This is a genomic window from Bacillus cereus group sp. MG4, from assembly GCF_040460055.1.
GTDB classification, from domain to species: domain Bacteria; phylum Bacillota; class Bacilli; order Bacillales; family Bacillaceae_G; genus Bacillus_A; species Bacillus_A wiedmannii.
Genome location: NZ_JARVGZ010000001.1, coordinates 3,567,501 through 3,625,171, shown reverse-complemented (window position 1 = coordinate 3,625,171; position 57,671 = coordinate 3,567,501). Strand labels below are relative to the sequence as shown.

Here is a 57,671-nt window from a genome sequence, read left to right as displayed (position 1 = left end):
AAAAGGGATTCAAGAACTTGTAGATGCTAAACTATATCCTGTCGCATTTGAAGCACCTCATTACACGATGTCTCAAAAAGGCTATGAAATATTATCAAGATATTTTTCAACTTATGTAGGACAACTACAGTTAAGTGATACAACTTGGAAATCCATGCACTCTCCAGCATACAGAAGTACCCCATCATTTTTACACGGGATGAAATTAATGCCTGAAACAGTTGGCTTTATTGAAGAAGATAAGCCACAAGCTATTGCGAAAATGAAAGCAAATGCTGTATCTGTTGCTAAATTATCCGATGGAGTTATTGGTGCCTTCTATCATCCTTACTTAGGTGTGAAACCATTAAAAGAAGTACTAAAGGATCTAGAAAGCATCCCAAATATAGAATGGATTGATTTACAAAAAGAAACAAATGAAGTGAAAATGAAAGATATTCATATCACTACTAATAAAGATGGCATTCACGTTGAAAAGCCAACAAGCGCAAGTGACGTAATGGATTATATAAAACAATATGGATTCTTCCTTATACTTGGTTTCTTCGTCATTGTCTTTCTCTTATTATTAAGACGTGCGAAAAAATTAGAATCCTAATACAAAACCACCAAGCAAAATGCTTGGTGGTTTTTTCAACTTAAACCAAAACGCGGCATATTATTAATAACCCATTGATTATTTTCATAAATTATAGAAAATATCAGAAAAAATATCCATAACAAAAAGGATAAGAGTAACTCTCCTATCCTTTCAAATAAAATTGAATCGTATTTTCATATATCGTTTTCGCAACCTTATCAACAGATACGTTTTTTATAACACTAATTTCCTTTAATACCTCTCGAATCATTCTCGGATGCGTCATAACATCCTCATGAAATTCCCACGGTCCATCTGTTTCTACCATCATATATTCAAGTGGATAATACGAAACAATTTTTCTAATTTTGTCCTTATGTAAAACATCTGGTGTGATAGAAATATAATAACCGTTCCTCATCATCCGTTTCATTGTTGTTTCACTTCCTTTAAACCAATGAAAGTGTGCACGTGAAACTTTATATTTCTCTAGTAAATCACATACAATATCAGCATCTTCATACACTGCATGCAATATAATGGGTAAATCATATTTACTAGCTAGTTCAACAAATCGTTTTAACACTGATATATATGAATTGATAGTAATACGCTCATCTTCTTTTCTTAAATAATACGGTAAGCCTACTTCACCAATCGCAACTATGTCTTCTACATGCTCTTCAATTAATTTATAAATTTGCTCACATTCTTCTTTATGAATCGGTTGCTCCGGATGAAAACCTATCGCTGGATGTACAAAAGGATATCGCTTTGCTAAAGATAAAGTTTCTTTACATGATTGATAATTCATAGATACCGCGATAAGCCCCTGTATCTCTTTACTATGTTCCACATCTTTAAGTAATCTACTTTTTTCTTCATCCTTATATTGGTCAACATGTATATGACTATCAATCCATTTCATCTTTATTCCTCCATAAAAAAAACAAGAAAGGATCTCCCTTCTTGTTTTATCATCTATATTATTTAACAATTAAGTTTGTTATGATATCAAATAATCCAATACATACTACGGCAACAGTAAAGTAGCTACAGAAATCTTTAATTGGAAACTTCACTACTTCTTCTTTACGCATCCCAGTTTTCTCCCTTCTTACTATATCCCTAATTATTTTATCTATTTGTATCTATTATGCAAAAAATATGACAAATTTACTATCGAATTAACTTACGTAAACCTTACAATGTTGTAAGGTTTATAAAAAGAGCCTCATCTAAATACAGATGAGGGCTATTAAAAAGTAGTTGGTTTTTCATTCTTCATTAATATTACAAACAGAAAGTAATACAGTGAGACTTTCTAATTACACTATATGAAATTAACTATCTTTTAACCATCGAATTACATTACAGAAGACTTACATGTTTGTAAGCTATGTGTAATGTAATTCGATAGTTTCTCTTACCTACATCTCGTACAATAAAGTTAGAAAGCAAGCCAAATAAGAAGAACACTCACATAACCAAATTACATTGCTAGTAGCTACTCTTCTTATACCTTTCACTCATGCTACTACGATGTACCCCCTTCCCCTTTATATAATAAAAAGAGCCTTAGTCCATATAGACTAAGGTTCTTTTATGAACCTCAAAATACCCCTACCTAGTATTTTTATTTTCGACAAAAAATAGGTGGGGGTATAATCTGCTATCTCATCGTTAAAAGTTTACTCTTCGCATTAATAGGAATATTTACAGCTTCAATTTCTTCAATCGCCTCTCCGTAGCGTCCTTTTGCATACACCTTTAACGCTTCATCTCTCTTTAACATATGCTTAACAGTCTTCTTTATTTTTTGTTCTCTTCCACGTTCGTCAAATGCAATAAATTCATATTCATACCACTCATCACCAATATGCTGACCAATTGTATTCACGACCGTATAGTATTCTTTCGTCTTATAAAGTGGATTATATTTATCGATAACTGGTCCAAGTTTCGTAGGCAGTAACATTACTACTATCACTATCATCGCTATTATAGTAGCGATCATTTTTTTCTTCATAATCAATCTTCCTCCTCTGCAGGATATATATACATCCATTTTAAAAAGAAGGAATAAAATCTACTATTGAATCTCATTACATTACACTTACATTTTTGTAAGAATTAAAAAAGGTGAACGAATTTACTCGTTCACCTTTTAACTCGCTTTAAAGCCACCGCCAAGTACATCACGTACATCATGAATAACAACGAAAGCATCTTCATCTACTCGACTAATAACCTGCTTTAACTTAACAAGCTCTTGTTTATTTATAACAACATATAACACTTCTTTATTTTTACCAGTATATCCGCCGCGTCCTTCTAATACAGTGACACCGCGTGTCATGTTTTTCGTAATAGTTTCACGGATTAAATCCGGTTGATTTGAAATGATTGTAACAGCTGTTTTTGTATCCATTCCTTCTACAATGAAATCAATCACTTTTGCTCCGATGAATACTGCAACAAGTGTGTACATTGCTTTTTCTTGCCCTATTATAAATACAGAACCAGCAATTACCACAATATCAATAATAAGTACGCCTTTACCAACGCTCCACCCTAAATATTGATTGGCTAACCGAGCTAAAATTGCCGATCCTCCTGATGTACCTCCAGCTTTGAACATACAGCCTAATCCGACACCGACAAATAAGCCAGCGAATAGAGCCGCTAATAACGTATCACTATTTACATGATACTCAATATGTTCCGTAACATATAAAAACAAGGATGTTTCTACAATCCCTAAAATTGTATAAACCATCGTTTTCTTATCAAAAAATTTATAACCAATAGCTAGTAAAATTGCATTTATAGCAAAGTTTACAATCCCCGGCGACCAATCAAATAAATAGTACGTAACAACCGTTAAACCAATAATTCCACCCTCTGATAAACGGTTTGGAATTGCAAAGTAATTAATACCAATTGCGAATAATAATGAACCAATTGTAATTAGTGTTATTTCCTTTATACGTTGATTAACCATAGTTCATACCTCCCCCCATTTGACATTGTATCACTATCTCCTAGAGGTTTAGAAGTTGTTTTTATTGCGCATTTTTACTCTTAAAGATCGGGATATTATGTTTAAACAAAGGGGTGATTAATTATTCATATTCGCTCTAACTGTACAGACAAATCGCTCCACATTCCCCTTCTGAATATACTTAGCTCGAATGGTTTCATGATTACAAGTACATTCGAAATGCGGACGAAAATCTATGCTATCTATATGCAAATATGAATAATCTTTAAATGTTGCAGGATAGTATGGAAATTTCCCATAAAAGAGAAGACGTCTAGTAGTAGCAGCAAAAATCCCATGTTGATACGATAGCGTAAAATTATCCTTCTCAAATATCCCTACGACAAAAGCCAAAATCTTTTCATCATCTTCTATATACTTTTTCATACTCAATAAAAGTTCATTCATGCATATCCCTCCAAATACTATTCTTGAAAAGAATCCATGGATTATTACAGACCGGTGTAACTCCTTTATAAAGTATGAAACGCGTTTCCTGTCAAAGATATTTCAAAAAAATAATCCGTTATGCAACTTACACATAACGGATTAAAACTAAACGGTTGAGCGTTCCACAAGTTCATATGGAATTTCCACCTTTTCTTGTTTAGAACTTTCATCACGTATTTGCCTGTAAAACATTTCAAAGGCCTTTTTACCTATTTCCTTTAAATTTTGATCAATGGTTGTAAGTTGTAACACTTGCGAAATAGGTTGATTATCAAAGCCAATAATCGCTAACTCCTCAGGAACTTGAATACCTAATTTTTCAGCTTCTGTCATAACCCCAATCGCAACTTCATCTCCTGCTACTATTAATGCTTCGGGAAGATACTGCATCCCCTTTAATTTATGAGCCACTTTCACACCATCTTCTAATGTAAAACATTCTGTAAAAATCCATTCTTCATTCACTTCCTCATCTATAGATTGCAATTGCTGTTTATAAACATCAAAACGTTTTTGACTACTCGGACCTAATTTCCTTCCCGTACAATAACCAATTTTTTTATAACTTTTCTCAATCAAATAATCCATTCCTAATTGAAAAGCTGCCGAATGATTCGTATATACACTTGAGATATTTGAAATATCATTATCTTCACAAGCAACGATTGTCCCATAGGAAGCATACGGCTCTATCGTTTCCCAATCATTCGCACGAGAACAAATAATAAGGCCATCCAATTGTTTTGTTTTTAACATATGTAAACTTTTCATTTCTTCTTTTTTATTATAATTCGTTTGGCAAAGTAGCACTCTGTAATTATGAGCTAACGCCACCTCCATCATCCCGCCCACCATCGCATCAAAACATGGATGATTAATATACGGTAAAATCACACCAACAATATTCGTTTTCCCTTTTGATAAATGAACGGCATTTGCGTTTTGTGAGTAATTCAACTTCTCAACTATCTCCATAACCGCTTTCCTTTTTTCTTCACTTACATATGGGTGATCATTCAACACTCTCGAAACAGTCGTAACTGAAACTCCCGCCATCTTTGCAATATCTTTAATATTGGCCATACACTCACCTCTACTTTTAACTTAATGAATTCCACGAACATATGTCAAACTTTCTCATCATTACACCTTCATTTGTTTTTCTTACAAAAGTGTAATTTTCCTGTAAGCTAATTCGATAGTTACTCTCCTCAATATTTCATACAATTAAGTCAGAAACAGGACAACAACTATTCGAAAAGGAGCGGATTCATATGATGAACAAAATGAAATCAAACAATTTTTTAAATACAATGGGCATGGTATTTTCCGCTCTAATCGATGCTAAAGCTGTTGCTTCTACATTAAACAAGTAAGGAGAATGTATGATGAATAACATCACTTTTAACAAATTAGATTTTTTAGGACTAGCTAGTGGCTCTCTTCTTCTTACTGCTTTTATTTACGCCGCTACGCTTGTATAACTTTTGTGTCTCCTTTCCCCTTTATTATAAATAGTAATAGAAAAGACGACCGTCTATGCCCGGTCGTCTTTTCTTACTTTTGATTTGATTGCAAAGTTTCCTTTAGCTCATCAAACTTCTCATTTAATTGATCTGTCATCATTTTCATAGCTGTTTTTCGATCTATTTGTTCTTCCGCATCAATTTGAATTGGATCTCCAAAAATCAATTGCGCCTTTTTCCCTTTTATTAATTCTTTCACACTCGATGGACCAACATAAGCTGCCGGTACTAACGGGACATTAGAACGCAGTGCAATCGTAACAGCCCCAGCTTTTAATGAAACGTCTTCTGTTGATCGTGTCCCACTCGGAAAAATCCCTACTACTTTCCCTTCTTTTAATAGGCGTGACGGAATTTTGAGTGTACTCGGTCCTGGATTCGCACGATCTACAGGGAATGCATTCACATTTTTAAAGAACCAGTTTTTGAATTTCCCTTCAAATAATTCTTTTTTGGCCATGTAATGAATTTGGGTCGGGTACATCCCTGTAGCTAACATTAATACATCCATAAAACTTGTATGTGTACACGCAACAACATATGGGCCGCCTTCTGGTAACTTTTCTCTTCCTTGCACTTCTACTTTCCCAGCAGTTTTAAATATATATTTTAACAAAAATGTAATTGGTTTATACATTTGTTTCGTTCCTTTCTGAACATCCGAATTATAGTCATTCTCTTACAATGATTATAACACTAAGTTTTAGGAGTTGGTAATAAAAATAAGTATTAATTGTTAAATTTCAATTCTTACAAAAGTGTAATTTTCTTGTAAGCTAATTCGATAGTTACTTCCCCAAATATTTCATACAATTAAGTCAGAAAGAAACAACAACTATTCGAAAAGGAGCGGATTCATATGATGAACAAAATGAAATCAAACAATTTCTTAAACACAATGGTCATGGTATTTTCCGCTCTAATCGACGCAAAAGCTGTTGCTTCTACATTAAACAAGTAAGGAGAATTCATGATGAATAACATCACTTTTAACAAATTAGATTTTTTAGGATTAGCTAGCAGCTCTCTTCTTCTTACTGCTTTTATTTACGCTGCTACGCTTGTATAACTTTGTGTCCCCTTTCCCCTTTATATAGAAAAAGACGACCGTCTATGCCCGGTCGTCTTTTTACATTTTTCTTTCTTTTAACTCTTTTAAAAGCTGTATCATTTCAGCTTGTTGTTTTATCTTCTTACGACCATTTCGGTTAATTGCTGCAAGCTCACAAGCAACTCCGACGGCGAAGAAAAACAATAAACTTTCTAACATGTGAAATCCTCCAATTGCCTATTAAACAGCTTGACGTAATTGCTCTTCTTGTAAAATTCGCTTGTTTATATTTTCTTCTTTTCTCTGACAAACGTTATTGCGAATAAGTGCTGCAATAACAAGTAAAGTCCCTATAATATCAAAAATCGTTATTCGATATCCTTGCATCATCATAATAACTAAAGTCGTAATCGGTACAAAATTAATAAATAAAATCCCATTAATGGACGATAAAATTTTCACACCATAGTTCCAAGCAAGTAACGCTACGATACCTGGTAATGTCATCATAAACAATAAATCATATTTCACGATAGAAATCGTTCCCATACTCGGAACCGATACATATCCAAGCGATGTAATTATTACAGTTATAATCCCTGTGACAGTCGTACCGAATACACACGTCAACGTAGAATAACGTAATGTTGACCAGTCGCTACACGTTTGACCACCCATCGTATAAATCACCCATCCTACAACACCAACAAATATAAATGCTAGCGAAAACATGTTATCTTTCAACGTTAAAAAGAAACTCATATCACCTTTTGTAATAACAAATATAGCTCCTACAAAAGCAATCATCATGCTCGTTATCATATACTTTTTCGGTTTTACATGCTTATAGCCCCATAGAATACAAATAGAAATCATCGGCATAAGCGCTTCCATAATGGAGGCTACCATCACGCCTGATTTTCCCATTAACATTTGACCTAAAAATATAAGTACATTATATACAGTAAACGCCATCGTTCCGAAAAAGACGAGTAACTTTCCTCTTCCCTCTAAACGAAATGCCTGCTTTCCTTCTTTCGCTAACAACAATACAACCAGTACGATTGCCACCGCTCCATAGCGAATAAGCGAAAAATAAAATGGATCTATGTATTCTAGTGCATGATCAGCAACCGGAAACATTGCTCCCCACGACATACTTGCAATTAAACACGCTAAAGCCCCTATTATCATTTGACCTTTTTTCACCACAATCCCCCACTTCTTTCTATTTGCACAAAGAGAATTGTAAAAGAAAAAATATATCACGTAAAATGATTCAAAATGATGTTAACTATCACTTATAATGATAGTTAACATCAAGGAGGAGCATAAAATGGAATTAAGAGACTTACAAATCTTCCAAAGCGTTGCCGAACAAGGCAGTGTAAGTAGCGCAGCAAAGGAATTAAACTATGTACAATCAAATGTCACCGCGCGTATTAAACAACTAGAAAATGAACTGAAAACACCGCTCTTTTATCGTCATAAACGAGGCATGACTTTAACAGCTGAAGGAAGAAAAATGCTCGTTTATGTTAATAAAATTTTGCAAGATGTTGACGAGCTAAAACAAGTATTTTTAGATAGTGAAACTCCCTCTGGCATATTAAAAATCGGTACAGTCGAAACAGTAAGTACATTACCTACCATTTTATCTTCTTACTATAAACGATATCCGAATGTCGATTTATCATTACAAGCGGGTCTAACAGAAGCATTGATTAGAGAAGTACTTGATCATCAATTAGATGGTGCCTTTATATCAGGGCCTATTAAACATCCACTAATTGAACAATACGATGTTAGTACAGAAAAATTAATGCTTGTAACACAAAATAAAGCTTTTCATATAGAAGAATTTACAACAACGCCCCTACTCGTTTTTAACCAAGGATGTGGATACCGTTCCAAACTAGAACGATGGCTTAAAGATGAAGGTTTGCTCCCAAAAAGAATTATGGAATTTAATATATTAGAGACAATATTAAACAGTGTTGCACTCGGCCTTGGAATTACACTCGTACCACAGTCTGCTGTCCACCATCTTTCTAAAGCTGGTAAAGTACATTGTCATGCAATCCCTGAAAAATATGGTAGTATTTCAACGGTTTTCATACGCCGTAAAGATAGTTATATGACGAATTCAATGCGTAGCTTTTTAAAAACAATTGAAGAGCATCATCATATCAATATGCTTTAAAAGACATTCTTACGCGAATGTCTTTTTTTCTTACAAAAGTGTAAGCCTTCCGTAAGCTAATTCGATAGTTGCAGGCGATCATATTTCCTATAATTAAGACATAAAGCAGGGCAACAACAATTCGAAAAGGAGCGGATACGCATGATGAACAAAATGAAATCAAACAAATTTTTAAATACAATGGGCATGGTGCTATCCGCACTTGTCGATGCAAAAGCTGTTGCAAATACATTAAACAAATAAGGAGAGATTATAATGAACAACATTACATTTAACAAATCAGACTTTATCGGACTTGCAAGTGGAGCTACTCTTCTTACAGCTTTCATTTACACACTTGCTCAAGGTCTTGTTTAATACTTCGTTTCCCCAAACCCCTTTATATATAGAAAAAGCTGCTCGTCTTATAGACAAGCAGCTTTTTAGTTTATTTCATATATAATTTGACCTGTTTTCGTTATATCGTATCCGCCAATTGCTTTTAATTCATTATGAAATTCTTCCGATTGTAGAATGTCTTTCACGACTTCAATCAGCTCTTCATTTTCTTTATTCTTCAAAATCACTAAATCATACTGTTCTTTCATGATTGGAATAAAATCTACATTTACAATTTGCGAAAACTTTTCTGACCCTACTCCCACATCAGCTTTTCCATTCGCAACTTGCGTGGCAACACCAAGATGATTCGATTCTTCCCATCCATATCCACTAATACGTTCTTTATTTAACTTTTGAATGCGCAATTGTTCATCGACTAACACCCTAATACCAGAACCTTTTTCTCGATTTACAAATCGTATAGATGATTGAGATAAATCAGCCCATGTTTTTATATTTTTAGGATTTCCCTTTTGAACATAAAACCCAACGTTCCTTGCTAATAAATTAATCATAGTACACGGTTGTCCAACTAAAATACGTTTTACGTAAGGAACGTTATATGTACCCGTTTCTCCATCAAACAAATGAAGACTAACGATACTTCCTTCTCCTTGATACATTTTTATTAAACTCGTTAAACTACCTTGATATGCCCTTAATATATTTGAACCTATCAGGCGATTTTCTATACGTTTTGCCAACATATCTAACGTTAGTTCTTGTCCGCTAATAATACATGTATCCAAGCCTCTACTATCTTCGCTCTTTACAGGAGTACCTTGTATTTTCCCTGTTTTCATTTGCTTTATATATTGTTCTAAATCCGTTGCATCAATGCGCATCTGTCTACCGATTCTATAAGAAGGCAGTTCTCCTTTTTTAATTAAATCGTATACAGTTAATTTTGATACTTTTAATCGCTTTGCTACTTCTTCCGTTGTGTAGGAATGATGATCCATAGACGATTCCTCACTTTCTTTCTTCATTGTAACAAAGAAAAGAATATTTCTCCTATATTTTAAAAACAACTACATCGTTCAAATTATATTCAATTATAACTAGTTATATTTAGTTATATTTAGTTATAATTAAATATGTCAAAACGAAAGGGGATTTTTTTATGAACAAGTTTACATTACGATCCATCGGAGCACTTATACTTTCTTTTCTTCTTATATTTAGTGCTGCATGTACAAGCGGCGAAAAGAAAGAGAAATCAACTGCTAAAGAAGGAAAAACAGTAGAACTTACTATATCAGCTGCTGCAAGCTTACAAGATGCACTAAAAGAAATTGAAACAAAATATAAAGAAAAAGAACCTAATATTAAACTTTCTTTTAACTTCGGTGCTTCTGGTGCACTTCAACAACAAATTGAACAAGGTGCACCTGCTGATTTATTCTTCTCAGCAGCCGAAGATAAATTCCAAGCTCTTGTTAAAAAAGGATTTATTAATGAAAAAGAAGGGAAAAATCTTCTTGGAAATGAACTTGTTCTAGTCGCCCCAAAAGATAGTTCTCTTACAAAAATTGAAGATTTAAAAGATGAAAAAATTAAGAAAATCGCACTTGGTACACCTGAATCAGTACCTGCTGGAAAATATGCAAAGGCTTCTCTCACACATGAAAATCTATGGAATGATATTCAAAATAAAATCGTATTTACAAAAGATGTTCGCCAAGTGTTAACATATGTAGAAACAGGTAATGTCGATGCTGGTATTGTATACAAAACAGATGCTCTTATTTCAAACAAAGTAAAAATTGGTGAGACAGCAGCGGCTACTTCTCATGAGCCAATTCACTATCCTTTAGGCGTTATAAAAGAATCTAAGCACAAGAAAGAGGCGACCTCATTTTATGAGTATTTGCAGTCAAAAGATGCACAATCTATCTTTAAGAAATATGGATTTACAGTCCTATCATAATTGCCATGAGCTTTGATGCTATTTTGTCACCAATCTTTCTATCTTTACGAATAGCTGCATGCGCCACCATTATCGTTACAATTTTAGGAACGATAATCGGACGAGCGCTAGCACGCTCCTCATGGAGATATAAAGTAATATTAGAAACTATTTTCTTATTACCAATGGTACTTCCGCCAACTGTAATCGGCTTTTTTCTCATTATCATTTTTGGAAATAATAGTCCCATTGGAACGTGGGTAGAATCAATATTTCAGCAGTCTATTATGTTCACATCTACTGCTGCTATCATCGCTTCTACAGTTGTTGCATTTCCGCTTATGTACCAATCAGCAAAAACAGGTTTTTCTATCGCGAATGTACAAATTGAAGAAAGCGCTCGTGATCTTGGTGCAAGTGAATATCAAGTTTTTCTAAACGTCACGCTTCCGCTTGCATTTCCTGCATTACTAAGCGGAATGATTTTGAGCTTTGTTCGTGCACTAGGTGAATTTGGTGCTACACTCATGTTCGCTGGGAACATCCCCGGTAAAACACAGACAATCCCAACTGCAATTTATATGGCGATTGATGCAAGTAATATGCAACTCGCTTGGACACTAGTAGTTATCACTATTAGTATGTCACTCCTATTTCTGCTATGTATTCAGCTTATTAATAAAAGAATTACTAAATCTTAAAGCAGCTTTTGTCGAAGCTGCTTCTTTATTTCTTAGGAAATAAAATATGCCATTGGGAAATAACTGAATTTTACCTTTTATTAAAATATACATTTTATTTGAATTCACTTTCTAAAATAGGCAATTTCCTGTTATTATATGGAGGTGTTTCAAAAATTGAAGAAATGAAAACGCATTTATATCGTGAATTCTTCATCCTGTTTTAGCGATCGGTAATCTTCTACTCTACTAGTGGGGCATTACCGATCGTTAGAACGATATGTAATTATATTGGTATAGAAAACCGAAGGGAGTCTTGTAATGGACATTTTATTAGCGCTTCTTCCTGCAATTGCATGGGGAAACATCTTATTAGTAAGCGTAAAAATGGGCGGTGGTGCATATAGCCAAACGGTAGGTATGACAATCGGTGCTCTATTCTTCGCAACAATTATGTATGTATTTACTCAACCAGCTTTAACAATGACAGTCTTAATTGTTGGTTTTATTTCAGGTTTATTCTGGGCATTAGGACAAGTAAATCAATTAAAAACAGTTGAAAAACTAGGTGTTTCAACTACTGTAACAATTTCTACTGGTATGCAACTTGTTGCAACTTCTATCTTTGGGGTTATCGCTTTCCGTGAGTGGACTACTACAACAACGATTGTTCTGGGAACGATTGCAATCCTATTAATCGTAGTTGGTGTTGTATTCACATCACTAGATGACAAAGAAAATGCACAGCCACCAGGACAATTGAAAAAAGGACTTCTTACTTTAATTGTTTCTACTTTCGGCTACCTTGTATATGTAATTATTATTCGTTGGTATAATATCGATGGTTGGTCTGCTATTTTACCACAAGCAGTTGGTATGTTTGTTGGTGCGGTTGTATTGACATCTAAACATAAACCATTTAACAAATATGCAATCCGTAATGCTTTATCTGGTTTACTATGGGGAACTGGAAACTTATTCTTACTTCTTTCATTACCACGTGTCGGAGTAGCAACAAGCTTCCCATTATCTCAAACTGGAATCGTTATCTCAACATTCGGTGCGATTGTCTTCTTAGGTGAAAAGAAAACAAAACGTCAATTGATCTTTATTGCACTAGGTAGTGTTTTAATTATCGGCGGTGCTGTATTGTTAGGTATGACAAAAGCATAAACTTATAATCTATTAAGCCCTGAAGCAGTTATGCTTCAGGGCTTTTTTATTACAACTATTTTTTAAGTATAATAATTTTTATAACCTTATTTATATTAACCCTCCTCCCTACATTTCCATCCTTTTCACAATAAGTCTTTTCTTTTTACAAAATTCTCTTAAAAATGGTATCGTTTTTTATAACATATCTCCACTAGAAAGGAATAAAGGATATGCTAACTAAACATCGAATTTTATTTATTGGTGCTGGTCGTATGGCAGAAGCTATATTTTCCGGATTACTTAAAACAAGCAGAGAATACATCGAAGAAATTATCGTTTCTAACCGAAGCAACGTAGAAAAGCTAAAGGAATTACAAGGGCGATATAATGTGTCTACTACAACAGATTGGAAGCAGCATGTTTCATCTGTTGATACGATTGTTTTAGCAATGCCGCCTTCTGCACATGAAGAATTATTAGCAGAATTATCTCCGTTACTATCGAATCAACTTGTCGTAACGGTAGCTGCTGGCATTGGTCCATCTTATTTAGAAGAAAGACTTCCCGAGGGGACACCTGTTGCTTGGATTATGCCAAATACAGCTGCTGAAATTGGCAAGTCTATCTCCTTATATACAACGGGACAATCAGTAAACGAGATGCATCTGGAAACCTTGCAACTCCTTTTAAGAGGCATTGGTACTTCGCAACTTTGTACTGAAGAAGAAGTTCATCAGCTTACTGCAGTTACTGGAAGTGCACCAGCTTTCCTTTATTACTTTGCTGAAAGCTTAATTGAAGCAACAAAAAGTTATGGAGTCGATGAAGCAACTGCAAAACACCTTGTCATTCAAATGATTTCTGGCTCTGCTTCTATGCTTGAACAAACGCAAGATCCAGCTAACCTCCGCGAACAAGTAACAACACCAGGTGGTTCCACAGCTGAAGGTCTCAAAGCTTTATATGAATATAATTTTTCAGAGGCAATTCAAAAAGCAGTAGAAGCAACAAACAAAAAAGCTAGGGGGAAATAATATGAATTTAACAAGTTTAAAAGACTATACAACATTACATAACGGTGTAAAAATGCCTTGGTTCGGTTTAGGTGTTTTTAAAGTAGAAGATGGTTCAGAAGTAATTGAATCTGTAAAAGCAGCAATTAAAAATGGCTACCGCAGCATCGATACTGCAGCAATCTATCAAAACGAAGAAGGCGTTGGACAAGCGATCCGTGAAGCAGGTGTTTCACGTGAAGAATTATTTATTACATCAAAAGTATGGAATAGCGATCAAGGATATGAAACAACACTTCAAGCATTTGAAACTACATTAGAAAAATTAGGTCTAGAATATTTAGATTTATATTTAGTACATTGGCCTGTAAAAGGGAAATATACTGAATCATGGAAAGCGTTAGAAAAACTTTATAAAGATGGCCGTGTTCGTGCTATCGGTGTGAGTAATTTCCACATTCACCACTTACAAGACGTATTTGAAATCGCTGAAATTAAGCCAATGGTCAATCAAGTGGAATACCACCCACGTTTAGCACAAGAAGAATTACACGCTTTCTGTAAAGAACATAACATCCAGCTTGAAGCTTGGTCACCATTAATGCAGGGACAACTACTGGATAACTCCACATTACAAGACATTGCGACAAAATATAATAAATCAACTGCACAAATTATTTTACGCTGGGATTTACAAAATGAAGTTGTAACAATCCCTAAATCTATTAAAGAACATCGCATTATTGAAAATGCAAATATATTCGATTTTGAATTAAGTGCTGATGACATGAAAGCAATTCAAGCTCTAAATGAAGATCGTCGCGTCGGTCCAGATCCAGATAACTTTAACTTCTAGTAGAAAAACCACTGCCATATGCAGTGGTTTTTCTCGTTAAATAAAACTGAAAATTTAAACTATATTCCAATCGGTTGACACTTCATCATCCAAGGTGTAAGATTTTGAATTATCAAAGAAACACAAAAATTAATAAAATTTATTCGTTTACTCATTGTATCAAGAGAGGTGGAGGGACTGGCCCTTTGAAACCTCGGCAACAGGTTCATTTTGAATACTGTGCCACTTCCTGCAAGCATTGTGCTTGAAAGATAGAATGAGGGACTTCGTTTATATACGGGTGCATAACTTGTACGTAAAAATCCCTCTTTCTCAATATGAAAAGAGGGATTTTTTATTTTTCATTTCCCTCATCATCATCCAAACTTAATTATTTAGGAGGAAAATCAAATGAAAAAGAAGTTTGTACCCGGTATTGCATCAGTTGTAGGAGTAAGTATTTTATTAACTGGTTGCGGTAGTTATAAAAACGAAGCAAGCGGAGCAAATGCAAAAGACGAGGCGCCTAGTAAACAGGTTTTAAACTTATCTTCACCTACTGAAATACGAACAATGGATACAGCTCGTGCTACAGATACTGATTCTGGCCAAGTAATGAGAAACGTATTTGAAGGTTTGTATAATCTTGGTGAAGGTAACAAACCTGTCCCTGGCGTTGCAAAATCTCATGAAGTAAGTGGCGATAAAACGAAATACACATTCCACCTACGAGATTCAAAATGGTCAAACGGCACTCCTGTCACAGCAAAAGATTTTGTCTTCGCTTGGCAAAGAGCTGTTGATCCAGCAACAGCCTCTGAATATGCATTTCTATTCTTTGATATTAAAAACGCAACAAAAATTAACAACAAAGAACTTCCAGCCGATCAACTTGGTGTAAAAGCAATTGATGACCATACGTTTGAGGTAGAACTGGAACGTCCTGTTCCGTACTTTATAAGCTTAACAGCGTTCCCAACATTTCTACCAATTAACGAGGAATTCTTTAAAGCACAAGGTGATAAGTATGCGTTAGAAGACAATACAATTTTGTACAACGGAGCTTTTACACTAAGCGATTGGAAGCATGAGCAAAGCTTTAAATTTAAGAAAAACCCTACCTATTGGGATAAAGATACTGTCAAACTGGAAGAAATCAATTTTAACGTCGTAAAAGAAAAATCTACAGAAGTAAATTTATTCGAGTCAAAACAATTAGATCGTATCAAACTAACATCTGACTTCGTTGATAAATATAAAAAGGATGCTAACTTTAAAGAACGGCCAAACGTAGGGGTACAGTTTCTACGTATGAATCAACAAAACAAGGTACTTCAAAACGTTTCTGCACGCCAAGCAATCGATCAAACAATTGATCGAAAATCCTTTGTAAATACGTTATTAAATGACGGCTCTACACCAACCTCTAGTCTCGTGCCGAAAAACTTTGCAAAAGGACCTGACGGAACAGACTTCCGTGCTGCAAACGGCGATTTAACAAAGGTTGATACAAAATCTGCTCAAGAATTATGGAAAAAGGCTAAACAAGAGCTTGGTTCTGAAAAGATAACATTAGAATTATTAACAAGTGATGCTGACCTTGATAAGAAAACTGGTGAGTTCTTAAAAGGACAACTAGAAAAGAATTTAGATGGATTAACAGTAAATATAAAGCCCCAACCACGTAAACAACAAGTTTCACTTTTATTAAAAGGTGACTACGAAATTGGAATTGACGGCTGGAGCCCTGACTTTGCTGATCCAATTACATTCCTTGAGCTATTTACAACGAATAACCCTTACAACTTAGATCATTACTCTAATAAGGAGTTCGATGAAACAATAGCAAAAGTGAAAACAACTTTAGCCGGTGATGAAAAATCTCGCTGGGAAGCATTACTAACATCCGAGAAAATATTATTTAAAGACTCTGTTATCGCTCCTCTTTACCAAAAAGGCGAATCTTATTTAGAACGTTCTTATGTGAAAGGGATTGTGCAAGTAGACTTTGCAGGTCAATTAAACTTCAAATGGGCAAAAATTGAAAAATAAAGCGAAACTTTAATCAGTGGGTTTTTCTTCATCCCCCACTGATTATTAGCCCACACCAATTGTTTTTTTAGCAAAACATATTAAAAGCAGATTCCCTAATACGAGGAAATCTGCTTTTTTAATATATTATTCTAAGAAATTAACAATCTATTTTTATTATTGACATATAGTTCTTTCCAGTGTTAATATTCTAAATAATCAAAGAAACGAAATATTTCACCATCAAAATATAACGTCTACTACGTTGAAACATATAACGATAGATTATAGTTCAACATGTATATACATATAGAACACCTGATTACCTACATACACATATCTATAATAGGTTTTCTCTTCTTCTATAGCTACACTTCAAAACGTGGACATTACGACGTTACGAACAACACATTTAGGGAGGAACGAACAATGAAGAAAAAAGTTGTACCTGTTGTTGCATCTGTTTTAGGGGCAAGTCTATTACTAACTGCTTGCGGGGGAAATAAAGATCATGCAAGCGGAGCGAAAGCAAATGATAAAGCAAATGATAAGCAGGCAATTAACTTATCATTCGCTTCAGAAATTCCAACAATGGATGTTGCAAAAGCAACGGATGGGGAATCCATGAGCGTAATGCGAAATGTTTTTGAAGGTTTATATGCAATGGGAGAAGATAACAAACCAATTCCTGGTGTTGCTGAGTCGGTTGATCTTAGTCCCGATAAAACAAAATATACATTCCACCTGCGTGATTCAAAATGGTCAAACGGTACTCCAGTTACAGCAAAGGACTTTGTCTTCGCTTGGCAACGTGCCGTAAATCCTGATACAGCAGCTGAATATGCATTCTTATTCTTCGATATACAGAATGCGAAACAAATAAGCCAGAAACAATTACGAATTGATCAACTAGGGGTCAAAGCTCTTGATGATAAAACGTTAGAAGTACAACTAGACCGTCCTGTTCCCTACTTCTTAAGCTTAACGACATTCTCAACATTCTTACCAATTAATGAAGATTACTTAAAATCTCAGGGCGATAAATATGGTTTAGAAACAAATCATTTAATTTACAACGGTGCTTTCACATTGGATAACTGGAAACACGAGCAAAGCTTCCAATTGAAGAAGAACCCTAACTATTGGGATGCTAAAACTGTAAAATTAGAAGAAATCAACTTCAATGTCGTTAAAGATAAATCTACAGAAGTTAACTTATACGATTCAGGACAAATTGATCGCGTTGCTTTAACTGCGGAGTTTGTTGATAAATATAAGAGCGATCCAAACTTCAAGGACCGCGCTGAAGTTGGTATTCAATTCTTACGACTCAATCAAAAAAATGAAACATTAAAAAATCAACATGCACGCCTTGCTATTAACGGAGCAATGAATAAAAAAGCATACGTAGAAACAATTTTAAATAATGGTGCTGTTCCAGCTGAAGGAATGGTTCCTGCGAAATTCGCGAAAAGCCCAGAAGGCACCGACTTCCGTAAAGAAAATGGAAACCTAGTCAAAGATGATGTGAAAACAGCAAAAGAAAACTGGCAAAAAGCGAAACAAGAACTTGGTACTGACAAAGTAACAATCGAACTATTAACAAGTGATAATGCTTTAGCTAAAAAGACTGGTGAATATTTAAAAGGTGAACTAGAAAAGAATCTAGATGGATTAACAGTGACGTTAAAACCACAACCACGTAAACAACAGCTGAAACTACTATTAAGTGGTGACTATGAAATCGGTATTGATGGCTGGGGCCCTGACTTCGCTGATCCAATTACATTCTTAGATTTATTTACAACAGATAGTGCTTATAACTTCGATAAATACTCTAACAAAGAGTATGATGAGCTCATTCATAAAGTGAAAACAGATTTAGCTGGCGATGAAAAGGCTCGCTTTGAAGCATTGAAGCAAGCTGAAAAAATCCTATTACAAGACGGTGCTGTCGCTCCTTTATACCAACAAGGTCGTTCTTACCTACAACGCGGATTTATTAAAGGGCTTGTAACAACTGACTTCGGCGGTGAATTCAACTACAAGTGGACAGAAGTTACAAAATAATAAAATAAAAAAGGTATCCAATCGCAGGATACCTTTTTTATTTTATACTTCTTTAACTACATGAATTCTTCTCTTTACTATTCCTTTTATAGATACAGTAATTACTGCTACCAATTGTGTAAGCAATATAATAACTAATAATGAAATAATATTTTTCTCTAAACTAACTCCCCCAAATATTATTGTATAATAGCCATTCGCTGCATATGTTGCGGGAAATAATCCACCGATTGTTTGATATGCTTTTGAAAGCATCTCATGTGGTACAATTACACCCGAACTTACAAGTTGTAACGATAACGAGATAATATTGAAAATCATACCTGCATTTCCGAAAACAGTTATGAACATTTGTGTTAATGAAAGAAATGCAAAGAAGACTATCGCTTGAAACACCCATATACTCCATACTGCTTCGTGTATTTCAATTTGAAATCCTTTCATCAAACCAATTGTAATACATGCAAGTAAAATTGATACTGTACCGTTAATGATTTGTCTTGATACGAAATTACTCCAACCGTTCTTTACTTCCTTTGCAACTTTTGATAGCTCCATACTCATGATCATCGCTCCTACAAATGAAGCTAATACCATCATTAGTGGTACCATGTTAGCCGAGAATCCTTTTGTATCATTTACTTTATGAACTGTAAAACCAATTGAATCTTCAGTTAAACTTTTTATCACTTCTACATTCTCAGGCCCTGCAGCTTGTAATTTCCCAACAATCACTTGTTTCTTATAACTTGTTATCTCTTTATTTACATTGTCTCTAATTTGCTTTGCGGCTCCTTCCATCATTTGCTTTGCCATCATGGCATTCGCTTGATTAATGTGGAAGTTTAAATTTGATTTTCCTGTTTCATTTATATCCTTTGAAAAAGAAGCAGGAATTTCAATAATCATATCGTACATATGGTCATTCATTTCTTTATTTGCTTTTTCCACAGACTGTTCTGTTTTCACCTGAAATGGTAAATTTCTCTTTAAGCCTTCTGCTATTTTACTACCTATATTTCCATCTTCATTCACAATAGCGATACGCATTTGATCTACTCTTTCATTCACTCCATCATATGCCGTTAACCAAACACAAAAGAAAATAAGTTGGAACGATAGCGCAACTACCATTCCTATATACGTACCTGGTATTTTTAAAAACTGTTTTAATGTATCCATCTTCCCGCTCTCCTATTCAGCAAGCAAGTACTTACTTGCATTTCATTTTAAATAAATACTAGGGTCTTAAAGCCCTAGCATATAAAACTATATTATTCTCAATAAATTTCTCATCATCGATTTCCATAAGTCGGTTTTCAAAACGCAATTTAGATAAGAAGTAACCAAAATTAATCCATATAAAATTCATTACTTGCGCTTCAATATTTGTATGAATAATCTTTCCCTGTTCCTGCATTTTAGAAAAATATATGATTAATTCTTCTTTTAACCCTTTTGGAATTTTGGAGATTTCCTCATCTAATTCAGGAAATTCTCTCGCCTCACGTATACCGATAGAAATAATATCTTTTATGCTATCTAAAAATTTATGATAATGCCTTGCTAAGTTCTTTAAATCCGTTTCTAATTCCCATACAATTTCTGTTTGTAAAAAATGTTTTAAATGCGGTACATATGAAAATTCCGCAACCGCCGCTTCAATAACACCCTTCTTACTTTTAAAATTGCGGAATATCGTTACTTCATTAACACCAGCACGCATTGCAATTTCTTTCGTTGTCGCTGCCGTATATCCCTTTTCTTTCACCAATCCAATTGCTGCTTGAATAATTTTTTCTGCTGTCTTTGAGCGCGCCATAAAAACCTCTCTCCCCAATGCAAGTGATCACTTACATTTAGATTATATACCTTTTCTAATTATTGTCAATAATCCTCTCCCCCTTCTTTTTGCATTGAACTAAAACTCATCATAAATATAACGATAAATATCAAATATGTTCTCCACGTCAAAGAAGGTATATGCCCTGACCAAAGATAGCTAATTAAATAGTTAATTCCCATAATACAAGACGATACTACTAAACTAATACTTATTAGTTTTACATATTTGAGCATATCTTTTCTCCTTATTTTTCTATCTCTTCAAATTGCAGATTTACCGGCTCTTCTAGTAGTGTTTCATAAAAGTTTTCAGCCAAATCTGTTGAAGGAATTTTTTCATCCACTTCATCAAATCGAATACTATCTAGCCACACGCAACCTTCTCCTGATAATAAAACACCAAATGCAATACCAAGTGCTTCTTCTTTTATATCTAATACAACCGAATACGATTGCCAGTTATTCGTATTTTTAATTGGGCGATTTTGCATGTTATCCATAGCGAGTGGTTCTGTATCTTTTCCGTCTACTCTCATCCACAATCCCGCCCAATCTCTTACGTTCTCACTCTTAACAAATGCTGTTAAACGTAATCTTTTACCTACATATTTATCCGCTCGGAACATTTGCATTAATGTTGTAAATCCTCCATGTGTAACATTCTCTTTTGCCTTTATGTATGCAGATACTTTTCCTTGATGGGCAACTTCATAGTCTAAACCCATCTCATATTCAGCAGGATGAATTCCACTTAAGATCCATCCTTTCGGTATACCTTTTTGCATTGAAACACCCTCTCTTTCTATATAAAATGACTGGAAGTACTTTCGATATTTCTTCGGTGGCAATTGAAACATTCTTTTAAAAGCTCTCGTAAATGCCTCTTGTGAGGAAAAGCCGTATTGTACTGCAATATCAATAACAGCCCTCTCCGTTGACACTAAGGCTTGCGCAGCATGAGTTAACCTTCTCTTTCGAATATAATCCGTTACACTCATCCCAACATATCTTTGAAAGATGCGATGAAAATGGTACATCGATACTGCACTGTGAGACGCCACTCTTTCCGTTGTAAGCTCCTCATGTAAATGCTCCTCTATATATTCAATTGCTTTTTTTATCATCTCTTTATATTCTTCATGCATTTTAGTACCTCCTCACAACCTTAATTTACCATATACATACAAATCATTTTTGATTTAAATTGCGGATTAAACTTTGTGGCTACAAGTTAATAATTTATTTTCAACACATACATAATTACATGATTTTGGGAAAAACTTGTATAGAACGAATTTACATAAGGAGGAATTTATAATGAGAATTTTACTATCAGTTTTATTAGCTCTTATGCTAGTACCTGTATTAACAGGATGTAAAGCTCCTGCAAAAGAAGATACAACTTCTAATAAGAAAACTACTGAAGAAGCAAAAAATGAAGCTCCTGCTGATTTAAAACTTAACTTCAATGAATTTAGTTTAGATGCAGACTATCAAGATGCGAAGAAAGACTACGAGGCTGATTATAAGAATGTAGCAGCTGATAAGAAAATGGAAGCAAAACTTGAAGACCATAAATCAAATGCAAAGTTTACAGGTGACGAGGCTATTACAAAATTAAGCCCACTTCTACAAGAATTAAAATTTGATAAAGATACTCCTGACCAAGAAGTAATCGATCAAGTAGTAAATGTGTTCAAACTTGATAAAGACTATCAAAAATTTGATTTAGAAGTTGTCTTCTCTGATGGAACGAAAAAAGAATATAAAAGAGAAATAAAATAAAGAAGTAGGCGGTTGCCTACTTCTTTATTTTATTTTTTAGCATATCGTAAGCTCGGTTGAGATCCTACGTAGTATTCTAATCCAGATACAGATGATTTTTGTAAATAAGAATCTGTTGGGAATACAAGTGGGATTAAAGGATATTCTGTAAACATAATATCTTCTGCTTGATGTAATAAGTCAAAGCGTTTATTTTCGTCTTGTTCTAATTTTGCTTGATTAATTAAATTATCGAAGTCTTTATTAAACCATTTTGCATAGTTATTTGGTCCATCACCTGCATAAATTTCTAATTGTGCAGCTGGATCTAATGTAGATCCTCCCCATCCCATATATGCAATTTGGAAGTCACTTTGTTTATACATATCAATATAACTTTTCCACTCTTTACCTTCTATTTTTACATCTACACCAAGATTTTTCTTAAACATCTCTTGAAGTGTTTCAGCTATTTTCTTCTTATCTGAATATTTCACTGTCACTTCTGGAAGAGTAGTCCATCCTTCTTCTAATAACGTCTTAGCTACTGTAGGGTCATATTTAAAATAATCACCTTTCTCTTTACGGAAGTCGCGGCCACCTTCTGTTTTTGCTCCTTCTGGTACAAAACCATATGCTTCTTTTGCATTATTCTTTAATATTTTCTCTACGATAAACTTACGATCTACAGCTATTGCAAAAGCTTTACGAATTTTTGCGTTTGTAAACGGTGGCTTCTCTGAATTAAACGAGTAAATATGAGTTGAGTAGTCTTGCATTTTTTTAAACTCTTTATTATTTTGTTCTTTTTCAACTAAATCTGTTGGTATGTGAGATAGTAAATCTAATTCTCCAGATTTATATAATTGATACGCTGTTTTACCTTCAGGGATAATACGGAATTCAATTTCTTTTGATGCTACTTTTTTATCATGAAACTCTTTATTTTTTTCTAAAATAATCGCTTGATTATGCTTCCATTCTTTCAATGTGAAAGGACCATTTGTAATTAATTCTTTTGGATCTACTTTTAGTTTACCTTTTTCATCAATAGATTTTTTATTAAGTGGAATATATAACGACTGGGATAATGTTCGTTTAATAGATGTTACCGGATGTTCAAATTGTAGCTTTAAAGTTACATCATCTACCGCTTGAATTCCTACTGCATCTTCTGCACCTTTCCCTGTATTAAATGCTTCTCCACCTTTAATGAAATATAGTTCTGTTGCATTCATAGAACCCGTTTTAGGATTTAATATTCTCTTCCAAGCAAATTCAAAATCTTTTGCTGTTAACGGGGAGCCATCAGACCATTTTAATCCTTTTTTCAAATAGAATGTATACTCTTTTCCATCCGCTCCAGCTTCCTCTTTCTCTACTAAATCCTTTTCAAACTTCCCGTCAGTTGTCTGTCTGTACAAAGTTGCAAATAAGTGCTCAATTACATAATTAGAGTTATTATCCGTTGAAATTGCTGAATCTAGCGTATAAGGATCACTACCAAGATTCGTTACAAAGCGGTCTCCTTTACTAGCACTTGCTTTTGAAGTATCTTTCTTGCCACAAGCGACAGAAGTAATTGCTAATACGGTCATAATGACAAATAATAAAAACTTCTTCATCTTACATTCCCCTTTAACCTAAAATTTTTGGTGTTGATGCTAATAATGTTTTTGTATAAGAATGTTGAGGATTACGGAACACTTCATCCGTATTTCCAAATTCAACAAGTTCTCCTTTATATAAGACAGCCACTTTTTCACATAAGTAGTGAACCATCGGTAAATCATGTGCGATAAATAAATATGTATAGCCTTGTTCCTTTTGAATCTTTTGCAACAAGTGCACAATTTGGATTTGAAGTGAAACATCTAATGCAGAAATTGGTTCATCCAGGATTAATACTTCTGGCTCACATAATAACGCCCTTGCAATAGCGATCCGTTGACGTTGTCCTCCGCTAAATTCGTGTGGGTATCGATCAATATATCGCCTATCTAATCCAACACGTTCTAGCGCATCACCTGCCACCTTATCTTTCAATTCTTTATCACCTAAACCGAATGAAATATATCCTTCTGTTACGCTATCGCGTACTTTCCAGCGCGGATTTAATGCAGCTGTTGAATCTTGAAAAATGAATTGTACTTTCTGCAAGAAATCTCGCTTATGAGCTGACTTCAACTTGTGAACAACTTGACCGTTATAATCAATTTGACCAGACGTTGGGCTCTCGATCCCAGCTATGAGCTTACCAAGTGTTGTCTTTCCTGAACCACTTTCTCCAATAATTCCGAGCGTCGTTCCTTTCGGGATAGAAAGTGATATATCTTTTAGCGCTATGATTTCTTTCTTTTTACTTCCATACGTTTTCGTTACTTGCTTTACAGTAATTAAATCTGTCGTCATGAAGCATTCACCTTCTCTTTTGATTTTGCTTCGTTATGCTCAAGAACATGCTGCCAGCAATGTGAGCTATGCTCCCCAGAATATGTTGTTCTCTCTGGAAAACGATGAATACATTCTTTGATTGCCACCGGGCAACGATTGACAAAAGGACAGCCAAAGCTATTTAGCGTTTCAATTGATGGTGTTGTTCCCTCAATAGCCCTAAGTACCTTTTCGGAATCATCCATATTCGGAATCGCTTGCAATAAACTTTTCGTATATGGGTGCTTAGGTGAACCTATCACTTCTTGTATCGTCCCTTTTTCAACAACACGTCCCCCGTACATCACAACTACTCGATCTGCTACTTCACGTACAAGTGCCAAATCGTGTGTAATTAATAAAATACTCGTATTTTGTTTTTCTTTTCGCTCTTTTAATAACCCCATAATTTGCTTTTGAATCGTTACATCTAATGCAGTTGTAGGCTCATCTGCAATAACGAGCTTTGGATGACAAGCAAACGCAATCGCTAAACAAATACGTTGTCTCATACCTCCGCTTAATTGATGTGGGTACTGTTCAAAACGTTTCTCTGCTTCATGTATCCCTAAATCCGTTAATAAATTAATCGCAATTTCTTTTGCTTCTCTTTTCGACTTTTTCTCATGTTGCAAAATCACCTCTGTAATTTGCCTTCCTACTTTCATCGTCGGATTTAAAGAGGACAGAGGGTCTTGAAAGATAAACGAAATGTCTTTCCCTCGAATTTGATTCCATTCTGATTCTTGTAAATTCGTTAATCCTTGAGATTGGAAAGAGATGCTTCCGTCATCGATGTGAATAGATTCTTGATTTAATCCGACAATAGATTGTGCTGTAACACTTTTTCCTGAACCACTTTCTCCTACAAGTGCAACGATTTCACCTTCGTTAATAGAAAAGGAAACATGCTTCACAATTGCTTGCTTACTATTCTCTTTTTCAACGGCCAATGTTACGTTTTCTAAAGATAAGAGCTGTCCCATGTCTTTTCTCCTTTCGATTCCGTTTGAAGATTTTTGGATCAATTGCATCTTGCAAACCATCACCAATTGCATTAAATGCGAACATGATGAGCGCAATCATCAGCGATGGGAAGAAAAGTTGCCACCATTCCCCACTTAATAGTGTCCCGAGCGCATCATTCGTCATCGTCCCCCAGCTCGCTGCTGGTGATTGTACCCCGAGTCCGATAAAACTTAAAAATGATTCTGAGAAAATAGCTGCGGGAATTGTGAATGATAAATTTACGATAATAATGCCTGTTAAGTTCGGAATGATATGTCCGTATATAATCTTCATATGCGATGTACCTAATCGCTCTGCTGCAATAACAAATTCTCTTTGCTTTAAAGATAAGACTTGCGCCCTAACGAGACGTGCCATACCAATCCACCCTGTTAATGCAAGGGCAATAATAATTGTAAAAAGTCCTGGTTTCATAATGATTAGTAGTAAAATAACAATTAATAAATATGGAATACCGTATAATACTTCAATCCCTCGTACAATCCACTCATCAATTAACGTTCCAAGGCGATTACGCCCTCTCACATATCCACTAAATCCCCCAATCAGTACACCAAGTCCTATATCAAGAACAGCCGCTATTAATCCAACTACTAATGAAATTTTCCCACCAGCCCAAGTACGTGCCCAAATATCCCGACCTAAATCATCTGTTCCGAACCAATGCTCACTACTAGGAGGTAAATTTGTCGCCTCTTTTACTTGTTCACTCGCGGTAAAAGGGGTTAAACTTTCACCGATAAGAGAGAAAATAATAATGAGTAATAATGTCACCGCCCCTAAAACTGCGATCGGATTTGATACAAACTTACGAAACACTTCTTTTTTTCGGCTAATCGTTTGCTGCTCTTTATTTATCGTTAATTCTTTTTTCTCTTCATTCGTTAATAGCTGTTTATTGATTTCATAAGCTCCCATTTAAATGCCCCCCTCCTTACGTAATAGAACGAATACGCGGATCAACAATACGGTGAATAATATCTGTAATGAAAATACAAGAAATTAATAATGCACTATAGAAAATTGTTGTTCCCATAATTACTGGATAATCTCGGTTAAAAATACTATCTACAAAATATTTTCCGAGACCGGGAATCGCAAAGATCTTTTCAATAATGAAAGTTCCTGTTAAAAGCCCAGCCATTAACGGTCCAACAAACGTTAGTACTGGAACAATTGCATTTCGAAGGGCATGCCTTATAATAATCTTCTTAATTGGTATACCTTTCGCTCCCGCTAGCTTAATATAATCACTCTGCAAAACTTCAATCATATTAGAGCGAACAAATCTTGTAATAACCGCGATTGGCCCTAATGCTAATGCGAATGACGGTAATACCGTATGTTCAAATGTGCCCCAAGACGCTACTGGTAAAAGTTCAAATTGTATAGCAAATACTTGTATAAATAATGGTGCTAAAATAAAACTTGGAATAGATATGCCAAGAATCGCAAGTAAACTCACACTATAATCAATTACTCTCCCGTGATAGAGAGCAGCAAATGTACCTGCTGCAATTCCGACTAACAATGAAATAACAAGTGCTTGTAAGCCGATGATCGCTGATGGACCAAATCCTGTCGTTATAATTTCTGATACACCTTGCCCCGTCGATTGAACAGATTCACCAAAATCAAAATGAACTACGCCGTCTAAATAAGCAACATATTGATTCCATAGCGGTTCATCAAGGTGATACTTTGCCCTCATGTTCTGCACAACTTCCGCCGGAAAGATCTTTGCATCCGATGAAAATGGATCCCCCGGAATAATGTGCATAATCAAAAATGTTACTGTTGTAATAATCCATAGTGTAAACACCATAACTGATAGTTTTTTAACAACATACACTCCTATAACCCCCTAAACTCATAAATTTACTTTGTTTTATTAACGTATCTTTCCCATTACTCCCTTTCCTCTTCTTAAAACACCAAAAGCCTTGATCTTAACAAATAAGATCAAGGCTTAATAAACGAAGGCCCATCACTTATCTTTCAAGACTTGCTTGCTGGAATTAGCACGGTGTTCCTGTTACAGAACCCGCTGCTGAGGTGTCATAGGGCCAGTCCCTCTACCTCTCTGGATAAGTAAATTGCTATATTATTATTTGGTTCAAATTGTATATTTTGAATTATAATTCTGAAAAAATGAAAAGTCAATCAAATTGGGTATATTTAGAAAAATCAGTTTTCTGTTATATTAGTTATTGAAATTACAATCTTTCACTTATAATAAAAAGAAATTGTATTAAAGGAGTTATAAAATGGATCCCTTACTTCTTGCTACTATAGGATTACCATTAACAATCGTTATACTTGTCATCATCGGCTTCTATAAACTCTTTATTAAAAAGAAACGTATCACTTCTTTTTATACTCCATTCGATAATATTACCGGACAAACAATCTCTGCATTTCACGAAGAACAGAAGGTATTAGTATCCGATGGTTAAGACGGAGATGGTAAGAAGAAAAAATAACCTTGCGCGTACGCAAAGTTATTTTTTCGTTTCTGCTTGAAAACGTTTATAGTATGTTGATGCTGTTGCAAAGTTAATTTCTATATCACGAATCAATGATGAATCTTCTTCTTTAGCTAACTTCTGTAATTTTTTCATTGCTTGTTCCGATTCATTCAAGAAACCAGCGTATACCTCATGTTCTTGCTCTTTCGACTTTGGAACACGAATTTCTTTACGTATATTATCAATATCCTCTAACATGCTAGTCGTTACCTTTTGCACATCCTCTTTATATGTAGCATTCGTTATTTCCTTACCGCCCTTTTCTTTTGCCACTTCAAATAACTGTAGTGCTTTATTAATTTCTTTATTCATTTTCATATCGTATTTTTCATGTACTGCACGGTATTCTTTCATCTCTTCTGTTTGCTCAGTAGATTGCTCTACCTTTTCTTTCGGTTCTTTCGTATCTTTATTTCCATTACATCCTGCTAGAAGGATCATACTTCCCATTACAGCAATACCCAAAACCTTCTTCATCTCTTCTTCTCCTTTTATCTACAGCTACTACTCATTATAGTTTCTTTTATCTCCACTTGTTATTATACCGAGAACATCCTACTTTTTACACTTAAGACGCTACCTTAATATACATGCCTACATTTTTGTCACAGTATCGTCACTTTATGCAAATAACTTTTGCATCACCTTACAAAGCTGTATGAGTTATTTCAAAGAAATGAAAAAAGAGGTGATTCAAAAATATTTGAATCACCTCTTTTTTATAATTTAAGCTTCTAAATTTTGTCTTTGTTGCAGTTCAAACTGCTTCTCACTTCTTCTGGCCATAAATAGATAACATAACACAGCACCAATTTCACAAAGAGCTATCACAACCCCCATCGGTAATGCGGTATTGCTTCCGCCAATACCTACTAATGGTGCAACAAGTGCTCCTGAAATAAACTGTAATAAACCTAATAAAGCCGATGCCGTTCCTGCAGCTTGTTTCTGATTTCTCATCGCTAATGAGAACCCAGTTGTTGATACAACCCCGACACTTGATACAACAAGGAATAACGAGCATAAAACACCAATTAAACCTATTCCTAGTAAGATTGTCAGTAGTAAAGATAAACCACCAACGGCTGCAATAATAATACCGGAAACGAATAACGTTTTCTCATTCACTTTCCCTGCTAAACGGCCCGTAACCTGACTAGCAATAATAATACCGATACCGTTAATCGCAAAGAATAAGCTAAATTGCTGTGGTGATGCTCCGTATATGTTCTGCAACACAAATGGTGAGCCTGAAATGTAAGCAAACATCGCCGCCGTTACTAGCCCTTGTGATAATGCATATCCCATAAACAAACGATCTTTTAACAGTTTTCCATACGTCGCCAATGTCCCTGACAAACCACCTGTTTCTCTTTCTTCAGGAAGTAATGTTTCACGTAATACGAAAGTAGCTGATATTAACATGAATACACTAATTGCTCCGAGAACGATGAAGACACCGCGCCATGTTGTGAACTGTAGTAATTGTCCCCCAATAATCGGTGCCAAAATGGGTGCTGCTCCGTTTACTAACATGAGCAGTGAGAAAAACTTCGTCATTTCAGAACCTGAATACATGTCACGTACCATTGCACGTGATATAACAATCCCAGCCGATCCTGAAGCCCCTTGTAAGAAGCGCAATAACACTAAACTCCAAATAGATGGTGCAATAGCACAAAGTAAAGAAGAAGCAACATAAATAATAAGAGCGATAATAAGAGGTTTGCGCCTTCCGTAAATGTCACTAATTGAACCAACAAATAATTGTCCTACTGAAAGCCCAAGCAAACAAGCTGTCAATGTAAGCTGTGCAAGAGATGCGCCTGTTTGTAAATCATCTGTTAATTTTGGTAAAGAAGGCAAATACATATCAATAGATAATGGCCCAATCGCCGTAAGTGTCCCTAATACAAGAATCATCCATAACCTATTTGTCTTTACAGGTTTATATATTTCGTGATTAACTCCATTCACTTTTTCCGTTCACCCTTTCCGATAAATACTAAATCGTAACAATTATAGTTACAACATAAACATACGTCAAGTATAGTGCATTTTCCTGTTTCATACCGTAAAAAAAAGCGATAGAATTTCTATCGCTTTACTTTTTCAAATTGCTATTTGTAAATTTAGATACGGAAGACATCGCCTCTCCTGTATCTAAATATGTTATTTGAATTGGATCTCCCACTTCTGTAAACATAGCATATGGGAATTTCTTCACCGGTATCATAAATACTTTTTGTTCATTCTCTAACAGTACATACACAATTGTATTTTCACCTGATTTTTCTTTATATACACGTTGTACAACGCCTTCTTTTTGTGCTTCTTTACCGTTTGAAGTCGGTCTAAATGAATCTCCACTTCCGCTCAGCGCATTTTTATAATTCTCAAGCGCTTCTTTTTGCGTCGAACCTGTTGCAAATATTTTCGCATTAGAAGCATAGATAACTGTATGAGCACGTACTAATCCCCCGTCATCAATAACAGGTACAATCCAAGAAGGTTTACCATACACGTTATAAATAACCGGCATCGTTCCATGCCATTTCTCTCTCTTAAAGGAATTATCCACTACTTCCGAAGCAGCTGAACCATCCATAATCCCCTTCACTTCTTTTCCGTTATAGTAATACAACTTACCTGTACGCGCATCGATAAGCGAGTAACCTAACGCAGAATCTACTCCCTCTTTCGGAGAGGTGAAATCAGTAAAGTAATATAACGTTCCATCCTTACCGAAAATTGGTGTAACTCCTTCTTTCGTTCCCCACTCAGTCGGAATCTTCATATCCGTTTGCGAGAATTTCGTATTCCAAAATCCGTGAATATATTTACCGAAGTACGTATTTAATGTAGATGCGGTCTCGTGATTTAATACACCATCAACAAATTTAGGCACTTTTCCTTTATCATATCTTTTCACTTCACCTGTTTGTGCATCTACTACTACAACGCCCTCTACCTCAAATCCAGATCTTCCTGAAATAAATTCACCGTACGTCATTGTATAATACGGTTTCCCTTTATCATCAACTTCGAATTTAGGTTTGCCTTTAAAAATCAAATCCGGTTCTGCTTTTCGAACGACACGTTCTAATTTATTACCAAAAAACATGCTCGGCACATATTTCATTTTATAACCAAGATGCAGTTTCGCTTCCGCATCAGGATTCGTACCTGACATCGTTACGTACCCTGGAATTGTCTCAGCTTTACGTGCTTTAAAAAAGCCTGAAACTTCAATCGGTGCTACATATAAAGCCTCACCATTTACCATTTGTGGCGTTAATTCCCCGAGCTCAAAATAGGCTACTTTCGGAATATCCCCAAATACTTTTTTCATTTTATTCTCCGCTGTCTTTGGCGGCACTGTAAACGGTTGATCATTTTCAGTAAACGGCTCTGAAATATCTTTCTCGATCTTCACAACAGAATCATATTTTTTTTGCGTGATTACTATATCGTGTAAATAACCAAAATAGCCGTAACTTGCGAGTAAAACAAACATTAGAAGTCCCTTTAACGTACCTTCTAATTTCCCTATTTGTTTTTGTGAAAATAAAACAAGCCCAATTAAAACTGCTACTGCAACGGCATAATGGGTAAGAATCGAATCTGCTCGATCATCGATTAGCCAAAGATATTCGTAGATTGCAATACCTATCCAAAATAATACAGGAATAACTAAAATGGATGATTTCTTGCCCTTTACAACCTTCTCATCCCCTTTCTTATCCACTGCTCGAAGTTTACTACCGCTTCTTGTCCATGGAATCAAAAACAAAGTGAGAATAGCTAAAATTAAAAATTTCATCAAAGGCAATGTCCCCTTTTCTTTTATTTTCCCTTTTAGTATAACAAATAAAGGGTATTCAGGTAAAAATGGGGATGATTATATTTTTTTACTACTTAATACAATCCCACTCACTACATATAAGATGGATGCAATATAAAAAATGGTGCCAATCGTAAAGAAATCTACTAAATATCCCGTTGCAATAATTGCCACTGCTCCTCCAATCGATGTCCACACATGATATTTTCCAATCTCATAACCAGCATTTTCTTGCACAACCTTTCGTGCTAACGACGTCTTCTCGGTATTACGCTGCACAGCACCTAAAACTCCCATTACAATTTGAAGAATATAAACATGCCAGACCTCCGTGGCAATCGGGAAACAAAGCATTAATATTGCCATGGACCAAGCATATATGATTAATAATTTTTGATCACCTACTCGATCAGACATCTTTCCTACTAATGGATATACAAGTGCTGAAGTTAAAGCAAATAAGCCATACGCCCAGCCAAACTGCGAGAAGCTATTCCCAACATTCCGAAGCAATAGAATGTAAAAAGGAAATACCATACTTCCTGCCATCATAATTATGCTTTGTGACGCCACAAATCTTCTATATGTCATTTCGTATACTCCCTATAAAATAAATTCACAAATCTCTCTTTTGGATCCGCTTCTTTTTTCTTCTGAAGAAATTCTTCTATACGAGGATAAGCCCTCTTTAACTGCTCCTTCGTTGGATACGAATGGTACGGTAAATAATAACTACCATTATGTTTTAAAGTAACATCAATCATTTTCTGAATGACATCTTCTGTTTTCTTTATTTCATCCTCTGAGCGTCCTTGGTTAATTAAAAGAACTAGCGCAAACATATCATCTTTCGCATAGGATAAAACTGCATTTTCATTCTTTTCCACATAACGAATCGTAATATTGAGCAAATTAAACTCTTCTTCATTTAATACGTTACGTAAATCATCTATGTATTCCGTGAAGAAATCTATAGGCACAAAGTATTCTTGTAACACTTCTGTTCTATTCGGATTTTCATATTCCATAAAGGCACTATCTGACCTCATAACATTATTTCGCGTCTCATACGCTCCATCTGTACGCTCAAAATAACTTCTTTGTATATCCCAAAATGTATTCTTTCCCCAATCGCTATAACGGGATAATCCGAGTAAAAATTTCGGTGCAGCTATAATAGTTTCCTCTTTTAATTCACTGTGCTCTTCCCTCATATTTTGATTTTTCGCCAATGTATAATCTGTCACATACATCTCTTTTAAAAATGAATTGGGGGCAACAGAAATACGGGCTAAGTGCATACGAACATTTTCATCTCTTTTCACTTTATCTTTGAAATAAGATGTGTATTCTTTATAATCTATCATTCTCGTATGCATTTCATATAATTCATCATCAGTTAACTTTAATGTCACATCTAAAATGACACCAAATAACCCGTAACCACCTATGACATATGGGAATAGCTCTGCATTTTCTTCTCTACTTACATTACGTACCGTACCATCTGCCATTAACAATCTGAATGACTCTACTGTATCGATCAATGCTTCATGACGAATATCACGCCCATGTACATTCACACTTAATGAACCACCAACAGTAAAAATGTTTTGAGATTGCATTACTTGAACCGCAAGACCATATGGATTGATTTTCTTTTGAATGTCATTCCATGTGACACCGCTTTGCACCCTAATCCTCTTCTCCTCCGGATCAAATTCTAATATTTTATTATACCCCTTCATATCAAGCATCGTGCCGTTCGGATAATACGTCTGTCCTCCTTGACTATGTTGCATACCTGCAATGGAAATTTTCTCTCCAGAAGTATTTGCATCTTTCACTACCTGTTTTAATGAACGTTCATCCTCAGCATTTTCAACACGTTTAATTTTCGTTGGAAGCAACTTTCCTACATCGCTCATAATAGGGTGCTTTAGTTGCTCTTTATATGTATTTACAGATGTTGCAAGCAACACTGTATAAGCCACAATGACCACCGCTATCTTTCTTTTTTTCAAATGACACTCTCCTCTTCTACAGTTTTCCCTCTTCATATTGTACCTATTTTCCTATGAAGAAAGTATACAAAAAAGAGGGCACCTTATTTTAGGTCCCCCCCTCATCAAAACTGTTACTTTGCTGCCGGCAATTGTATTGGGTCAAACTTTTCGTACGACGTATATTTTGCGTTCGTAATAATGTGTGCTTTATCCTTGCCGCTACTACTCATAATCATGTCTATCTTTGCTGATTCATATTTAAAATCTTTTGTAATGATATATTCTGCATCCACTTCTTCTATCTTCGCATTTTGTGCTTGTAACATTTTCTTCTGTGTTTCATCCATGCTAGTTAACATACTTTCTGTTTCTTGCCCTTTTAATGTAAATTTCAGTTTATATTTATCTCCGCTTTTCTCCATCTTCATTTTATCTAAAACTACTGCTGGTACTTCTAACTTATCTATAATATCTTGAGTCGCTTTCATTCCACCAGCGTTTAATTGCTCCTCTGGTACGGTTATAACTTCTCCTGTATTAGGGTTTTTTACCTCGCCAGCAACTTTACCATCCACAGTATACACTACAACATCTGTACCGGAAATATTCATTTCAGAACGAGAATTTTTTGTCTTTGGCTCCAATTGCATCTTAGCCTTTAATATATCCATCTCTGTTCCCTCAGCTTTTACCCCTACACCATATGTCATCGTTACATGCTCTTCATTTTTAAAAGCTTCGTTCGTTTTCTTGAAAACATCCTTCGCTGCTAATTCCTTTTCTTTTTGAACTGATTCTTTTTTCGGTTCATCCGTCTTTGCTGTTTTCTCATTACTACACCCTACCCCTAGACTGATTGCAAGTACTAAACTTGAAACAAAAATAATTTTTTTCATAATGTCGCCCCCTTTCCCAAAATAATATCACCTCCTTTCCTATGAAATCTATATAATTTTTAATCTATATTCGCTATATAGCGACATGTTTAATGAAGGTTTTAAATATGATGTAAATAACAACAACTCATTTCAGGAGGTCATTATGAAGGCGATCATTTGCACACAGTATGGACCACCTAACGTTCTTCAGCTTCAAAATATAGAGAAACCTACACCTAAAAAGAACGAAGTATTAATTAAAATACACGCAACAAGTGTATCGACTGGAGATTGTAGAATACGCGGTTTTAATAGTCCCCTCTTATTTTGGATTCCTATGCGGATCATATTAGGTTTCAGAAAACCGAGAAAACCTGTACTCGGCGTAGAGTTATCCGGTGAAATCAAAGAAATAGGAACAGATGTAACTCAATTTAAAAAAGGTGATCCGATTTTTGCATTAACAGAACTAAACCTCGGTGGTTACGCCGAGTACACATGCGTACATGAAAGTGGATTAATAACATTAAAACCTACCAATGTGACGTATGAAGAAGCCGCAGTTATTCCTTTTGGTGGAACTTCAGCATTGCATTTCCTGAGAAAGGGCCGTATAAAAAAAGGGCAACAAGTGCTCATATATGGTGCCTCCGGATCAGTAGGAACAGCTGCTGTACAACTTGCTAAATATTTCGGTACGACCGTTACGGCTGTTTGTAGTAATTCAAATTTTGAACTCGTGCAATCTTTAGGAGCCGATAAAGTAATTGATTATACAAAAGAAGATTTTACTAAGCTGGGTGAACGCTACGATATTATATTTGATGCAGTTGGAAAACATAAAAAATCCCTTTGTGAAAAGGCATTAACACCTAATGGGAAATATGTATCTGTGAATGGAATGATGGCAAAAGTAAGTAAAGAAGATATGATTCTACTAAAAAAACTAACTGAAGCAGAACATTTAAAGCCTGTTATTGATAGAACTTACCGATTAGAAGAAATTGCTGAAGCTCATATATATGTAGAAAAAGGGCATAAAAAAGGTAATGTTTCGATTACCTTAAAATAAAATATATTCAGAAAATAACATTGACAATTCTTTTTGTAAGATTTACTATTAGTACCATATTAAAAAACTACATACACATACTCTTATCAAGAGTGGCGGAGGGACTGGCCCGATGATGCCCGGCAACCGAGCTTATGACGTATAAGCTAAGGTGCTAATTCCTGCAAAACGAGTTTTCGTTTTGGAAGATAAGAGAGGAACCTATTTCGTCTATTCGGCACCTCTCTTATTTTTGAGAGGTGCTTTTTATTTTGGAACGTATATGAAGGGGGAACTATAGATGAAAAAAGTATTATTGAGCATTGTAAGTGGAGCGGTATTATTGTTAGGTGCATGTGGTGCTAATTCTGATAAAGAGGTAAAAGCATTAGATGAGAAAAAGATTACTGTCGGTGTAACGGGTGGACCGCATGAACAAATTTTTGAAAAGGTAAAAGAAGTGGCAGCGAAAGACGGTCTCGAAATTGATGTAAAAGTATTTAATGATTATGTAGCACCAAACGTATCCCTAGATGAAAAAAGTCTTGATGTAAATAGCTATCAAACGAAATCTTATTTAGACGTATTTAAAGCTGAACGTAATATGAAATTAACGGAAGTATTCTCAACAGTAACATTCCCTATGGGCGTATATTCTAAAAACATAAAAGATGTAAAAGATTTAAAAGAGGGCGACGCAATCGCTGTACCAAATGACCCAACGAATGAACTTCGAGCTTTAAAGCTATTTGAAAAAGCAGGTGTTTTAAAAGTGGATCCGAAGGCTACAGAAAAAGCGACTGCAAAAGATGTAATTGAAAACCCGAAAAATTTAAAGATTGTTGAATTAGAGGCATCTCAATTACCAACACAGCTAGGTGAAGTGAAAGCAGCTGCAATTAATACAAACTTTGCATTAGGTGCAAAATTAAGCCCTGCGAAAGATTCTATTTTCCGTGAAGGAAAAGATTCACCATATGTAAACTGGGTCGTTGTTCGTACTGAAAATAAAGATGATGCTGTTGTAAATAAATTAAAGAAAGCATATCAATCTAAAGAAGTAAAAGAATTTATCGAGAAAAAATTTGATGGTTCAGTTTTACCATCTTGGTAGGAGCTGACGATAATGATTGAATTAAAAAATGTATCCAAAGTATTTACAACAAAAAAAGGGAACGTAGAAGCTCTTAAACCTACTTCCCTTCAAGTAAAAAAGGGCGAAGTATTTGGAATCATTGGATATAGTGGCGCTGGTAAAAGTACATTAATTCGATGTGTAAATTTATTAGAAAAACCAACGACAGGAACTATCATTGTAAACGGCCAAAACTTAACAACTTTATCAGCAAAAGAACTAGCAAAATCGAGACAAAAAATCGGAATGATTTTTCAAGGATTCAACTTACTTAAAACTGTGACAGTTTATGAAAATATCGCATTACCTTTACGTCTATCTGGTCTTCCCAAAAATGAAATTGAAAAAAGGGTAGAAAAGTATTTACGTATTGTCGATCTTTTTAATCGAAAAGATGCATATCCGAGCGAACTTTCTGGCGGCCAGAAGCAGCGTGTTGCCATTGCACGTGCACTATCACATGAACCGGAAGTGTTATTAAGCGACGAAGCAACGAGCGCTTTAGACCCAGAAACAACGGATTCTATTCTCGACCTATTACTAAAGATTAATGAAGAAATCGGGATTACAATTTTATTAATTACACATGAAATGAATGTCATCCAGCGTATATGTGACCGAGTTGCTGTTATGGAACATGGAGCAGTAGTCGAAAGCGGGACTGTGAAGGATATCTTCACAAACCCACAACATGTAACAACGAAAAAATTTGTAAACAGTGCATTTGCAGCTAAAATTCCAGGAGAGGTACAAAAAGAACTACAAACTACCGGTGAAATTGTAACTCTCTCCTTTATAGGGAATGCTTCAGGAGAGCCAGCATTAGCTGTTGCTACAAAACGTTTCCAAGTGTATCCGAATATTTTATCCGGTAATATTACACAGTTAAAACATGAAGCATATGGGAAACTAGTCATTCATATGCAGGGTGAAAAAAATGAAATAGACCGCGCTTTATCCTTTTTACAAGAGCAAGGGATCATCGTAGAAGGAGGTAGAACAGACTATGGGAAACAAATCCTTTTTGGATGAATGGGGTAAAGTCATATGGGAAGCAACCATTCAAACATTTCAAATGACATCTATTTCACTATTCATCTCTATCCTTATTGCATTACCACTTGGCGTTACACTTGTTTTAACGAGACCTGGTGGACAGCACGAAAATAAAATCATTTATCCAATCCTTAATACAATTATTAATATCATTCGCTCTCTTCCATTTATCATTCTATTATTCTTCATTTTACCTTTTACAAAGTTTCTAATGGGAACATCCATTGGCGTGCAAGGAGTTATCGTACCACTTGTCGTATTCACAGCTCCTTATATTGCACGATTAATGGAGACAGCTTTATTAGAAGTAGATCGTGGTGTTATTGAAGCTTACCAAGCGATGGGCATTTCTACTATAAAAATCATTTGGCACGTTATGGTGAAAGAAGCTCGTCCCTCCCTTGTACTTGGATTAACAATTGCAACAATTGGTTTAATCGGTGCAACAGCAATGGCTGGACTTGTAGGTGCTGGCGGTCTTGGTGATTTAGCATATCGATTCGGACATTTACGCTACGAACCTGAAGTAATGTATGCAACTGTCTTTATTTTAATTATCCTCGTTCAAGGGCTACAATCTTTAGGGAATGGTGTTGCACGAAGATTGAAGAAAGATTAAAAAAGAAGGTATCTCACCAGGGTGAGATACCTTCTTTTTATCTTTTAAATCCACCTTCAGAATGAATAACTTGTCCCGTAATCCATTCTGCTTCTTCACTTACTAAAAATGTAATGAGTCTTGCCGCATCCTTTGGCTCACCAATTCTACCAAAAGGAAACATCGGCTTTAATCCTTGCTTTATCTCTTCAGTCATCCATCCTGTACTAGTTGGACCTGGGTTAATTGCATTCACTGTTATTCCTAAATGAGCTACTTCAGCTGACAACGTACTAGTAAGAGCATCAATAGCTCCCTTCGTTGTTGCATATGCTAGTTCTCCTGCCATAGGTCCTTTAAATTGTCCCGATGTCATATTCACAATTCTACCACCAGATTTCTTATCAAACCCTTGGGCAAATTGACTACTTAACAACGTAGTCGCACGAACATTTACCATGTAGTGCTTATCTAATTCTTCAGCAGTCAAATTAGAGAAATCATTATTCTTAGAATACGCTGCATTATTAATTAATATATGAGGGTACCCTAGTTGTTCAGTAACTTTATGTATAAGCTCTTTCGGTGCATCATTCTTACTTAAATCTAACTCCATACTCGATACTTTAATACCACTTTTTAGGGTGTGTCTAAAAACTATTTCTATGATAGGATTACCTCAAATCATTTAGAGAGGGGTATTTTCTATGACGCCACGCCGCTACGAACTTACAAATGAACAATGGGAACAAATCAAAGACTTTTTCCCACCGTATTTTACTGGTCGTCCGCCTAAAAGGAGTAATCGTGAAATGTTCAATGCTATTTTATGGATAGCTAGGAGCGGCGCTCCCTGGCGTGATTTGCCGGACCATTACGGATTATGGAAAACCGTGTATGCTCGCTTCTGCAAATGGCGTGATGAAGGTGTCTTACTGACTATTTTTCAAGAATTAAATGCTGAACCGGATCTTGAAAACCTCAGCATAGATTCAACCAGTATCAAAGCGCATCAACATAGTGCTGGTGCAAAAAAAAGGCTGTAAATCATGAGTGTCATCAGCATATTGGCATGAGTCGCGGTGGAAAAACTACCAAAATCCATGCAATTGTTGATGGTTTAGGCAACCCCATTTTATTTCATTTGACTGGCGGAAATATTTTTGATAGCACTCCTGTTTGCGAGCTTTTGGATGAAATACCGATTAAGGGCAGCAATATTCTTGGTGACAAGGCCTATGGTTCTCATACGATTCGTAACTATATTACCGATCATGAAGCAACCTATACCATTCCACCCAGGTCAAATGCGAAAGCTCCTTGGAATGTGGATTGGTATTTATATAAAGAACGCCATTTAGTGGAGTGTTTTTTCAATAAAATCAAGCATTTCCGTAGAATCGCAACACGTTATGATAAGCTGGCATCTTCTTTTTTAGCCTTTGTGTATATCGCTGCCATTTTTCGATTAACACAATGAACAACAGTTTTTAGACACACCCTAGTAACTCTTCTTTTAATTGTTTTTGTTCACTTTGATCAATGCCCCAAGGCATCTCTTTATCGTAAGCTGTCCAATACGTAAAAAATATATCGTAGCCTGCTTCAGCTAATTCTTTACAAATCGCTGCGCCTATACCATCTAGACGACTTACACCTGTAACAACTGCTATTTTATTTTTTAATTGATTCATCATATACTCCTCCAATTTAAAGGACGCATATTTTATATAAGAGATATGAATTTCCCTACGCATTAACCTTACAAAAGGGATGTACAAGCCAAATATGCATTCCTTGAATGATTTACAGATAGCTAAATAAACCCCCACTTATGAGAGAAAAATTTATCTATCTAAATTTCGAATCATCACAAGTTCATCCACATATCGAGTCTTTATCCCCTCTCCATATATCTCCAAATTTTATTTTAGCATTAAAGATTTAATATTTCAAAAATAAAATAACCACTCCTATTTATAAAGTATCATGTACTCTAAACCATAGTTAATAACTAATTTAAGTTTAAGTGTATACATTTACCATTACCTGTTCGTTGTATAAGTGTAGGGAGGAAAAATGATGGGAAAAGAAAATATATTGACCTCCTATCTTATCAATTTAGGAGAGGAAGTGTTCAAACTACTATTAGCGAAAGGAGCTATAAAGGAAGATGCAGTAGACATCATCCAAAATACTTTCTATAAAGTATACACATTGCTAGATGACTTAACCGAGAGTAACATTCGTCCGTGGTTTTTTAGAGTCGCATTAAATGAATACATTGATTTAAAACGAAGAAAAGAACAGCAAAATATCTACTTAACTGAAGAAATTTATTCAAAACTTCAATATACAGACCGAGAATTGGATACAGTTTTAAATAAAGATGATATTTTCTATTTATTAAAAGATATAAAACTAGAATACAAAGAAGCCTTCTTTTTAAAATATTACTACGATTTTACATACGAAGAAATCGCTCTAATACTAGATATTCAAGTAAACAGCGTCAAACAAAAGTTACAGCGTGCACGTAAAGCAATTCACTCAAAAATAGGAGGAACACCTTAATGGATACTTCTTTAAAAGATGCATTAAAAAAGGCTAAAAGAAAACAGTTACTTAAAATCATCATTACCTCTATTATCGTTGTCATGTTGCTTATCCCTATCATTTATAAAGTTGGCAATTACTTTGCAGCGAAAAGCTCTACAAAGCTTGACGAACGACTCTTTTTACATAATGCAATTGCAGAGCCCAATGTCCATATTGATTCTCAAGTTACGAGTAATTCCTCTATGTTTGGTGGCAATATCGTATCTAATCGTTCTAAAAACATTAACGGTTACTTAGTGCGATGGAATACACTGACAAGCTCTTACGACTGGTTTCGTTCTAACATCGATTACAACGAGTTAATACCAGGTTCTTATTGGTCTAGTTCTAGTACCGAGTCTTACAATTATGATAAACAAACGAAAAATAAAGTTGCTACATTTTATAATCCAGCCATCAAGAAATATCATGATGGCGTCAAAAATGAATTAAGTGCAGTTTCAACAATGGATAACTATGTAGCAGAAGTTGCTATCTCTTTCGATAAAGCTTATACATTAAAAGAAATTCAAAGGAAACTACCAGATAACTTAAATATCGTATGGCTATATATGGTCTCACCTATTAAAGATGAAAGCAGAGGTCCTTCCGGTATGCCAGTTTACGGATTTAATCCAGAAAAATCCCCTGAAGAAGCATACAAAAGGTTCTTTGATTCACTTAAACAATTCGATGACGATGGATATGACGAAGATATCCAAAAGTTTTTAAAATCAAACAAGGACAAACCATTCGATCAAGTGAAAATTTTAGGTGTTATGCTAACTGGGAGAACGGAAAACTTTAAGGCGTTAGAAAACCAAGACTTTATTCGCGGTGCTTCTGTAGGGGTGACTGCACAAGTTGTTCCTTATATAAAGCCAGAGAAATAATACGGAATGCCCATATGAACTTAAAGAGCATACATGAACCTGTTTACTACGGGAGCTATCCGCTACAATAGATAGCTCCTATCCCTGATTTATTGCTTAATTTTCAAAAATAAACTTCACAATATTGTATGTGCAATTTTATAAATAAAAAATCATAAATTTGTTCACATTATATCCATTGTGAATTTTTTCACAATGGATATATAATAAACGTGTAAATACAATATTGGAGGGATTTCAATGGTTATCAATTTTTTAAGAACTGATAAACGTGCTACTTTCATATTATTACTTTTACGGCTTTATATAGGATATACATGGCTCGCTGCTGGGATAGGCAAAGTCTTCGGACAATCTTTTGACGCAAGTGGTTTTCTAAAGGGTGCTATTGCTCAAGCATCAGGTGACCACCCTGCAGTACAAAGTTGGTGGGCAGATTTCCTTCAACATTTTGTCCTTCCAAACGCAGACCTATTTAGCTTTTTAGTTCAATGGGGAGAAATTTTAGTAGGTCTAGGTTTGATTTTAGGTGGATTAACAAAAACAGCTGCATTTTTCGGAATCATAATGAATCTTTCATTTTTATTAAGCGGAACTGTTAGTGTAAACCCAAACCTGCTTATTTTAACTATGTTCATTTTAGTTGCAGGGCAGAACGCTGGACGTATTGGATTAGATGGCTATGTTTTCCCTAAACTGTTCCGTAAAAACAACCACGGAACATATAAATTAAGTAAAACTGCATAGTAATAGTTCATAAAAGAGCCTTAATACAGGCTCTTTTTATTTGTATAAAACTTAAATCTTTAACAAACCACGAAAACCTCTGGCAGCATAATAAGAGTCTGCTCCATTGTGATACACGAAAACATGTCCGAAGCGATAATCGCAAAATAGAGCACCACCGAGTTCTCGAATATCTGAAGGTGTTCGTACCCAACTTGATGATTTCATGTCAAAATCCCCAAGTTGTTGCAATTCCCGATATTGTTCTTCCGTTAATAGTTCAATGCCCATAGCATTTGCAACATCAATAACGTTATTTTCTGGTTTATGCTTTTTTCTTGATTCTAACGCTTCAAGATCATAACAAAGACTTCTGCGGCCTTTAGGACTCTCCTTTGAACAATCATAGAAAGTATACTCGTCCTTCTCTTCATTATAACTAACAACATCCGGCTCACCGCCAGTTACTTCCATTTCATGAATTGACCACAATTTTTCAGTATTAGTAGCCAGCTTCGCTTCAATCTTAGCCCATTCAAGACCTTCATGGCGGTTCATGTTTTTCTCAAAACGAGCTTGTAATACTTTTAGTAGTTCTTCACGTTGTTCTACAGATAACTCATTTTTATTCTCTGTCATATTAGTCCTCCGAATTACGTTTCCTTATAATCATTTACATTTTTTCAATACTGGTTTGCATGTAGTTTACAATAAATTATATAATTTGTTGTATCTCTTTTTCAACAATCTGACACGATTGCACAACGAAAAATCCCTGTGTGGATATCCATTATATAGTACTAAAATCTTTCGTACTATCCCCAAGAATATAGTGCGAAAACCACATCAAATTCTGCTTCATAATAGCTACATTCATTCCTGGTTGATTAGGACTATATGCCATTCCTTTAAATATAATTAACTCTGTATCGACTTCCATATCTCTTAACCCTTCATATAGCTCATATGCATTTGTAATTGGAATTCTTGCATCCTTTTCCCCATGTTGAATTAAGGTAGGCGTACAGGCTGATTTAATATATGTCATTGGTGATGTTTTCCTATATATATCCGGATCATTCCATGGAGTATTTCCTAAATACATGCTAATAAAGTAAGGGATATCTGTATTTACATAATGGGTACTCCAGTTAGTGATTCCGCCCCCAACTGAAATAGCTTTAAATCTATCACTAAATGTAGAACAGAAAGCTGATATATATCCTCCGTTACTCCATCCCATACCTCCTACTCTATCCTTGTCTACCATCCCCTTTTCAACTAGTTTATCCACTCCAGATATAATATCATCATAATCAGCAATTCCTTGTTTTCTATAGTTTGCTTTTAAAAGTTCATTACCATAACCAGAACTTCCTCTATAGTTTGGTTCTAAAACGATAAAGCCTTTTTCGATAAATTGTTCAATCGGATATCTCTCATTAAAACAGTCTGAAAATATCGGAAAGGATGCCCAAGCTGGACCACCATGGATTACTACTAATAAGGGATATTTTTTATTTGCGTCAAACTCTACTGGAGTTGATAGAACACCCTCTATTTCAAGACCATCACTACTTTGCCATGAGATGATTTCCCTATTACTTTTAAGCTTACCTTCGAAAAAGCTATTTTCATTCGTTATTTTTTTATAATCCAAATAGATTTCAAAGGTTTCATTTGTTATAGCCTTAGTATATGTTATATGATTTCCATCCCTTGTTATAGAGGCATCCATTATAAAGCTATCTACTTTTTCGCTTAACATTTCCAGAGTGCCATCCTCACATAGCAAGCCAATAAGGTAATTCGTTTTATCCTGCCATCTAATTAAAATTCCTTTAGCTGTCCACTGTAATGGCATAACCGTACTATCAAAATCTGTTAAAGGGACAATTCGTTCTCCAGTATTCAAATCATATATCTCTAATGTACTTTCTTGTATATGGTTTCTATAATACTCCTTCTCTCTTATGCTTGCTGAGTAACATATTTTATCGCCCTCCGGAGAAAAGCAGACGCTCCCTCCTAACAACTTATCTATATTCATCTTTTGTAGTTCCCCAGCTTCAACATCTAATATATATAGATCACCATTCATATAATCGTTTAGACTTGGTGTAGCCATACATACAACCTTTTTCCCATCATTTGAAATATCAAAGTTATGTATATAAAATTCCTTGCCGTCCGTTAGTTGATAAACACCGCTAACCTTCCGTTCCTGTTTATCATTTTGTTTCACTTTTTCTATTTCAATGTAGTATAAACAATTATTCCAATGTTCCTTACCTACATGATGGAAATCTCCATATAGTTCCTTACGTTTCTTTATCTCCTCACATTCTTTTGACTGTGCAATATAATAAAAACCTTTACCAGTAGGTTCCCATTTGAATATATTAACTCCTGCCTTCTCATCCGTAATTTGAACCTCACTACAACCGTCTATTGACTTAACAAAGATCTGATCTGTATTAGCTCCGTCACCGCCTGGGCTAAGGTATGCAATGCTCTTAGAATCTGGAGACCATAATGGATGTATACTATCTATATCCCCAGTTGTTAGTGGATAACTCTGCCCTTTATCTTTTTCATATATCCATACATGATTTCTATACGTATTGTCTTCCCAGTTAGCTGTCTTCTTTACAAATGCTACGTTTTTGCCATCATCACTTATGTTTGTACTTGATAAGGCCGGTAATGAAATAATCTCTTTTATACTTAAATATGTTTTTGCTTTCACTTTCATATAATAAGCCCCCTTATAATGTCCATGAATCTATCGTCTCTTCTCTTTATAATAAAGAAAATTGTTCAATGATACTTAAAATAGTAACGGAAAATTCAGATAAATAAAAGTGGTTCTATTCCAAATCCGATAAAGTAAAACTTTCATTAGTAGGGTGCTATCCACTTAGCAATCTTAGATGTTCTTTTTTGGCACAAAAATACCCCTTTAGATAACATATCTAAAGGGGTGCAGATTCGTAAATTTATTTCAAATCCACAACTATATTTATTAACCTACTAATCTCCTACTCAACAGTAACAGACTTAGCTAAGTTACGTGGCTTATCAACGTCACATTCGCGGTGAAGTGCCGCGTAGTATGAGATAAGTTGGAATGGAATAACTGCTACTAGCGGTGCTAGTGCTTCGTGTACAGCTGGTAATACGAAGCTGTCACCTTCCATTTCTAAGCCTTTCATTGAGATGATACATGGGTTAGCTCCGCGTGCTACTACTTCTTTCACGTTACCACGAATTCCAAGGTTTACGTGCTCTTGTGTAGCAAGTGCGATAACTGGTGTACCATTTTCGATTAAGGCGATTGTACCGTGTTTTAATTCTCCTCCAGCAAATCCTTCTGCTTGGATGTAAGAGATTTCTTTTAGCTTTAACGCACCTTCTAATCCTACGTAGAAGTCTACGCTACGTCCGATGAAGAAACAGTTACGAGTTGTTGCTAAAAATTGTTTTGCTAATGCGTCCATTTCTTCTTTTTGATCACAAAGTTCTACCATTGCATTTGCTACAATTCCTAATTCGTGTGTTAAATCGAAATCAAGAACTTCGCCTTTTGCTTTAGCAATATCCGCTGCTAAAATTGAAAGTACTGCAAGCTGTGCTGTGTAAGCTTTCGTTGATGCAACTGCGATTTCTGGTCCCGCGTATAACGGAAGTGTATAATCAGCTTCACGAGAAAGCGTAGAACCAGGTACGTTTGTAATCGTTAATGCTTTATGACCCATTTCATTTGTTTGTACAAGTACTGCACGGCTATCAGCTGTTTCACCACTTTGTGAAATGTAAATGAAGAATGGTCTTTCTGTTAATAATGGCATGTTGTAAGAGAATTCACTTGCTACGTGCACTTCAACTGGCATTTTTGCAAACTTCTCGATAAATTGTTTTCCAACAAGACCTGCATGATAACTTGTTCCACATGCAATGATGTAAATACGATCGCTATCTAAAATCGCATTGCGAATGTCTTGATCTAATTCAATTTCGCCACTTTCATCTTGATACTTTTGAATTATATTACGGATTACAAGTGGTTGCTCATCGATTTCTTTAAGCATGAAATGAGGGTATGTTCCTTTTTCAATATCACTTGCGTCTAATTCCGCTGTAAACGGTGCACGTTCAATCGTTTCACCTTGTAAGTTTTTAATTGTAATACTTTCTTTCGTTACGATTACGATTTCTTTATCCATTAACTCAATAAATTGATCTGTAACTTGTAACATCGCCATAGCGTCGCTCGCCACAACATTAAAGTTGTCACCAACACCTACTAATAGCGGGCTTTTGTTTTTAGCAACATAAATCATGTTTGGATTTTCAGCATCAAGTAATCCGATCGCATAAGAGCCATGTAAAAGAGATAGCGTATTACGGAACGCTTCTTCTACACTTAGTCCTATGCTCACTTGTTGTTCCATAAGCTGTACGATAATCTCTGTATCCGTTTCACTTACGAACGTTACATCTTGTAAATATTCTTTTTTCACTAATTCATAGTTTTCAATTACACCGTTATGAACTAGTGTAAAGCGTTTTGATGTACTTTGATGCGGATGCGCGTTTACTTTGCTTGGAACACCATGTGTAGCCCAGCGTGTGTGACCGATTCCCACGCTTGCTGCTACGTTCTCATCTACGATTTCGCGAAGTTTTGCAATACGACCTTTTTCTTTGTATACAACAACACCGTTCTCTGCTTGTACTGCAATACCTGCTGAATCATATCCACGATATTCTAGCTTTTCTAAACCTTTTAATAAAATTTCCTTTGCATCTTGCTCTCCAATAAATCCTACGATTCCACACATGTTTAGTCGCCGTTACAAATGCTTACATTGCTCTGCGAACATGTAACGACATAGTCCGATACCATTTTTATTTATACTAAAAAACGGATTACATATTGCTAGCCCTGTAAGCTTGTAACGGCTTTCACCTTCCTCTCGATTGGGTTTAAGTCCGTATATACTTATACAGCTAGTTTGTATCCGTTCCTTTTCTCTCATCACACTTTCACCTTTGTCCACTAAGTCACCTTAATGATTTAAGTAAAAGCTTGCGGTTGTGATGAACAACCGGGAGTCATCCGCCGAAATCTCGATAAACTCCACCTCGTCAACTACACTACTTGTAGTTCTGGCGCTTCTATAATTTACAATATTTCCTTTGAGAAAAAGAACAAGACCATCTTATAACAAACATAGATAAACCGTCAATGAAATTTTTTTCATCGTCTATAAAACATATGAAGAAGGAGCACTTCTTGTGCTCCTTTTCAATAAATTTATCAAATTATTCAGCGCCAACTTCAGCTTTCACAACTTCTACAATGCGATGTACATATGCGTCACACACTTCTTGTGTTGGTGCTTCTGCCATTACACGAATAAGTGGCTCTGTTCCAGATGGACGAACAAGAATGCGGCCATCACCGTTCATTTCTTCCTCTACAACACGAATAATATCTTTAATTTTTTCATTTTCTAATGCTAGTTTTTTATCTGTTACACGAACGTTTACTAGTAATTGTGGGAATTTTGTCATCTCACCTGCAAGCTCAGATAATGGTTTTTTCGTCATTTTCATGATGTTCACCAATTGAAGTGCACTTAACATTCCATCACCAGTTGTAATGTAATCAAGTAAGATAATATGACCCGATTGTTCTCCACCTAAGTTGTAACCACCACGCTTCATCTCTTCCATTACGTAACGGTCACCAACTGCTGTTTTATCACTTGTGATATTGTTAGCTTCAAGTGCTTTGTAGAAACCTAAGTTACTCATAACAGTTGAAACGACTGTATTATGCTTTAATTGACCAGTTTCTTTCATGTACTTCGCACAAATAAACATAATTTGATCGCCATCAACGATGTTTCCTTTTTCATCTACAGCGATTAAACGGTCACCATCACCATCAAAGGCAAGACCGATATCAGCGCCTTTATCTTTTACTAATTTAGCTAATACTTCTGGATGCGTAGAACCTACTCCATCGTTAATGTTCATGCCGTTTGGTGAAGTTCCCATTGTTGAAATATCAGCCTCTAAATCCGCAAATAAGTATGGAGCTAAAGAAGACGTAGCACCATGCGCACAATCTAAAGCGATATGTAAACCTGAGAAATCTTCCTCTACAGTTTGTTTAATATATTGTAAATATTTTTGTCCGCCTTCAAAATAATCACTCACTTGTCCAAGGTTCGTACCTGTTGGACGTGGTAACTCATCAACTTCTTTGTCTAATAAAGCTTCGATTTCTGCTTCTTGCTCATCTGTTAATTTAAAACCGTCTGAACCGAAGAACTTGATTCCGTTATCCTGTACTGGATTATGAGATGCAGAAATCATAACACCTGCTTGTGCATCTAACGCTTTTGTTAAATAAGCAACACCTGGTGTAGAAATAACACCAAGGCGCATTACTTCTGCTCCAGTTGATAATAGACCTGCTACTAAAGCTCCTTCTAACATATGTCCTGATATACGTGTATCACGACCGATAATTACTTTTGGACGATCTGTATCTTTTGTTAATACATAACCACCAAAGCGTCCAATTTTGAACGCTAATTCAGGTGTTAACTCCTGGTTCGCAACCCCGCGTACTCCATCTGTACCAAAATATTTACCCATTATGATTCGCTCCTTTTTCTGGCTCTTTTTGATTATCTACTGTAGGCTCTTGACTAGTTTCTTTTTCTTTATCTTTATTTTGTTCCTGTTCCGTGTCAGGCTTAGGTTCAGGTTCAGGATTTTTTGGTTTTTCAGTTTGATTATCTTGGTTATTATTTGAATCTGGTTTTTCACCGTTACCCTGTACTTCTTTATCTGGATTTTCTTTCTTCACAATTGTGACTTTAGCACTTTTTTGCTTTGGCTCTATTGAAATATTACCAGGACCGCTCACTTGAATAGAAACATCCTTCGTCCCCGGAGATACATTTTGCAGATTAATGGCTGCTGTTATTTGAGCAGCTGTTATTTTATCTACTATACTTGTTTCTCCTGAAATATCAACGCTTATCTTCCCATCTTGCGGTGAAAGTAGCTGGGCCGTAACATCTTTAGAAAGTCCATTTTTTTGAATTGATATACCATCAATCGTTCTTGTTTTCGTTTGTTTTGTTTTTTGCACTCCTACCGAAACCTTCACTTGATTCGGTTTTGCACTTGTTACACCCTTTGGCAATAAAACAGAGGTATCGAATGTTGTAGACTCTGTCAATTGACTAAGATCTACTTCGACCCCCTCTATCGATTGTATATTATCCAAGATATCTTTTGAACCTGCTATTGTTACTTCTCTCGGCTCAATGCTAATATTTGTAACGGCCAATCCTCCTGGTAAACTCCCCTTTTTCGTATACGTTACAGGAACAGTTTTTTCAGTATTATTGGCCGTAGCTTGCGTCGCCACATTCAATGTTACACTAATTTTAGATGGACTCGTTCTTACATTTAAACGTTTTCCTTCTCTATTGTATAATGTAACTTCGGCTGTTTTTGTAACAGTTTTATTAACACCTTTTAAATCAATATACGCCTTAGCAGATGAAATACTTTCAATTTCTTCTTTCGTCCCAACTACCTCAACAGTATCAGGTTTAATGTTTGATTTTTCAAGAGTTGAACCCGCTGGCATTTGATCCTCATTTGATAATTTTAAGTCTACATGAACGTATTTTCTCGCTTTTTCATGTAGAGTAATTTTAATTGTTGATGGCTGAACTGTTCCTTTCACATCATCTGGAAGCCCGTTCGTTTTCAAAGAAACTTCATAAGTTCCTTTTTCGCTATCTCTCAAATCAACTGGTATATCAAATTGTTTTTTCGCTTTTGCTGTAGCAACTGCTGCTTTTGGGCCCTCTAACTTCACCTTAACGCCCTCTGACGGAATACCACTTACAATATATTTCTCTTCATCATACTTAAGGTTAATCCCATAATTAGTTAAGGTTTCTTTCGCATTATTTGCGAAAGGTAGTATCCCCGATGTCGTATTTTTTTCAGTTAAAGTCGCTGACATAAAAAGCATACACGCCAATAGTAATGAGATCCCTTTTAAAAACCAATGATTCTCCATTAACTTATCCATGACGCTTTCTCCTCCAATTCCATAAAGACGAAGAAGTCGTTTTTTCGCTCGCACTAAATTCAGCTAACAACATATCTTTCAGTTGTTCTGTCTTCAAATCACGATGCAACTTACCATTTTTCGTTAAAGAAATTTGGCCAGTTTCTTCCGACACAACTACTGTAATACTATCAGTAACTTCACTAACTCCCATTGCAGCGCGATGCCTAGTTCCTAGTTCCTTAGAGATAAACGGACTTTCCGATAACGGAAGATAACACGCTGCTGCTTTAATGGTACTTCCTTGCATAATAACCGCTCCATCGTGAAGAGGTGTATTAGGAATGAAAATATTAATAAGTAATTCCGATGATACGTGTGCATTTAGCGGAATACCTGTTTCCACATAATCACCCATACCGGTCTCTTTTGACAAAGTAATTAATGCACCAATTCTACGTTTCCCCATATATTCCGTTGCTTTCGCTATCGCTGTTGCAACGATTTCAGGTTCATCATCCTCATGAGTTCCAACACGCGAAAATAAACTCCCGCGTCCTAGCTGCTCAAGTGCTCTTCGCAATTCTGGCTGGAAAATAATAATAACGGCTAAAAATCCCCACGTTAATACTTGCTCAGTTAGCCAATAAAGCGTATGCAATTCAAGGAAAATACTGATCATCCGAACGACAATAATAACTGTAATCCCTTTTAAAAGTTGAACAGCTTTCGTCCCTCGGATTATGAGAATTAGCTTATATATAATAAACCATACAACGGCAATATCTAATACCGTACTAAGATATTTCAAAATGGTCGTATCTTCAAAAGGCATGCTAACCCTTCCTCCTACTTACGAGCAATTCTATCCATATATTGAAATATTGTTTTATGCTCTATCTGTATGTATTTCCAACAACTAGTTAATTATACCATACATGAAACAAACGACAATTACAAACAACCCCCCTTTAGTCTAAATTGGCAAGATGTCAAACATTATTATCGTACAGTATAATATAAATCATTATTATACGCTTATTTTCAAATAAAAAAAGCAACTTCTCAGTTGCTTTTCTTACATTTATTTTAGTTTTTCACCGAATAAAGAACCCATTAAAGCAACTGCCGTTGTTGCCGTTCTGTTTCGCTCATCTAAAATGGTATTTACTTCAACAAACTCAGCAGATGTGACAATATCAGCTTCCGCTAACATTTCCATTGCTAAATGGCTTTCACGATAAGATAGACCACCAATTACAGGCGTTCCAACTCCTGGTGCATCATGAGGATCAAGACCATCTAAATCTAATGATAAATGTACACCATCAGTATGAGATAAATAAGCGATTGTTTCTTCCATAACAGCCGTCATACCCATACGATCAATCTCGTGCATCGAGAATACTTTAATACCTTCCTCGCGAATAAAGTCTTTTTCTCCTTCATCTAATGCACGTGCACCGATAATTACAACATTCTCTTTTTTCACCTTTGGATATGCCCCGTATAAATCTACAAGCGTTTGATGTCCATACCCTAAACTTGCTGCAAGTGACATGCCATGAATATTTCCAGATGGTGAAGTTTCTTCTGTATTTAAGTCACCATGTGCATCGTACCAAATAACACCTAAATTTTTATAATGTTTCGCAACACCAGCTAATGTACCAATTGCGATACTATGGTCACCACCTAATACAAGTGGAAAACGTCCCTCTTCTATAATATGATCCACCTTACTTGCTAATTCGTTACATACAGTTGCAACTTGTGTAAGGTTTCTTAAGTTTGTATTTACATCTGCTTCTTTTTCTCTCTCTATACGTATATCTCCTATATCTTTAACGTCATATCCAATTTCTTCAATTCTTTCAATTACGCCTGCATAACGGATTGCACTCGGCCCCATATCTACCCCGCGACGCATCTGTCCTAAATCCATTGGAACTCCAATAACTGAGATTTCTTTTTTCATAGATAGTATCCCCCTTTTATGCCTTCACTAAATATTTTAAATCTTTTATATAGTCTGACTCAACTCGACATTTTTCTGTATGGATATACAAATTATTCACTTATATTCGCTTTAAAAACCAAATTTCAAGACTATTCTATGTATAAAGTTAACTTAATGAAACAACTACCATCATTATTATTAAATAATAATAAAAAACACTCCTACATTTAGAAGTGTTTTTCTGATGCTATTTTCCATACTGCGGCAATATTCTTTGCTGTCATTTCGATATTCTCTTCCGCTACTTTATATGCCTCTTCTAATGTCATGGGACTCGCTGTAATACTAAATACTGCATCGATTCCTTTTTCATGAACAGCTGAATAATTCGGAGATACAGATCCTCCAATAGCAATGACAGGAATACGAGAATGCTTTGCACGCTCCGCAACACCTACAGGGGCCTTTCCATATGCTGTTTGTTCATCTATTCTCCCTTCGCCAGTTATAATTAAATCTGCACCTTCTATATGCTTATTAAAATTTGTATAGTCTAATACAATTTCAATTCCTCTCCGCAAGCTTCCCTGTAACACTGCAATAACAGCTGCTCCCATTCCTCCTGCGGCTCCTGCGCCAGGTATTTCAGATACGTCGCAAGATAAGTATTGTTTAAGGATATTCGCATAATGCTTTAAATTCTCATCCAGCTCTTTCATCATCTCTGCATTCGCACCCTTTTGCCTTCCAAATACGAAAGATGCTCCCCCTATTCCAACTAACGGATTATCTACATCACATGCTGCTTCTATCTTTATATGCATTAAGCGTGCATCCATGCATGAAAAATCAATAGCGACAATCGAATGTAACGTCCCTCCAGATGGCTCTATTACTTCCCCTTTTCCATTTATAAACCTGACCCCTAAAGCTGACAACATACCTGCTCCGCCATCATTTGTAGCACTTCCGCCAAGTCCTAAAATAATGTGCTCAGCTCCTTCGTCTAGCGCATGTAGTATAAGCTCTCCTGTTCCTTTAGTCGTTGTAATAAGTGGGTTTCGCTTTTTAACCGGAACGTGTTGTAATCCTGATGCTGCTGCCATTTCAATAAACGCTGTCTTTTTATCTTTAGACATACCATAAAAGGCTTGTATACGTTCTCTAAGCGGTCCTGTCACATGAAGAGGTATCATTCTTCCATCAGTAGCATCCACAAGTGAATCAACCGTTCCTTCACCTCCATCTCCAATTGGTATTTTTACGTACTCTGCTTTAGGAAAAATTGCTCCAAATCCTCTTTCAATAGCTTCACATACTTTTATAGCTTTTAAGCTTTCTTTATATGAATCAGATGCAATAACAACTTTCACAATTATCCCCATCCTTTATTTTCGCGTTTTCTCCATTTTAAATGACAAATATGAAAGTTGTCTTTTTAAACACAAAAAAAGCTTACATCATATGATGTAAGCTTTTTTATTTAGATGGAGCCTAGCGGGATCGAACCGCTGACCTCCTGCGTGCAAGGCAGGCGCTCTCCCAGCTGAGCTAAGGCCCCTTAGTAATAAAGCGGAAGACGGGATTCGAACCCGCGACCCCAACCTTGGCAAGGTTGTATTCTACCACTGAACTACTTCCGCGAAAATGGTGAGCCATGAAGGATTCGAACCTTCGACCCTCTGATTAAAAGTCAGATGCTCTACCAACTGAGCTAATGGCTCGTAAATGGCTGGGCTAGCTGGATTCGAACCAGCGCATGACGGAGTCAAAGTCCGTTGCCTTACCGCTTGGCTATAGCCCATTAATATTTACTAGTATGGTTATCTTTTCAAAAAAATAAACCCTTTCAGGTTATTTTAAAGAAAATGGTGGAGGGGGGCAGATTCGAACTGCCGAACCCGAAGGAGCGGATTTACAGTCCGCCGCGTTTAGCCACTTCGCTACCCCTCCGACATTTAAAATATATATGGTGGAGGATGACGGGATCGAACCGCCGACCCCCTGCTTGTAAGGCAGGTGCTCTCCCAGCTGAGCTAATCCTCCAAAAGTGGTGACCCGTACGGGATTCGAACCCGTGTTACCGCCGTGAAAGGGCGGTGTCTTAACCACTTGACCAACGGGCCAAAAATTTAAAAACTTTTTCCAAGCTTCCAACCGGGCTTGAACCGGTGACCTCTTCCTTACCATGGAAGTACTCTACCAGCTGAGCTATGGAAGCATAATGGCTCCGCAGGTAGGAATCGAACCTACGACCGATCGGTTAACAGCCGATAGCTCTACCGCTGAGCTACTGCGGAATAATATAAGCCTGGCAACGTCCTACTCTCACAGGGACAAGGTCCCAACTACCATCGGCGCTAGAGAGCTTAACTTCCGTGTTCGGTATGGGAACGGGTGTGACCTCTCTGCCATCATTACCAGACTTTTATCATTATGCACATTCTTTTCAGAATGTCAAAAGGAATTTTAATATATATTCCTTCAAAACTAGATAACATTGCTACATATTATATGGTTAAGTCCTCGATCTATTAGTATTCGTCAGCTCCACATGTCACCATGCTTCCACCTCGAACCTATCAACCTGATCATCTTTCAGGGATCTTACTAGCTTACGCTATGGGAAATCTCATCTTGAGGGGGGCTTCATGCTTAGATGCTTTCAGCACTTATCCCTTCCGCACATAGCTACCCAGCTATGCCCTTGGCAGAACAACTGGTACACCAGCGGTGCGTCCATCCCGGTCCTCTCGTACTAAGGACAGCTCCTCTCAAATTTCCTACGCCCACGACGGATAGGGACCGAACTGTCTCACGACGTTCTGAACCCAGCTCGCGTACCGCTTTAATGGGCGAACAGCCCAACCCTTGGGACCGACTACAGCCCCAGGATGCGATGAGCCGACATCGAGGTGCCAAACCTCCCCGTCGATGTGGACTCTTGGGGGAGATAAGCCTGTTATCCCCGGGGTAGCTTTTATCCGTTGAGCGATGGCCCTTCCATGCGGAACCACCGGATCACTAAGCCCGACTTTCGTCCCTGCTCGACTTGTAGGTCTCGCAGTCAAGCTCCCTTATGCCTTTGCACTCTACGAATGATTTCCAACCATTCTGAGGGAACCTTTGGGCGCCTCCGTTACACTTTAGGAGGCGACCGCCCCAGTCAAACTGCCCACCTGACACTGTCTCCCGGGTCGATAAGACCCGTAGGTTAGAATTTCAATACAGTCAGGGCGGTATCCCACCAGCGCCTCCACCGAAGCTAGCGCTCCGGTTTCAATGGCTCCCGCCTATCCTGTACAAACTGTACCAAAATTCAATATCAGGCTACAGTAAAGCTCCACGGGGTCTTTCCGTCCTGTCGCGGGTAACCTGCATCTTCACAGGTACTATAATTTCACCGAGTCTCTGGTTGAGACAGTGCCCAAATCGTTACACCTTTCGTGCGGGTCGGAACTTACCCGACAAGGAATTTCGCTACCTTAGGACCGTTATAGTTACGGCCGCCGTTTACTGGGGCTTCAGTTCAGAGCTTCGCTTACGCTAACCCCTCTCCTTAACCTTCCAGCACCGGGCAGGTGTCAGCCCCTATACTTCGCCTTACGGCTTCGCAGAGACCTGTGTTTTTGCTAAACAGTCGCTTGGGCCTATTCACTGCGGCTTTCCGTTAAGAAAGCACCCCTTCTCCCGAAGTTACGGGGTCATTTTGCCGAGTTCCTTAACCAGAGTTCTCTCGCACACCTTAGGATTCTCTCCTCGCCTACCTGTGTCGGTTTGCGGTACAGGCACCTTTTATCTCGCTAGAAGCTTTTCTTGGCAGCGGGGAATCAAAGACTTCGCTCCATAAGGAGCTTCCCCATCACAGCTCAGCCTTCACGATAAGCGGATTTGCCTACTTATCAGCCTAACTGCTTGGACGTGCACAACCAATCGCACGCTTCTTCTATCCTTCTGCGTCCCTCCATTGCTCAAACGATAAAGAGGTGGTACAGGAATATCAACCTGTTGTCCATCGCCTACGCCTGTCGGCCTCGGCTTAGGTCCTGACTAACCCTGAGCGGACGAGCCTTCCTCAGGAAACCTTAGGCATTCGGTGGACGGGATTCTCACCCGTCTTTCGCTACTCATACCGGCATTCTCACTTCTAAGCGCTCCACCAGTCCTTCCGGTCTGACTTCACTGCACTTAGAACGCTCCCCTACCACTGATACCATTGGTATCAATTCGCAGCTTCGGTGGTGTATTTAGCCCCGGTACATTTTCGGCGCAGAGTCACTCGAC

At 36.3% G+C, this 57,671-nt stretch carries 54 protein-coding genes, 9 tRNA genes, 2 rRNA genes, 3 pseudogenes and 3 riboswitches (2 of these 71 cut by a window edge); of the genes and pseudogenes, 22 read left to right on the top strand and 46 right to left on the bottom strand.

Annotated elements, in window-relative coordinates; translation table 11 throughout:
* A pseudogene (locus QCI41_RS19155) lies at positions 1-598 on the top strand (DUF2334 domain-containing protein) (it extends 1,051 nt beyond the left edge of the window).
* Positions 599-743: 145 nt separating this feature from the next.
* On the opposite strand, the gene QCI41_RS19150 reads toward QCI41_RS19155, so the two are convergent.
* From QCI41_RS19150 to QCI41_RS19130, 5 genes are all read right to left on the bottom strand, one after another.
* Entirely contained in the window at positions 744-1,508 is a 765-nt protein-coding gene (locus tag QCI41_RS19150) for a TatD family hydrolase (RefSeq protein ID WP_353836913.1), read from the bottom strand.
* 744 nt (positions 1,509-2,252) lie between these two features.
* Positions 2,253-2,609 (bottom strand): YxeA family protein, encoded by a 357-nt coding sequence (locus tag QCI41_RS19145; RefSeq protein ID WP_000728373.1) that lies wholly within the window; start codon positions 2,607-2,609, stop codon positions 2,253-2,255.
* A gap of 138 nt (positions 2,610-2,747) precedes the next feature.
* A complete protein-coding gene (locus tag QCI41_RS19140; protein WP_000248044.1) occupies positions 2,748-3,584 on the bottom strand; it encodes a YitT family protein in 837 nt (278 codons plus the stop codon).
* Between the two features lie 117 nt (positions 3,585-3,701).
* Positions 3,702-4,031, bottom strand: coding sequence for a PH domain-containing protein (locus tag QCI41_RS19135; protein WP_353836914.1), 330 nt, complete (start codon positions 4,029-4,031; stop codon positions 3,702-3,704).
* Positions 4,032-4,178: 147 nt separating this feature from the next.
* Positions 4,179-5,156 (bottom strand): LacI family DNA-binding transcriptional regulator, encoded by a 978-nt coding sequence (locus tag QCI41_RS19130; RefSeq protein WP_353836915.1) that lies wholly within the window; start codon positions 5,154-5,156, stop codon positions 4,179-4,181.
* Positions 5,157-5,461: 305 nt separating this feature from the next.
* Between QCI41_RS19130 and QCI41_RS19125 the strand changes: the two genes are divergently transcribed.
* On the top strand, positions 5,462-5,557 hold the full coding sequence (locus tag QCI41_RS19125) for a DUF3948 family protein (protein WP_001060007.1): 96 nt from the start codon (positions 5,462-5,464) through the stop codon (positions 5,555-5,557).
* A 73-nt stretch (positions 5,558-5,630) separates the two neighbouring features.
* Here the strand turns inward: QCI41_RS19125 and QCI41_RS19120 are convergent, their stop codons facing one another.
* Positions 5,631-6,236, bottom strand: a complete 606-nt coding sequence (locus QCI41_RS19120) for a lysophospholipid acyltransferase family protein (RefSeq protein ID WP_000277788.1) — start codon at positions 6,234-6,236, stop codon at positions 5,631-5,633.
* A 336-nt stretch (positions 6,237-6,572) separates the two neighbouring features.
* On the opposite strand from QCI41_RS19120, the gene QCI41_RS19115 reads away from it, so the two are divergent.
* A complete protein-coding gene (locus QCI41_RS19115; RefSeq protein ID WP_001060011.1) occupies positions 6,573-6,668 on the top strand; it encodes a DUF3948 family protein in 96 nt (31 codons plus the stop codon).
* Between the two features lie 60 nt (positions 6,669-6,728).
* Here the strand turns inward: QCI41_RS19115 and QCI41_RS19110 are convergent, their stop codons facing one another.
* Both QCI41_RS19110 and QCI41_RS19105 read right to left on the bottom strand, forming a co-directional pair.
* On the bottom strand, positions 6,729-6,869 hold the full coding sequence (locus tag QCI41_RS19110) for a YrzO family protein (protein ID WP_000894068.1): 141 nt from the start codon (positions 6,867-6,869) through the stop codon (positions 6,729-6,731).
* A 21-nt stretch (positions 6,870-6,890) separates the two neighbouring features.
* Positions 6,891-7,859: a DMT family transporter gene (locus QCI41_RS19105; protein ID WP_353836916.1), complete on the bottom strand. Its 969-nt coding sequence runs from the start codon at positions 7,857-7,859 to the stop codon at positions 6,891-6,893.
* Positions 7,860-7,986: 127 nt separating this feature from the next.
* Here QCI41_RS19105 and QCI41_RS19100 point away from each other — a divergent pair, with 127 nt between their 5' ends.
* Both QCI41_RS19100 and QCI41_RS19095 read left to right on the top strand, forming a co-directional pair.
* Positions 7,987-8,853, top strand: coding sequence for a LysR family transcriptional regulator (locus QCI41_RS19100; protein WP_046960213.1), 867 nt, complete (start codon positions 7,987-7,989; stop codon positions 8,851-8,853).
* A gap of 255 nt (positions 8,854-9,108) precedes the next feature.
* Positions 9,109-9,210: a DUF3948 family protein gene (locus QCI41_RS19095; RefSeq protein WP_001060018.1), complete on the top strand. Its 102-nt coding sequence runs from the start codon at positions 9,109-9,111 to the stop codon at positions 9,208-9,210.
* A 65-nt stretch (positions 9,211-9,275) separates the two neighbouring features.
* On the opposite strand, the gene QCI41_RS19090 is transcribed toward QCI41_RS19095, so the two are convergent.
* Complete coding sequence (locus QCI41_RS19090; RefSeq protein WP_353838816.1) at positions 9,276-10,223, bottom strand: substrate-binding domain-containing protein; 948 nt, start codon at positions 10,221-10,223, stop codon at positions 9,276-9,278.
* A 134-nt stretch (positions 10,224-10,357) separates the two neighbouring features.
* On the opposite strand from QCI41_RS19090, the gene modA reads away from it, so the two are divergent.
* The 7 genes from modA (at position 10,358) to QCI41_RS19055 (ending at position 18,927) form a co-directional block, all read left to right on the top strand.
* The gene (gene modA, locus QCI41_RS19085; protein ID WP_353836917.1) at positions 10,358-11,164 is read left to right on the top strand and encodes a molybdate ABC transporter substrate-binding protein; all 807 of its coding nucleotides are present in this window, start codon (positions 10,358-10,360) and stop codon (positions 11,162-11,164) included.
* Positions 11,165-11,169: 5 nt separating this feature from the next.
* Entirely contained in the window at positions 11,170-11,844 is a 675-nt protein-coding gene (gene modB / locus QCI41_RS19080) for a molybdate ABC transporter permease subunit (RefSeq protein ID WP_353836918.1), read from the top strand.
* A 300-nt stretch (positions 11,845-12,144) separates the two neighbouring features.
* Positions 12,145-12,996, top strand: a complete 852-nt coding sequence (locus QCI41_RS19075) for a GRP family sugar transporter (protein ID WP_000353549.1) — start codon at positions 12,145-12,147, stop codon at positions 12,994-12,996.
* 212 nt (positions 12,997-13,208) lie between these two features.
* Positions 13,209-14,012, top strand: a complete 804-nt coding sequence (gene proC, locus QCI41_RS19070) for a pyrroline-5-carboxylate reductase (protein WP_353836919.1) — start codon at positions 13,209-13,211, stop codon at positions 14,010-14,012.
* Between the two features lies 1 nt (position 14,013).
* Positions 14,014-14,847, top strand: coding sequence for an aldo/keto reductase (locus QCI41_RS19065; protein ID WP_060486400.1), 834 nt, complete (start codon positions 14,014-14,016; stop codon positions 14,845-14,847).
* Between the two features lie 153 nt (positions 14,848-15,000).
* Positions 15,001-15,105, top strand: a riboswitch (SAM riboswitch).
* 132 nt (positions 15,106-15,237) lie between these two features.
* A complete protein-coding gene (locus tag QCI41_RS19060; protein WP_353836920.1) occupies positions 15,238-16,878 on the top strand; it encodes a peptide ABC transporter substrate-binding protein in 1,641 nt (546 codons plus the stop codon).
* A gap of 408 nt (positions 16,879-17,286) precedes the next feature.
* Complete coding sequence (locus QCI41_RS19055; protein WP_353836921.1) at positions 17,287-18,927, top strand: peptide ABC transporter substrate-binding protein; 1,641 nt, start codon at positions 17,287-17,289, stop codon at positions 18,925-18,927.
* Positions 18,928-18,969: 42 nt separating this feature from the next.
* Here the strand turns inward: QCI41_RS19055 and QCI41_RS19050 are convergent, their stop codons facing one another.
* The 4 genes from QCI41_RS19050 to QCI41_RS19035 all read right to left on the bottom strand — a co-directional run bounded on the left by QCI41_RS19050 (position 18,970) and on the right by QCI41_RS19035 (position 21,917).
* Positions 18,970-20,109 carry a YhgE/Pip domain-containing protein gene (locus QCI41_RS19050; protein WP_353836922.1) on the bottom strand — a complete coding sequence of 380 codons (1,140 nt, stop codon included), beginning with the start codon at positions 20,107-20,109 and terminating at the stop codon, positions 18,970-18,972.
* Between the two features lie 58 nt (positions 20,110-20,167).
* Complete coding sequence (locus QCI41_RS19045; protein ID WP_353836923.1) at positions 20,168-20,749, bottom strand: TetR/AcrR family transcriptional regulator; 582 nt, start codon at positions 20,747-20,749, stop codon at positions 20,168-20,170.
* A gap of 65 nt (positions 20,750-20,814) precedes the next feature.
* Entirely contained in the window at positions 20,815-21,006 is a 192-nt protein-coding gene (locus QCI41_RS19040; RefSeq protein WP_000922555.1) for a hypothetical protein, read from the bottom strand.
* Between the two features lie 11 nt (positions 21,007-21,017).
* Complete coding sequence (locus QCI41_RS19035; RefSeq protein WP_353836924.1) at positions 21,018-21,917, bottom strand: helix-turn-helix domain-containing protein; 900 nt, start codon at positions 21,915-21,917, stop codon at positions 21,018-21,020.
* Between the two features lie 172 nt (positions 21,918-22,089).
* Between QCI41_RS19035 and QCI41_RS19030 the strand changes: the two genes are divergently transcribed.
* Positions 22,090-22,557 (top strand): YusW family protein, encoded by a 468-nt coding sequence (locus QCI41_RS19030; protein WP_064449257.1) that lies wholly within the window; start codon positions 22,090-22,092, stop codon positions 22,555-22,557.
* Positions 22,558-22,586: 29 nt separating this feature from the next.
* Here the strand turns inward: QCI41_RS19030 and QCI41_RS19025 are convergent, their stop codons facing one another.
* Genes QCI41_RS19025 through QCI41_RS19005 form a run of 5 tightly spaced genes read right to left on the bottom strand, consistent with a single transcriptional unit; the run spans position 22,587 to position 27,850 of the window.
* Positions 22,587-24,161, bottom strand: a complete 1,575-nt coding sequence (locus tag QCI41_RS19025; RefSeq protein ID WP_353836925.1) for a peptide ABC transporter substrate-binding protein — start codon at positions 24,159-24,161, stop codon at positions 22,587-22,589.
* 13 nt (positions 24,162-24,174) lie between these two features.
* Entirely contained in the window at positions 24,175-24,948 is a 774-nt protein-coding gene (locus QCI41_RS19020; protein ID WP_353836926.1) for an ABC transporter ATP-binding protein, read from the bottom strand.
* On the bottom strand, positions 24,945-25,955 hold the full coding sequence (locus tag QCI41_RS19015; RefSeq protein WP_075312854.1) for an ABC transporter ATP-binding protein: 1,011 nt from the start codon (positions 25,953-25,955) through the stop codon (positions 24,945-24,947). Before QCI41_RS19015 ends, QCI41_RS19020 begins: the two co-directional genes overlap by 4 nt.
* On the bottom strand, positions 25,912-26,916 hold the full coding sequence (locus QCI41_RS19010) for an ABC transporter permease (protein ID WP_353836927.1): 1,005 nt from the start codon (positions 26,914-26,916) through the stop codon (positions 25,912-25,914). The genes QCI41_RS19015 and QCI41_RS19010 overlap by 44 nt, the downstream gene beginning before the upstream one ends.
* Before the next feature lie 16 nt (positions 26,917-26,932).
* Positions 26,933-27,850 carry an ABC transporter permease gene (locus QCI41_RS19005; protein WP_353836928.1) on the bottom strand — a complete coding sequence of 306 codons (918 nt, stop codon included), beginning with the start codon at positions 27,848-27,850 and terminating at the stop codon, positions 26,933-26,935.
* A gap of 136 nt (positions 27,851-27,986) precedes the next feature.
* A riboswitch (SAM riboswitch) is annotated at positions 27,987-28,092 on the bottom strand.
* Positions 28,093-28,265: 173 nt separating this feature from the next.
* Between QCI41_RS19005 and QCI41_RS19000 the strand changes: the two genes are divergently transcribed.
* Complete coding sequence (locus QCI41_RS19000) at positions 28,266-28,454, top strand: DUF3951 domain-containing protein (protein WP_353836929.1); 189 nt, start codon at positions 28,266-28,268, stop codon at positions 28,452-28,454.
* Between the two features lie 45 nt (positions 28,455-28,499).
* Here the strand turns inward: QCI41_RS19000 and QCI41_RS18995 are convergent, their stop codons facing one another.
* The 6 genes from QCI41_RS18995 to QCI41_RS18970 all read right to left on the bottom strand — a co-directional run bounded on the left by QCI41_RS18995 (position 28,500) and on the right by QCI41_RS18970 (position 35,272).
* Positions 28,500-29,003, bottom strand: coding sequence for a hypothetical protein (locus tag QCI41_RS18995; protein WP_000756533.1), 504 nt, complete (start codon positions 29,001-29,003; stop codon positions 28,500-28,502).
* Positions 29,004-29,252: 249 nt separating this feature from the next.
* Complete coding sequence (locus tag QCI41_RS18990; protein ID WP_353836930.1) at positions 29,253-30,503, bottom strand: multidrug effflux MFS transporter; 1,251 nt, start codon at positions 30,501-30,503, stop codon at positions 29,253-29,255.
* 127 nt (positions 30,504-30,630) lie between these two features.
* Positions 30,631-32,349 carry a DUF3981 domain-containing protein gene (locus QCI41_RS18985; protein WP_353838817.1) on the bottom strand — a complete coding sequence of 573 codons (1,719 nt, stop codon included), beginning with the start codon at positions 32,347-32,349 and terminating at the stop codon, positions 30,631-30,633.
* 78 nt (positions 32,350-32,427) lie between these two features.
* Entirely contained in the window at positions 32,428-32,961 is a 534-nt protein-coding gene (locus QCI41_RS18980) for an MFS transporter (RefSeq protein ID WP_000222364.1), read from the bottom strand.
* Positions 32,958-34,394: an FAD-binding protein gene (locus QCI41_RS18975; protein ID WP_353836931.1), complete on the bottom strand. Its 1,437-nt coding sequence runs from the start codon at positions 34,392-34,394 to the stop codon at positions 32,958-32,960. Before QCI41_RS18975 ends, QCI41_RS18980 begins: the two co-directional genes overlap by 4 nt.
* Positions 34,395-34,507: 113 nt before the next feature.
* Complete coding sequence (locus QCI41_RS18970) at positions 34,508-35,272, bottom strand: hypothetical protein (RefSeq protein WP_353836932.1); 765 nt, start codon at positions 35,270-35,272, stop codon at positions 34,508-34,510.
* 145 nt (positions 35,273-35,417) lie between these two features.
* Here QCI41_RS18970 and QCI41_RS18965 point away from each other — a divergent pair, with 145 nt between their 5' ends.
* The 4 genes from QCI41_RS18965 (at position 35,418) to QCI41_RS18950 (ending at position 39,115) form a co-directional block, all read left to right on the top strand.
* Entirely contained in the window at positions 35,418-36,326 is a 909-nt protein-coding gene (locus QCI41_RS18965; RefSeq protein WP_353836933.1) for an NAD(P)-dependent alcohol dehydrogenase, read from the top strand.
* A gap of 80 nt (positions 36,327-36,406) precedes the next feature.
* A riboswitch (SAM riboswitch) is annotated at positions 36,407-36,521 on the top strand.
* Between the two features lie 85 nt (positions 36,522-36,606).
* Entirely contained in the window at positions 36,607-37,419 is an 813-nt protein-coding gene (locus QCI41_RS18960; protein ID WP_046956629.1) for a MetQ/NlpA family ABC transporter substrate-binding protein, read from the top strand.
* A gap of 12 nt (positions 37,420-37,431) precedes the next feature.
* Positions 37,432-38,472, top strand: coding sequence for a methionine ABC transporter ATP-binding protein (locus QCI41_RS18955; protein WP_353836934.1), 1,041 nt, complete (start codon positions 37,432-37,434; stop codon positions 38,470-38,472).
* Positions 38,447-39,115: a methionine ABC transporter permease gene (locus QCI41_RS18950; RefSeq protein ID WP_016089651.1), complete on the top strand. Its 669-nt coding sequence runs from the start codon at positions 38,447-38,449 to the stop codon at positions 39,113-39,115. Before QCI41_RS18955 ends, QCI41_RS18950 begins: the two co-directional genes overlap by 26 nt.
* 37 nt (positions 39,116-39,152) lie before the next feature.
* Here the strand turns inward: QCI41_RS18950 and QCI41_RS18945 are convergent.
* Positions 39,153-39,737: pseudogene (locus tag QCI41_RS18945) on the bottom strand (SDR family oxidoreductase); the annotation flags it as partial.
* Positions 39,738-39,801: 64 nt separating this feature from the next.
* Here QCI41_RS18945 and QCI41_RS18940 point away from each other — a divergent pair.
* A protein-coding gene (locus QCI41_RS18940) for an IS5 family transposase (protein ID WP_483299041.1) occupies positions 39,802-40,574 on the top strand; the annotation gives its coding sequence in 2 pieces (ribosomal slippage) (positions 39,802-40,132 and positions 40,132-40,574; 774 coding nt in all).
* A 22-nt stretch (positions 40,575-40,596) separates the two neighbouring features.
* On the opposite strand, the pseudogene QCI41_RS18935 reads toward QCI41_RS18940, so the two are convergent.
* Positions 40,597-40,791: pseudogene (locus QCI41_RS18935) on the bottom strand (SDR family oxidoreductase); the annotation flags it as partial.
* 385 nt (positions 40,792-41,176) lie between these two features.
* On the opposite strand from QCI41_RS18935, the gene QCI41_RS18930 reads away from it, so the two are divergent.
* From QCI41_RS18930 to QCI41_RS18920, 3 genes are all read left to right on the top strand, one after another.
* Complete coding sequence (locus QCI41_RS18930; protein WP_353836935.1) at positions 41,177-41,668, top strand: RNA polymerase sigma factor; 492 nt, start codon at positions 41,177-41,179, stop codon at positions 41,666-41,668.
* Positions 41,668-42,585: a sigma factor regulator N-terminal domain-containing protein gene (locus QCI41_RS18925; protein ID WP_353836936.1), complete on the top strand. Its 918-nt coding sequence runs from the start codon at positions 41,668-41,670 to the stop codon at positions 42,583-42,585. The genes QCI41_RS18930 and QCI41_RS18925 overlap by 1 nt, the downstream gene beginning before the upstream one ends.
* A 240-nt stretch (positions 42,586-42,825) precedes the next feature.
* Positions 42,826-43,332: a DoxX family membrane protein gene (locus tag QCI41_RS18920; RefSeq protein ID WP_000236367.1), complete on the top strand. Its 507-nt coding sequence runs from the start codon at positions 42,826-42,828 to the stop codon at positions 43,330-43,332.
* Positions 43,333-43,383: 51 nt separating this feature from the next.
* Here the strand turns inward: QCI41_RS18920 and QCI41_RS18915 are convergent, their stop codons facing one another.
* The 20 genes from QCI41_RS18915 to QCI41_RS18820 form a co-directional block, all read right to left on the bottom strand.
* Complete coding sequence (locus QCI41_RS18915; protein ID WP_353836937.1) at positions 43,384-43,950, bottom strand: DUF4256 domain-containing protein; 567 nt, start codon at positions 43,948-43,950, stop codon at positions 43,384-43,386.
* 151 nt (positions 43,951-44,101) lie between these two features.
* Positions 44,102-46,066: a S9 family peptidase gene (locus QCI41_RS18910; RefSeq protein WP_353836938.1), complete on the bottom strand. Its 1,965-nt coding sequence runs from the start codon at positions 46,064-46,066 to the stop codon at positions 44,102-44,104.
* A 286-nt stretch (positions 46,067-46,352) separates the two neighbouring features.
* On the bottom strand, positions 46,353-48,155 hold the full coding sequence (gene glmS, locus QCI41_RS18905) for a glutamine--fructose-6-phosphate transaminase (isomerizing) (RefSeq protein ID WP_353836939.1): 1,803 nt from the start codon (positions 48,153-48,155) through the stop codon (positions 46,353-46,355).
* Positions 48,156-48,167: 12 nt separating this feature from the next.
* Positions 48,168-48,353: a hypothetical protein gene (locus QCI41_RS18900; RefSeq protein ID WP_001208183.1), complete on the bottom strand. Its 186-nt coding sequence runs from the start codon at positions 48,351-48,353 to the stop codon at positions 48,168-48,170.
* A 286-nt stretch (positions 48,354-48,639) separates the two neighbouring features.
* On the bottom strand, positions 48,640-49,986 hold the full coding sequence (gene glmM / locus QCI41_RS18895; protein ID WP_000521484.1) for a phosphoglucosamine mutase: 1,347 nt from the start codon (positions 49,984-49,986) through the stop codon (positions 48,640-48,642).
* Positions 49,979-51,448 (bottom strand): CdaR family protein, encoded by a 1,470-nt coding sequence (locus tag QCI41_RS18890; RefSeq protein ID WP_353836940.1) that lies wholly within the window; start codon positions 51,446-51,448, stop codon positions 49,979-49,981. The genes glmM and QCI41_RS18890 overlap by 8 nt, the downstream gene beginning before the upstream one ends.
* Positions 51,441-52,262, bottom strand: a complete 822-nt coding sequence (gene cdaA / locus QCI41_RS18885) for a diadenylate cyclase CdaA (protein WP_001115707.1) — start codon at positions 52,260-52,262, stop codon at positions 51,441-51,443. The genes QCI41_RS18890 and cdaA overlap by 8 nt, the downstream gene beginning before the upstream one ends.
* Positions 52,263-52,511: 249 nt before the next feature.
* Complete coding sequence (rocF, locus tag QCI41_RS18880; RefSeq protein WP_353836941.1) at positions 52,512-53,405, bottom strand: arginase; 894 nt, start codon at positions 53,403-53,405, stop codon at positions 52,512-52,514.
* A gap of 209 nt (positions 53,406-53,614) precedes the next feature.
* On the bottom strand, positions 53,615-54,760 hold the full coding sequence (locus QCI41_RS18875) for a glycerate kinase (protein ID WP_353836942.1): 1,146 nt from the start codon (positions 54,758-54,760) through the stop codon (positions 53,615-53,617).
* A gap of 115 nt (positions 54,761-54,875) precedes the next feature.
* Positions 54,876-54,948: transfer RNA gene (locus QCI41_RS18870), tRNA-Ala, on the bottom strand.
* 10 nt (positions 54,949-54,958) lie between these two features.
* A tRNA-Gly gene (locus QCI41_RS18865) sits at positions 54,959-55,030 on the bottom strand.
* Positions 55,031-55,035: 5 nt separating this feature from the next.
* A tRNA-Lys gene (locus QCI41_RS18860) sits at positions 55,036-55,111 on the bottom strand.
* A 5-nt stretch (positions 55,112-55,116) separates the two neighbouring features.
* Positions 55,117-55,191 (bottom strand) — tRNA-Gln (locus tag QCI41_RS18855).
* Between the two features lie 65 nt (positions 55,192-55,256).
* A tRNA-Tyr gene (locus QCI41_RS18850) sits at positions 55,257-55,340 on the bottom strand.
* A gap of 17 nt (positions 55,341-55,357) precedes the next feature.
* Positions 55,358-55,433, bottom strand: a tRNA-Val gene (locus QCI41_RS18845).
* Positions 55,434-55,438: 5 nt separating this feature from the next.
* Positions 55,439-55,513 (bottom strand) — tRNA-Glu (locus QCI41_RS18840).
* A gap of 22 nt (positions 55,514-55,535) precedes the next feature.
* A tRNA-Thr gene (locus QCI41_RS18835) sits at positions 55,536-55,608 on the bottom strand.
* A gap of 4 nt (positions 55,609-55,612) precedes the next feature.
* Positions 55,613-55,687, bottom strand: a tRNA-Asn gene (locus QCI41_RS18830).
* 9 nt (positions 55,688-55,696) lie between these two features.
* Positions 55,697-55,812 (bottom strand): 5S ribosomal RNA (gene rrf, locus QCI41_RS18825).
* Between the two features lie 89 nt (positions 55,813-55,901).
* Positions 55,902-57,671: ribosomal RNA gene (locus tag QCI41_RS18820) — 23S ribosomal RNA — on the bottom strand (it continues 1,152 nt past the right edge of the window).

Bases quoted from the DNA above. Each gene is read 5' to 3' on its own strand.
- QCI41_RS19095 (WP_001060018.1), top strand. From the start codon at position 9,109: ATGAACAACATTACATTTAACAAATCAGACTTTATCGGACTTGCAAGT.
- QCI41_RS19010 (WP_353836927.1), bottom strand. From the start codon at position 26,916: ATGGGAGCTTATGAAATCAATAAACAGCTATTAACGAATGAAGAGAAA.
- glmM (WP_000521484.1), bottom strand. From the start codon at position 49,986: ATGGGTAAATATTTTGGTACAGATGGAGTACGCGGGGTTGCGAACCAG.
- QCI41_RS18965 (WP_353836933.1), top strand. From the start codon at position 35,418: ATGAAGGCGATCATTTGCACACAGTATGGACCACCTAACGTTCTTCAG.
- glmS (WP_353836939.1), bottom strand. From the start codon at position 48,155: ATGTGTGGAATCGTAGGATTTATTGGAGAGCAAGATGCAAAGGAAATT.
- modA (WP_353836917.1), top strand. From the start codon at position 10,358: ATGAACAAGTTTACATTACGATCCATCGGAGCACTTATACTTTCTTTT.
- QCI41_RS19000 (WP_353836929.1), top strand. From the start codon at position 28,266: ATGGATCCCTTACTTCTTGCTACTATAGGATTACCATTAACAATCGTT.
- QCI41_RS19130 (WP_353836915.1), bottom strand. From the start codon at position 5,156: ATGGCCAATATTAAAGATATTGCAAAGATGGCGGGAGTTTCAGTTACG.
- QCI41_RS19110 (WP_000894068.1), bottom strand. From the start codon at position 6,869: ATGTTAGAAAGTTTATTGTTTTTCTTCGCCGTCGGAGTTGCTTGTGAG.
- QCI41_RS19060 (WP_353836920.1), top strand. From the start codon at position 15,238: ATGAAAAAGAAGTTTGTACCCGGTATTGCATCAGTTGTAGGAGTAAGT.
- QCI41_RS18925 (WP_353836936.1), top strand. From the start codon at position 41,668: ATGGATACTTCTTTAAAAGATGCATTAAAAAAGGCTAAAAGAAAACAG.
- QCI41_RS18970 (WP_353836932.1), bottom strand. From the start codon at position 35,272: ATGAAAAAAATTATTTTTGTTTCAAGTTTAGTACTTGCAATCAGTCTA.
- QCI41_RS19050 (WP_353836922.1), bottom strand. From the start codon at position 20,109: ATGGATACATTAAAACAGTTTTTAAAAATACCAGGTACGTATATAGGA.
- cdaA (WP_001115707.1), bottom strand. From the start codon at position 52,262: ATGCCTTTTGAAGATACGACCATTTTGAAATATCTTAGTACGGTATTA.
- QCI41_RS19030 (WP_064449257.1), top strand. From the start codon at position 22,090: ATGAGAATTTTACTATCAGTTTTATTAGCTCTTATGCTAGTACCTGTA.
- QCI41_RS18890 (WP_353836940.1), bottom strand. From the start codon at position 51,448: ATGGATAAGTTAATGGAGAATCATTGGTTTTTAAAAGGGATCTCATTA.
- QCI41_RS19140 (WP_000248044.1), bottom strand. From the start codon at position 3,584: ATGGTTAATCAACGTATAAAGGAAATAACACTAATTACAATTGGTTCA.
- QCI41_RS18920 (WP_000236367.1), top strand. From the start codon at position 42,826: ATGGTTATCAATTTTTTAAGAACTGATAAACGTGCTACTTTCATATTA.
- QCI41_RS19015 (WP_075312854.1), bottom strand. From the start codon at position 25,955: ATGGGACAGCTCTTATCTTTAGAAAACGTAACATTGGCCGTTGAAAAA.
- QCI41_RS18955 (WP_353836934.1), top strand. From the start codon at position 37,432: ATGATTGAATTAAAAAATGTATCCAAAGTATTTACAACAAAAAAAGGG.
- QCI41_RS18950 (WP_016089651.1), top strand. From the start codon at position 38,447: ATGGGAAACAAATCCTTTTTGGATGAATGGGGTAAAGTCATATGGGAA.
- QCI41_RS18930 (WP_353836935.1), top strand. From the start codon at position 41,177: ATGGGAAAAGAAAATATATTGACCTCCTATCTTATCAATTTAGGAGAG.
- QCI41_RS19120 (WP_000277788.1), bottom strand. From the start codon at position 6,236: ATGTATAAACCAATTACATTTTTGTTAAAATATATATTTAAAACTGCT.
- QCI41_RS19035 (WP_353836924.1), bottom strand. From the start codon at position 21,917: ATGCATGAAGAATATAAAGAGATGATAAAAAAAGCAATTGAATATATA.
- QCI41_RS19100 (WP_046960213.1), top strand. From the start codon at position 7,987: ATGGAATTAAGAGACTTACAAATCTTCCAAAGCGTTGCCGAACAAGGC.
- QCI41_RS19045 (WP_353836923.1), bottom strand. From the start codon at position 20,749: ATGGCGCGCTCAAAGACAGCAGAAAAAATTATTCAAGCAGCAATTGGA.
- QCI41_RS18900 (WP_001208183.1), bottom strand. From the start codon at position 48,353: ATGAGAGAAAAGGAACGGATACAAACTAGCTGTATAAGTATATACGGA.
- QCI41_RS18985 (WP_353838817.1), bottom strand. From the start codon at position 32,349: ATGAAATTTTTAATTTTAGCTATTCTCACTTTGTTTTTGATTCCATGG.
- QCI41_RS19065 (WP_060486400.1), top strand. From the start codon at position 14,014: ATGAATTTAACAAGTTTAAAAGACTATACAACATTACATAACGGTGTA.
- QCI41_RS18910 (WP_353836938.1), bottom strand. From the start codon at position 46,066: ATGAAAGTGAAAGCAAAAACATATTTAAGTATAAAAGAGATTATTTCA.
- QCI41_RS19025 (WP_353836925.1), bottom strand. From the start codon at position 24,161: ATGAAGAAGTTTTTATTATTTGTCATTATGACCGTATTAGCAATTACT.
- QCI41_RS19020 (WP_353836926.1), bottom strand. From the start codon at position 24,948: ATGACGACAGATTTAATTACTGTAAAGCAAGTAACGAAAACGTATGGA.
- QCI41_RS19125 (WP_001060007.1), top strand. From the start codon at position 5,462: ATGAATAACATCACTTTTAACAAATTAGATTTTTTAGGACTAGCTAGT.
- QCI41_RS19115 (WP_001060011.1), top strand. From the start codon at position 6,573: ATGAATAACATCACTTTTAACAAATTAGATTTTTTAGGATTAGCTAGC.
- QCI41_RS18960 (WP_046956629.1), top strand. From the start codon at position 36,607: ATGAAAAAAGTATTATTGAGCATTGTAAGTGGAGCGGTATTATTGTTA.
- modB (WP_353836918.1), top strand. From the start codon at position 11,170: ATGAGCTTTGATGCTATTTTGTCACCAATCTTTCTATCTTTACGAATA.
- QCI41_RS19135 (WP_353836914.1), bottom strand. From the start codon at position 4,031: ATGAATGAACTTTTATTGAGTATGAAAAAGTATATAGAAGATGATGAA.
- rocF (WP_353836941.1), bottom strand. From the start codon at position 53,405: ATGAAAAAAGAAATCTCAGTTATTGGAGTTCCAATGGATTTAGGACAG.
- QCI41_RS19040 (WP_000922555.1), bottom strand. From the start codon at position 21,006: ATGCTCAAATATGTAAAACTAATAAGTATTAGTTTAGTAGTATCGTCT.
- QCI41_RS19075 (WP_000353549.1), top strand. From the start codon at position 12,145: ATGGACATTTTATTAGCGCTTCTTCCTGCAATTGCATGGGGAAACATC.
- QCI41_RS19150 (WP_353836913.1), bottom strand. From the start codon at position 1,508: ATGAAATGGATTGATAGTCATATACATGTTGACCAATATAAGGATGAA.
- QCI41_RS18980 (WP_000222364.1), bottom strand. From the start codon at position 32,961: ATGACATATAGAAGATTTGTGGCGTCACAAAGCATAATTATGATGGCA.
- QCI41_RS19145 (WP_000728373.1), bottom strand. From the start codon at position 2,609: ATGAAGAAAAAAATGATCGCTACTATAATAGCGATGATAGTGATAGTA.
- QCI41_RS18995 (WP_000756533.1), bottom strand. From the start codon at position 29,003: ATGAAGAAGGTTTTGGGTATTGCTGTAATGGGAAGTATGATCCTTCTA.
- proC (WP_353836919.1), top strand. From the start codon at position 13,209: ATGCTAACTAAACATCGAATTTTATTTATTGGTGCTGGTCGTATGGCA.
- QCI41_RS19055 (WP_353836921.1), top strand. From the start codon at position 17,287: ATGAAGAAAAAAGTTGTACCTGTTGTTGCATCTGTTTTAGGGGCAAGT.
- QCI41_RS19090 (WP_353838816.1), bottom strand. From the start codon at position 10,223: ATGAAGAAAGAAAGTGAGGAATCGTCTATGGATCATCATTCCTACACA.
- QCI41_RS18915 (WP_353836937.1), bottom strand. From the start codon at position 43,950: ATGACAGAGAATAAAAATGAGTTATCTGTAGAACAACGTGAAGAACTA.